This is a genomic window from Streptomyces sp. BK340 (assembly GCF_007827595.1).
Taxonomy (GTDB): domain Bacteria; phylum Actinomycetota; class Actinomycetes; order Streptomycetales; family Streptomycetaceae; genus Streptomyces.
Genome location: NZ_VISR01000027.1, coordinates 113,763 through 166,162, shown reverse-complemented (window position 1 = coordinate 166,162; position 52,400 = coordinate 113,763). Strand labels below are relative to the sequence as shown.

Here is a 52,400-nt window from a genome sequence, read left to right as displayed (position 1 = left end):
GCAGGGGGGACCCTGTGGGAGAGTAGGACGCCGCCGAACAAATTTTGAGAAAACCCCCGCATCTTCGGATGCGGGGGTTTTCTGCGTTCCGGGTCCTTTAGGGTCGAGGTATGCGCTACGACCTGATCATCTTCGACAACGACGGTGTCCTCGTGGACAGCGAGCCGATATCCAACCGGCACCTGGCCGCCTATCTGACCGAGTTGGGGCACCCGACGTCGTACGAGGACTCCATCCGGGACTACATGGGGTCGGCGATGCACCGGATTCACGAGCTGGTCCTGGAGCGGACCGGGCAGCGGCTGCCCGAGGACTTCGACGATGTCTTCCACGCACGGGTGTTCGCCGCGTTCGAGCGGGAGTTGAAGCCCGTGGCGGGCGCCGATGTCGTGCTGGAGAAGCTGGTCGCGGACGGGGTGCCGTACTGCGTCGCCTCCTCCGGGAGTCATGAACGGATCCGGGTGGGGCACCGGACCACCGGACTCGACCGGTGGTTCGACGAGGAGAGGATCTTCAGTTCGCAGGATGTGGGGCGCGGCAAGCCGGCGCCCGATCTCTTCCTCTACGCGGCCGAACGGATGGGTGTCGCCCCGGATCGGTGTGCCGTCGTCGAGGACTCTCCACTGGGCGTGCAGGCGGCCGTGGCGGCCGGGATGGACGTGTACGGGTACACCGCGATGACGCCGGCCGACCGGCTCACCGGCGCGAACCAACTCTTCTCCAGCATGGGGGAGTTGGCTGACCTGCTGGTGTGACCCGAGCCATCGGCTCGGTGCTGACATTTGTCATGCTGACCTCCGGACGTTCGTGCCTACTGGCGGACCCCTCCCGGCAGCGAAGCTGAGGGCATGACGAAGAACACGGGGATCCAGGGCCGCAGCGACGACCGGAAGCAGAACCCGAGCGTGCTCGACAACTTCAAGCCACTGCTCCTGGACGTGGCGGTGCCGCTCGGCTCGTACTACCTGTTCAAGGACGGTTTCGGGATGAGCACCTTCGCCGCGCTCGCCTGGAGCAGCGTGGTCCCGGCGGTGCGGACCCTGTGGAGCCTGACGAGGGAGCGGAAGGTCAACGGCCTGGCCGGGCTCATCCTGGTCGTCAACGTCGTCTCGCTGCTGCTGAGCTTCGTCTCCGGCGACCCGCGGCTGATGCTCGCCAAGGACAGCGGGATCAGTAGCACGGTCGCCATCGGGATCCTGGTCTCCGTCCGGCTCGGAAGGCCGATGATGACGGCCGGCATGAAGCCCTTTCTGGTGAAGGGGGACGCGGCCAAGGAGGCCGCCTGGGAACGGCTGATGTCCGGGGCGGTGGCCGGCTCCGCGGCCTTCCGGAGCAAGGAGCGGGCGTTCTCCGTCGTCTGGGGCCTGGCGCTGCTGGCCGAGTGCGTCGTGCGGGTCGTGGGCGCGTACACCATCCCCGTGGACACCATGGTGTGGCTCGGTACGGTCATCATGCTCGGGGCGATGGGGATCGCCATCGTGATCAGTGGTGGCCTGGCCATCGATCCGATGGAGAAGATGCTGGCCGCCGAGGTCGAGGCCGGCCGGGCCGAGGCGCCGGAGGTCGCCGTCGCCGCCTGATCCTCCGCTCGGGTAAAGCTGAAGGAAATTCATCTTTGGCTGGATCTACCCACAGGTAGCCCGGGGCCCTACGCTCGCCGCCATGACTGATGTGCTGCGGCGCGGCAGGGCCTCGCTGGCGTTCAGCTTCTTCGCGCAGGGTGCCACCTTCGCGCTGCTGGTGACGCGCATCCCGGCGATCCAGGACCGGTACGGCATCTCCGACGCACTGCTCCCGGTCTTCCTGGCCGCCGTCCCGATCCTCGCCGGGGTCGGCAGCGTGACGACCGAGCAGCTGGTCAGGCGAATACGGCCCAGCCGGCTGCTGCGCTGGTCCCAGCCGGTGGTGCTGCTGGCGCTGCTCGGGGTCGGGGCGGGCGGGGTGATGGCCGAGGTGGGGCTCGCCCTGGCCGCGTTCGGGCTGGCCGTGGGGGCGCTGGACGCCTCCATGAACATGCTCGGGGTGAGCCTGCAGCGCACGTACGGGCGCAGCATCATGCTGAGCTTCCACGCCGCCTACAGCCTGGGCGGGATCGTCGGGGCCTCGCTCGCCTGGGCCGGGGCGCACTGGCACCTCGCGCTGTGGGTGTCGTATCTGCCGGTGGTGGCCGTGCTGCTGCCGGCGACGCTGGTCGGGAGCCGGTGGTACGTCGACGGGGACGCGGCGCCGGTGGCGGAGGAACAGGGCGGTGGCACGGTCGTCTTCAAGCTGCTGCTGCCGCTGTGTCTGGTGATGACCTTCGCCTACATCGGGGACTCGACGGTCTCCAACTGGAGCGCGAAGTACCTGAAGGACGTGCTCGGGAGCTCGGAACAGCTGGCGACGGTGCCGTACAACGTGTACATGGTGACCACGCTGGCCGGGCGGGCCATCGGGGACCTCGGGGTACGGCGGTTCGGGGCGGCCGCGGTCGTACGGCTCGGGGCGCTGGTGGCGGCCGGAGGGTTCGCGGTGGTGTCCGTGGCGCCGGACGCGTGGCTCGGGATGCTCGGGTTCACCCTGCTGGGGCTGGGGCTGTGTGTGCTGGTGCCGCAGACGTTCGCGGCGGCGGGGCGGTTGTTCCCGGGGGCTTCGGACGCTGCGATCGCCCGGCTCAACATCTTCAACTACGTCGGGTTCCTGATCGGTTCGCCGCTCGTGGGGGCGCTCGGGGACGCCTGGAGCTACCGGGGCGCCATGCTGGTGCCGATGGTGTTGGTGCTGGTGACGTTGGTGTACGCCAGGTCGTTCGGGGCTCAACCGGACCGATACGGTGGCGGGCATGAGCGGCCGCGCACAGCTGATGTGGGACGAGGCAGTAACGGGCTATGACTTCGGCCCGGACCATCCGATGGATCCGGTCCGGCTGGAGCTGACCCGGAAACTGGTGGGCGCCTTCGGGCTCGACCGGGAGCTGGAGGTCGTCGCGGCGAAGCCGGCCGGGGAGTCGACCTTGCGGCTGGTCCACCGGGAGGACTACATCCGTGCCGTGAAGGCCGCGTCGGCGGATCCGGGCTCGGCGCAGGGGGCGTACGGGCTGGGCACGCTGGACGATCCCGCCTTCGCCGGGATGCACGAGGTGTCCGCGCTGATCGCGGGGCAGTCGGTGGGGGCCGCGGAAGCGGTGTGGCGGGGGGACGCGCTGCACGCCGTGAACTTCGCCGGAGGGCTGCATCATGCGATGCCGGGCGGTGCGTCGGGGTTCTGTGTCTACAACGACGCGTCGCTCGCGATCGCGCGGTTGCTGGAGCTGGGGGCCGAGCGGGTCGCCTATGTAGATGTCGACGTGCATCACGGGGACGGGGTGCAGGCCGCGTTCTGGGAGGATCCACGGGTTCTCACGATCTCGCTGCACGAGCATCCCCGTACGTTGTTCCCGCAGACCGGGTGGCCGGAGGAGACCGGGGCCGGGGCGGGCGAGGGCGCCGCGGTCAACGTGGCGCTGCCGGCGGGGACCGGGGACGCGGGGTGGGTGCGGGCGTTTCACGCCGTGGTGCCGGAACTGCTCGCGTCGTTCCGGCCGCAGGTGATCGTTTCGCAGCACGGGGCCGACACGCACTTCGAGGATCCGCTGGCCCACCTCGCCGTGTCGTTGGATGCGCAGCGGGCCGTGCAGGTGGCCTGTCACGAGCTGGCGCACGAGTACGCGGACGGGAGGTGGGTCGCCCTGGGGGGCGGTGGGTACGCGGTGGTGGAGGTGGTGCCGCGGTCCTGGACGCATCTGGTGGGGATCGCCGCGGGGCGGGAGGTCGCTCCCGAGGCGATGATTCCCGAAGGGTGGCGGCAGGAAGTGTTCGCCCGGACCCGGCAGTTGGCTCCGCAGCGGATGACCGATGGGCGGTGGCCGGTGTCCTTTGCTTCCTGGGAGTCGGGGTACGACCCTGCGGATCGGCTTGATCAGGCTGTGCTGGCTACTCGGCGGGCGGTGTTTCCGACGCGGGGGCTGTTGCCGTGACCAGGGGGGCTCCCGCCCCCCCTGACCCCCCCCGGCCCATGCCCACCCACCGCCCGACTCGCGAGTTGAATAGGCGCCCAACAAAGATCCGGTTACGCCGACCGTGCGGTCTTTCGTCGTTCCGAGCGCGGTGTCACCCACCGATGAGTCACCATCGCACCCGTGTTGACCGCCGATGCCCTCCGCGCGCATCTGCTGGCTGTCCGGATGGCCGGAGAGGTGGGCACCTCCCGGGAGGACAGTCTTCGCAGCTACCGGCTCTTCGCTGCCCGGGATCCGCGGGTGTTGATCGGAATCGATCCCGAACGGTTCTGGGGTCCGGGGGAGTTGCTGGCTCTGATGGCCGAGAGGTGTGGGGTCTCGGCCGATCCCCGGCACACGTCCGGGCCGGATGTGATCGATCCCGGGCGGACTCTCGCCGCGTTGGACGCCTTCGCGGAGCGGGTCGGGAGTGCGGCCCGGCGGGGGGCGCCGGTGCTGCTCGGGACCGGACATCCGCATCGGCTGCTCGGCTTCTACGGCGGCTTGGCGGACGCTCTGTCGGCGGCGGGGTGTGAGGTGCTCACCCCGGCGCAGGGTCGCTGTGTCGACATATTGACCCGGTTCGGTCTACGTACGTACCGCCTGGACTACGTACGAGGTGTTGCCTTGGTGCGAGAACCGGAGGGCGAGCGCCCCGGTTGTGAGCCGGGTGTTCACTGTCATTCACCCCTGCCGGTTCGGGTCGCCCTGGCGGCCGCCGCCGACGCCGGCGGGCCGCTGCCCGAGCTGGTGATCGGTGACCACGGCTGGGTCTGCGGGGCAGGTCAGCTGGGGTTTGAGGCCATTGGTCTCGCGGATACGGATGACCCTGCGCTCTTTGTGGGGGAGGCGGAGGGGGTCGTGTCCGTCGCCGTTCCGGTTGATGACGCTGTGCGGTCTAGTTACTACTCGCCGCTTACCCGCTACGTACTCAATCGAGCGTGTCTGTCACAGTAGGCCGCCGATGGGTGCACCTCTTCCCCACTCGCATCACCCGCCCCTACATTGGGGAGTGAGCACGCAACGACGAAGAGTCACCGGAAGGGGAAGCCGGTGGCCGTCGAGTGCGGAAGGTTCAGGTGTGTCATGGCTGCAGCTGGCGAGAGGCCTCTGAACGAGGTTCAGTTCCTTACCGTGGCGGAGGTTGCCTCGGTGATGCGAGTGTCGAAGATGACCGTGTACCGACTGGTGCACAGCGGTCATCTGCCCGCGATCCGGGTGGGGCGGTCCTTCCGCGTCCCGGAGCAAGCGGTACACGAGTACCTTCGCGAGAGTTATGTGGGGGTGGAGACGGCCTGACGACGCCTCCGGTAACCCCGGAAGACCCCTCGATTACGACCTCGGCGCTCGGACGGGTAGGCTAGCCCCTCGTAGGTCGTGTGGGCCCATGGCGCCCAAACAACCGAGTGATGAGAAGTGAGCGAGGGTAGTCGTGGGCTCTGTTATCAAGAAGCGGCGCAAGCGGATGGCCAAGAAGAAGCACCGCAAGCTGCTCAAGCGCACGCGCGTTCAGCGCCGCAACAAGAAGTAAGCGGCGCCGCGAGAGCGTGTCCCTGTGGCCCCCCGTCCGTAAAGGGCGGGGGGCCACAGTCATGTCCGGGGTACCCGGTGCAGGGGTACTCGGCATATTCCGATTGGGGAATTTTCGTCACCTCGTGCATCGGGCGGTCATCACAGCGCAACATCAACCCGCTAGGTTGGCCGCACACGGGTAACGCGGGAAGGAAGGCGCTGATCTTGGGAAAGGTCGTGCTCGTCACCGGAGTGGCCCGACAGCTGGGCGGCCGGTTCGTGCGGCGGATCCAGCGGGACCCCGAGGTGGATCGGGTGATCGCCGTGGACGCGGTGCCGCCGGCGCACCATCTGGGCGGGGCGGACTTCATCCAGGCTGACATCAGACAGCCCACCATCGCCCGGGTGCTGGCCGAGACGGGCGCCGACACGGTCGTCCACATGGACGTGACCGGCACCGCGCTGGGCAGCGGCAGCCGGGCCACGGTCAAGGAGACCAACGTCATCGGCACCATGCAGCTGCTGGGCGCCTGTCAGAAGTCGCCGACCGTGCAGCGGCTGGTGGTGAAGTCCAGTACGAACGTGTACGGGTCCGCGCCGCGGGATCCGGCCGTGTTCACCGAGACGATGCCGCCCAAGTCGCTGCCGAGCGGCGGGTTCGCGAAGGACGCGGTGGAGGTCGAGGGGTATGTGCGCGGGTTCGCGCGGCGGCGGCCGGACGTCGCCGTGTGCGTGCTGCGCTTCGCCAACATCCTCGGGCCGACCGCGGACACCCCGCTCGCCTCGTACTTCGCGCTGCCGGTCCTGCCGACCGTGTTCGGCTACGACCCCCGGCTGCAGTTCGTGCACGAGGACGACGTCATCGAGGTGCTGCGGATCGCCTCCCACGAGCCGCGCCGGGGCACCCTGAACAGCGGCACCTTCAACATCGCCGGCGACGGCGTGCTGCTGCTGTCGCAGTGCTCGCGGCGGCTCGGGCGGCCCATCGTGCCGCTGCTGCTTCCCGCGGTCACCTGGGCCGGTTCCCTGGTGCGTACGCTGGGCATGACGGACTTCTCGCCGGAGCAGATCCGGTTGCTCACCCACGGCCGGGTGGTGGCCACGGACCAGATGCGCGAGACGCTGGGCTTCCGGCCCAAGTACACGACGGCGGAGACGTTCGCGGACTTCGCGCGCAGCCAGGGACCCGGGCTGCTGCCGCCGGAGGCCCTCGCGGGGGCCGTCGACCGGATCGCCACGCTTGCCGCGAAGGGCAGCGGGCACCTTCCGACGCAGAGCGCCAACTGAGGAGCGCAGCAACGATGGCGGACGCCAAGGTCATTCCGTTCGACGACGACCGGTCCCGTGGGAGCGCCGCCCAGCGGCCCTCACGGCGCCGGAGCGCGGGCAGCAGGCGCGGCGCGGTCGGGGAGCCCGCGCCGGTCCGGGAGGTCCAGCCCCTGCCCACCAGGGCCGCCGAGCAGGATGATGTCTCTGTGACCAGGGAGGAACAGCCGCCTGCCGGGCCGCGGCACGACGGCGGGCTCGACCGCCGCATCGCGAGCGGCCTGGCCTTCCTGCGCCGCCGGCTCACCGGGGACTACGAGGTCGACGACTTCGGTTACGACGAGGAGCTGACCGACCAGGTCCTGATGTCGCTGCTGCGGCCGGTGTACGAGAAGTACTTCCGGGTCGAGGTGAAGGGCATCGAGAACATCCCGGCCGAGGGCGGGGCGCTGATCGTCGCCAACCACTCCGGGACCCTGCCGCTCGACGGCCTGATGATGCAGGTCGCCGTGCACGACAACCACCCGGCGGACCGTCATCTGCGGCTCCTGGCGGCGGACCTGGTCTTCGTCCTGCCGGTGGTCAACGAACTCGCCCGCAAGCTGGGGCACACCCTCGCCTGCGCCGAGGACGCCGAACGGCTGCTGGGGCAGGGGGAGCTGGTCGGGGTGATGCCGGAGGGCTTCAAGGGCATCGGGAAGCCGTTCGGTGACCGGTACAAGCTGCAGCGGTTCGGCCGGGGTGGTTTCGTCTCCACGGCGCTGCGGCAGGGCGCGCCGATCATTCCGTGCTCGATCGTCGGGGCCGAGGAGATCTACCCGATGATCGGCAACTCCAAGACGCTGGCCCGGGTGCTGGGTTTCCCGTATTTCCCGCTGACGCCGACGTTTCCGTGGCTGGGGCCGCTCGGGGCGATTCCGTTGCCGACCAAGTGGACGATCCAGTTCGGTGAGCCGATCGCGACGGACGGTTATCCGCCGGAGGCGGCTGAGGACCCGATGCTGATGTTCAACCTGACTGACCAGGTCAGGGAGCAGATCCAGCACACGCTGTACAAGTTGCTGGTGCAGCGGCGGTCGGTGTTCTTCTGAGTCGCTCCGGGCAAGCCGGCGGACGGAGTCCGGCGCGGCCGTGCGAAGCCCGCGGAGCGGCGCGAGGGCGGCAATGTAAATGGGTCGCTGCCCGGGTGCTGGGTTTCCCGTACTTCCCGCTGACGCCGACGTTTCCGTGGCTGGGGCCGCTCGGGGCGATTCCGCTGCCGACCAAGTGGACGATCCAGTTCGGTGAGCCGATCGCGACGGACGGTTATCCGCCGGAGGCGGCTGAGGACCCGATGCTGATGTTCAACCTGACTGACCAGGTCAGGGAGCAGATCCAGCACACGCTGTACAAGTTGCTGGTGCAGCGGCGGTCGGTGTTCTTCTGAGTGGTCTACGGCAGCGGGGGGCGCCCCTGCTCGGAAAGGGACGCCCCCGCTGCTGTTCTCCTGTGGGGCTAGCTCGCGTCCTCGCCGTCGATGCCCAGGCCGGGCAGCAGGCCGGGGAGGAGCGGCGGGAGGGTGACGTCCGGCTCGGGCAGCGGCGGTTTGGTGGTGGACGGGGTGCCGCCGTCGTTGCCGACCTTCGGTGGGTCGAGCAGACCGCCCGTGTCGCCCCCGATCAGGCCGCCTCCGCTGTCGCCCGTGGCGGAGCCGCTGGGGCTGCCGGAGCCGCCCGTGTGCTTGCCGGAGGAGGGGGTGTTGCCGGAGCTGGGTGTGGTCGCGCGGTGCGTGCCGGAGGTGCCGGTGGACGCCGCGCCGGAGCCCTGTCGTGTGCCCCCGCCGGTCTGGGCCGGCGGCTGCGGGAGCAGGGACTGCAGCGGGGCGACCTCTTGGTCTATGGCGTCGAACACCGACGACACCTGCTGCTTGACGTCTCCCAGCTGCACCGGCAGCTTGTCGCTGAGCAGGCTCCAGGCCTCGCGGTGCGACCGGGAGAAGGAGTCCAGGGCCTGGATGGGGCCCAGGGAACCGGGGTCGCGCTCATAGGCCGCGTGCAGCAGGCGGTGGCCTTCGGTCACGTCCTGCTGCATGCCGGACAGGGTGCGGCGGATCTCGCCGATGGACTCGTGGTCGAGGTGACCGCCGCGGCCGCGCTCCATCAGCCGACGGGCCTCGCTCAGCCGGGTGGAGGCCTGGTCGAGGTAGGTCTTGCCGCGCTCGTCGTCCCCGTCGCTCATGTAGTTGAGTTTGATGTCCTCGATGCCGCGCTTGAGGCCGTACAGCGAGTCGCCGGGCAGCGCGTCGGAACTCGCGGCGGCGACCCCGCCGAAGGCTCCGGCGGCCACACCGACGCTGAGCCCGCCCGCGGCGAGCCCCTTGGTCAGTCTCGAACGCGGACGCAGCTTGCCCAGCGGGCTCGCCCGGTGCGCCCCTCGGCCGCGGCTGCGCTGCTCGGGCACCGCCGCACCCGCCGCCCCGGTCCCCTCCTGGAGCATGGCCTCCATCGCGGCCACCAGCTGGGCGCGCTGGACGACCTTGACCTCGGGGTCGAGCTTCGGCCTGGGCAGCGCGCCGAGACCCGCCGCGAGGGCCAACAACTCGCGTTGCCCGGTCCCTTCCTCGGCGGTCGGCGGCGGATCCGCCGCCGCTGCGGACTGCTCGGCCGCCGTGTCCCGGTCGGACTGCTCCTCCAGGGCGTGGGCGAAGGCGTTCGCCCGCCGGTGGGCCGATACGTTCGCGATCACTGGCGGCACCTCCTCTCGTCATCACCGTCGACTCCCCAGGGGGTCCTGAGGGTTGCACGCCCACGACCACTTCCACACGATCGAGCGATCAGGGTCGGCCAGGACGTGACCACAGGGAGCCTGTATCCCGCACAACGAGCGGCTCGGCACTTGGGTTACGGACGGCGGATGATCCGGTCGGATTGGCAACGGGCGTTCACGGAACGTGAGTTGAATGCCGCCCGCCGTCGCCCTGAGTGGCGGACGTCAGCGGGCGTCGTCCGGCAGGAGCCGGGCGAGGGTGCGCACGGCTCGGTACTGGAGGGTCTTGATGGCGCCCTCGTTCTTGCCCATCACCCGGGCGGTCTCGGCGACCGAGAGGCCCTGGAGGAAGCGGAGCGTCACGCACTCCTGCTGCTGGGGGTTGAGCCGGCGTACGGCGTCGAGGAGCGCGGCGTTGGAGAGGGACTCCAGGACGGAGTCCTCCGGGGAGCGCTCGACCTCGTTGGCGTCGAGCATCTCGCCGGTGGTGACCTCCAGGCGGAACCGGCTGGACTTGAAGTGGTCCGCCACGAGGTTCCGGGCGATCGTCACCAGCCAGGCACCGAAGTCGCGGCCCTGCCAGGTGAAGGTGCCGATCCGCCGGAGCGCCCGCAGAAAGGTCTCACTGGTGAGGTCCTCGGCGGTCGCCTTGCCGCCCACCCGGTAGTAGATGTACCGGTACACCGTGTCGCTGTACTGGTCGTAGAGCCGTCCGAAGGCCTCGGCCTCGCCGGACTGGGCGCGCTCCACGAGGTCCATCATCCGGGCGCTGTCGCTGTCGGCGGCCGGCCGGCGGGCGGTCGTGGCGCCGGACGTGCGACCGCGTCTGCCGACGGCTGCACTGCCCTCGGCCAGCGCGTAGCACGGGCCCACGGGTGCTGCGGCGGTGGCGAAGGCGGGGACGGCGTACGCGGTGGGGACGAGGCCGCGCAGCGTCTCTTTGACCGCCGCGACACTTGCGCGCAGCGTAGCCAGGCCCGAGGCGTCAACCCCGACGTGTGGGTACACGGGACTCCCAGAGGCAGAGCTTCCATCACATGCAGTACCGGAACGTTCACCCGTCGTAGCGACGGAGGAGTGCCGGTTTGCGTCTGAGGAGAATAACGCTTCGTGCAGGCACTGCTACACCGAGTTGCTCAAATCGTCGATTGCGTCGCTTCTGTAACCGGTTGATGCCTCTTCAAGTGCCGCAGAGTGTCCGGTTGTTGATCGGAAAAGGGCGGGTTTCGGCGAAGTGGGGGGCGTGTTGGGGAAAGGCGGGCATAATCCGGCGGCAGACGACACGATTCGGCACCCATGGGTACATGACAAATGGCCCGGCGTTACGGCCGGGCGCGGCGAGGGGTGCCCCAAGGGCGCGGGGAACTGCGCGAGCGGCCACGACCGGCCGGCAGCCGGGGATGACCTGCAGCTTTATGGCGAGCACCCGCTGATCGCGGGCGGGACTACCGGCGACGCCGGCTCAGTGCGATCGCTGCCGCGGTGCCACCGGCGACCGCTCCGACGCCCGCCGCCGCCGGAATGCCCACCTTCGCCGCCTTGCGGCCCGTGCGGTAGTCGCGCAGGCGCCAGTCCTTTTCGCGGGCGTGTTTGCGCAGTTTGGTGTCGGGGTTGATCGCGTAGGGGTGGCCGACCAGGGACAGCATGGGGATGTCGTTGTGGCTGTCGCTGTAGGCGGCGCAGCGGGAGAGGTCGAAGCCCTCCGCCGCGGCCAGCGCCCGTACCGCCTCCGCCTTGGCCGGGCCGTGCAGCGGTTCGCCCACCAGCTTGCCCGTGTAGACGCCGTCGACCGACTCCGCCACCGTGCCGAGCGCGCCCGTCAGGCCGAGGCGGCGGGCGATGACCTGGGCGATCTCGACGGGGGCGGCTGTGACCAGCCACACCTTCTGGCCCGCGTCCAGGTGGGCCTGCGCGAGGGCGCGGGTGCCCGGCCAGATGCGGTCGGCCATGTACTCGTCGTAGATCTCCTCGCCGATCGTCTCCAGTTCGGCGACGCGGTGGCCCTTGACGATGGAGAGCGCGGAGTCGCGGGCGTCCTGCATGTGCTCGGGGTCCTCGACGCCGGCCAGCCGGAACCAGGCCTGCTGCCAGGCGAACCTGGCCAGGTCGCGGGTCTCGAAGAACTTCCGCTTGTACAGGCCCCGGCCGAAGTGGAACAGCGCGGCGCCCTGCATCACGGTGTTGTCGAGGTCGAAGAAGGCGGCGGCCCGGTCGTCGCCGATCACCGGGAACTCCGGTTCCTGTTCGGCGGCCTGCGTGGCCTCCTGTGCCCCCTGCGCTTCCAGCGAGGACTTGCGGGCGGCCTCCGCCGAGGCCTCGCCTGCCAACACGCTCCGCGCCGTGGCGGAGCGCCTACGGGGAGTGAGCCATCCGAGAGCGGCCATGGCGTGAGCATAGCCAGTTTGTTCGGTGGTTCCGGAGTCGAGAGGTTGGAAGGGTGTGAACTCTCCGCGTCCGCGTCGTTAAAGAAGCGCGAGAATGGCCGACATGAGTCCCCTCTTCCGGCGTAAGGCCGCCCCGCAGGAGCGGCTGGTCACGCTCATCCGCAAGCCCGGCTGCCATCTGTGCGACGACGCACAGGCGGTGATCGAGAAGGTCTGCGGCGAACTCGGCGTCCCCTGGGAACAGAAGGACATCACCCAGGACCGGCAGCTCCACGACCAGTACTGGGAGCAGATCCCCGTGGTCCTGGTCGACGGCCGGCAGCACACCTTCTGGCGGGTGGACGAGGGCCGCCTCCGCAAGGAACTGACCGATTAGTACAAGACCGCACCGAACGTCCCTTAGGATCGACGGCGGTTTGGTCTCGGGGGCGGGATTCACGAGGAGTGTGTCGGTTTTGCCCCCAGGAAGGGCCCAGGGATGACGCGCGTGACCCCGGTCACGTTGGCCGGGCAAATCGGACACCATCTTTGTGCACGCGTTCACAAAGACATAGCCTGCTGTCGACGGGGCGGTCTGGGGACGTATGACCGCCTGCAGCCCCGCTCAACCCGCAGGAGCACCGTGGCAACTGGCCGAACACACCGACCGGCGACCCGTAGCCGAGGGATTCCCGAGGCCACCGTCGCTCGGCTTCCGCTGTACCTCCGAGCCCTGACCGCACTGTCGGAGCGCTCGGTACCCACGGTCTCCTCCGAGGAACTGGCCGCTGCGGCGGGGGTCAACTCCGCCAAGCTGCGCAAAGACTTCTCGTACCTGGGCTCCTACGGAACGCGCGGTGTCGGCTACGACGTGGAGTATCTCGTCTACCAGATCTCCCGTGAACTCGGCCTGACCCAGGACTGGCCGGTTGTCATCGTCGGTATCGGTAATCTCGGCGCCGCCCTGGCCAACTACGGCGGTTTCGCCTCCCGTGGCTTCCGGGTCGCCGCGCTGATCGACGCCGACCCGGCGATGGCCGGAAAGCCGGTCGCGGGCATCCCTGTCCAGCACACCGACGACCTCGAGAAGATCATCAAGGACAACGGGGTCTCCATCGGCGTCATCGCCACCCCTGCCGGTGCCGCCCAGCCGGTCTGTGACCGGCTCGTGGCCGCCGGGGTGACCTCCATCCTGAACTTCGCGCCGACCGTGCTGTCCGTCCCGGACGGCGTCGACGTGCGCAAGGTCGACCTCTCCATCGAGCTGCAGATCCTCGCCTTCCACGAGCAGCGCAAGGCCGGCGAGGAGACCGCCGAGGGCGGCCCGCTGCCCGCGGCCGCTCCCCGTGGCGCGGCCGCCGACGACTCCGCCGACCAGGGGCCCGACGGGGACGTACCCGCCGTGATGCCGGCATGAGTCTCCTCGTCGTGGGTCTGAGCCACCGCAGCGCCCCGGTCAGCGTGCTGGAGCGGGCCGCGCTGAGCGTGGACGCCCAGGTCAAGCTGCTCCAGGACACGGTCGCCGCCGAGCCGGCCACCGAGGCCGCGGTGCTCGCCACCTGCAACCGCATCGAGCTGTACGCCGACGTGGACAAGTTCCACGCCGGTGTCGCCGAGCTGTCCACACTGCTCGCCCAGCACAGCGGGGTCGGCCTCGAGGAGCTGACGCCGTATCTCTACGTGCACTACGAGGACCGGGCCGTCCACCACCAGTTCTCGGTGGCCTGCGGTCTGGACTCGATGGTCGTCGGCGAGGGACAGGTCCTCGGGCAGATCAAGGACTCCCTGGCCCGCGCCCAGGAGCTGCACACCGCCGGCAAGCTGCTGAACGACCTGTTCCAGCAGTCCCTGCGGGTCGGCAAGCGGGCCCACTCCGAGACCGGCATCGACCGGGCCGGCCAGTCCCTGGTCACCTTCGGCCTGGAGCAGCTGGCCGCGGGCGGGGACGTCAAGGAATGGGCCGGGGGCCGCCGGGCCCTGGTCATCGGTGCCGGGTCGATGTCGTCCCTGGCCGCCGCCACGCTCGCGCGTGCCGGGGTGGCCGAGGTCGTCGTCGCCAACCGCACCGTCGAGCGCGCCGAGCGCCTCGCGCAGATCCTCACCGAGGCGGACGACACGACGGTGACGGCCCGTGCGGTACGGATGGACGCCGTGCCGGACGAGCTGACACGTGCCGACATCGTCGTCTCCTGCACCGGCGCCACCGGCCTGGTCCTGACGGCCGAGGCGGTCGCGAAGGCGGTCGAGGGCCGCACCGGACAGCCCGTGGCCGACCTCGGCGACGGCGCTCGTACGGCCGTGAAGGCCGCGCTGCCTGCCACCGGCGTCGGCACCGAGGAGAACTGCCCGCTGGACCTGGCCGCCGTGCAGGGGGCCACCGGCTTCTCCGTGCTCGGCGAGGCCGCCGTGGCGGGCATGGACGCGGCCACCCTGGAGCAGCACGCGGCCTGGGTCGACAACGGCACCGTGGACCGGCGGGAGGCGGCCCGGCGCAGCCCCGAGGCCGACGCCGAGCTGATCACCGCGCTCGCCGCCACGGCCGCGACCGTCGGCCGTATCCCCGAGCGCCGCAAGCCGGAACCGGCCGCCGTCATCCCGCGGCCGGCCCCGGCCGTGTTCTTCCTCGACCTCGCCATGCCCCGCGACATCGACGCGGCCGTGCACCGGCTGGCCGGGGTGCGGCTGGTGGACATCGAGTCCCTCGCCGAGGCGTCCGCGGACGCGCCGATGGCGGCCGACGTGGACCAGGTCCGGCGTATCGTCTCCGACGAGGTCGCGGCCTTCGGCGCGGCACAGCGGGCGGCGCACATCACGCCGACCGTCGTGGCGCTGCGCACCATGGCCGCCGATGTCGTCGCCGGTGAGATCGCGCGGCTCGACGGCCGCCTGCCCGACCTGGACGAACGCCAGCGCGGTGAGATCCGGCAGGCCGTGCACCGGGTCGTCGACAAGCTGCTGCACGCGCCGACGGTACGGGTCAAGCAACTCGCCGCCGAGCCCGGCGGCGCCGGGTACGCGGACGCGCTGCGCACCCTGTTCGACCTCGACCCCGAGACGGTGGCCGCCGTCTCCCGGGCCGAGGACAGCACAGACAAGAAGGACCGACCGGCATGACTGAGAAGGCACTGCGACTGGGGACGAGGCGGAGCAAGCTCGCCATGGCCCAGTCCGGGCAGGTGGCGGAAGCCGTGAGCCGGGTGACCGGCCGGCCCGTCGAGCTGGTCGAGATCACCACGTACGGCGACGTCTCCCGCGAGGCACTCGCGCAGATCGGCGGCACCGGTGTGTTCGTCACGGCGCTGCGCGACGCGCTGCTGAGGGGCGAGGTGGACTTCGCGGTTCATTCGCTCAAGGACCTGCCGACCACGCAGCCCGACGAGCTGGTCCTGGCCGCGGTCCCCGAGCGCGAGGACCCGCGGGACGTGATCGTCGCCCGGGACGCGCTGAAGTTCACGGACCTCCCGCGGGGCGCCCGCATCGGTACCGGCTCCCCCCGCCGCATGGCGCAGCTGAACGCATACGCGCGCGCCCACGGCCTGGACATCGAGACGGTCGCGATCCGCGGCAACGTCGACACGCGGATCGGATACGTCCGCGACGGCGAGCTGGACGCCGTCGTACTGGCCGCCGCCGGACTGAACCGGATCGGCCGGATCGACGAGGTGACCGACTTCCTGTCGGTCGACACGGTTTTGCCCGCCCCCGGCCAGGGGGCCCTGGCGATCGAGTGTGCCGCGGACAACGCGGACCTGATCGCGGCGCTCGGCGAGCTCGACGACCCGTTCACCCGGGTCGCCGTGACCGCCGAACGGTCACTGCTCGCCGCCCTGGAGGCCGGCTGCAGCGCCCCTGTGGGCGCGCTGGCCGACCTTCCCCCTCTCTCGGCTCCGCTCGAGCGGGGGGACTCCCAGGCCGACGCGCAGATTGTCAACGAAATGCGCCTGCGAGGCGTCGTCGGCACCACCGACGGCACCCGTACGGTGCAGCTGTCCACCACCGGTCCCGTGCCCCAGACGTATGAGCAGGCGGTGGCACTCGGTCGCGAACTCGCCACCGAGATGCTCGCCCAGGGTGCGGCCGGTCTGATGGGGGAGCGAGCACAGTGAGCCCCACCACCCTTCCCGCCGGTCCGGAACACGGGCACGTCACCTTCCTCGGTGCCGGACCCGGGGATCCGGGACTGCTGACTCTGCGCGCAGTGGAGGCACTGTCGAACGCGGACGTCCTGATCGCCGAGCACGAGGTGCTCGACGTGATCCGGACGCACGCCCGGCAGGGCGTCTCCGTGGTGCGAACGGACGGGGATTCCTCCTCGGTGTCGCCGCCGGGCTCGGGCACGCCGCAGCTCACGGTCGTTGACGGCGCGTCAACAACCGCTGCGGTCCCGTCCCCTGCCCGGGATGCCGCTCATCTTGTCATGGAGGCCGCACGGGGCGGCAGGCGGGTCGTCCGTGCGGTGTCCGGGGACCCGGGACTAGATACGTACGCGGCCGAGGAAATGCTCGCCTGCGCCGCCGCCGGTGTGCCCTTCGAGGTCGTACCGGGTGTGGCGGCCGCGGTCGGCGTGCCCGCGTACGCCGGTGTGCCGCTGCGGGACGCGCAGGGCACGGACGTCCGGTTCGTGGACGCCCGTACCGCCTCCGACCGCTGCTGGACGGAGGTCGGCGCCTCCGACGGCACGGTGGTCGTGTCGGTGACGCTGGACGCGGTGGCGGCGGCCGCCGGCGAGCTGGTGGCGGCGGGCCGCAAGCCGGACACCCCGATGTCGGTCACGATCGCCGGTACGACGACCCGTCAGCGGACCTGGACGGCGACGCTCGGCACCATCGCGCAGACGCTGAAGCAGGCGAAGGTGCTGCCGTCGCCGGACGGCGGCCGGCCGGTGATAGCCGTGGTCGGCGAGCGTTCCGCCGCCGCCCAGCGCGACCAGCTGTCGTGGTTCGAGTCCAAGCCGCTGTTCGGCTGGAAGGTGCTCGTGCCGCGTACGAAGGAGCAGGCGGCGTCGCTCTCCGACCAGCTGCGGTCCTACGGCGCGGTGCCGCACGAGGTGCCGACGATCGCCGTCGAGCCGCCGCGGACGCCCCAGCAGATGGAGCGGGCCGTGAAGGGGCTCGTCACCGGGCGGTACGAGTGGATCGCCTTCACCTCGGTGAACGCGGTCAAGGCCGTGCGGGAGAAGTTCGAGGAGTACGGGCTCGACGCCCGGGCCTTCGCGGGCATCAAGGTGGCCGCGGTGGGTGAGCAGACGGCCAAGGCGCTGGTCGACTTCGGTGTGAAGCCGGATCTGGTGCCTTCGGGGGAGCAGTCGGCCGCCGGTCTGCTGGAGGACTGGCCGCCCTACGACCCGGTCTTCGACCCGATCGACCGCGTCTTCCTGCCCCGTGCCGACATCGCCACCGAGACCCTGGTCGCCGGGCTCATCGAGCTGGGCTGGGAGGTCGACGACGTCACGGCCTACCGGACCGTGCGGGCCTCGCCGCCGCCGGCGGACACGCGGGAGGCGATCAAGGGGGGTGGCTTCGACGCCGTTCTCTTCACGTCGTCCTCGACTGTCCGGAACCTGGTGGGTATCGCGGGCAAGCCGCACAACGTCACCGTGATCGCGTGCATCGGTCCGGCCACGGCGAAGACGGCCGAGGAGCACGGGCTGCGGGTCGATGTCATGGCTCCGGAGCCGTCCGTGCTGAAGCTGGCGGAAGCGCTGGCCGACTTCGGTCTCAAGCGGAGGGCTGCCGCCCTGGAGGCGGGGGACCCGGTGACCCGGCCGAGCGAGCGGCGTCCCGGGGCGCGCAGGCGCCGTACGACGACCTGAGGTTCCAGGGGGCTGCGGCCCCCTGGAACCCCGGTTTGTCACGCCGCGGTGCCTCCCGCGTAGTCGCTGTCGAACGTCGTCTCGATCGTGGAGGCCACCGGCTGGGCCACGCCTGTGCCGGTGAGGATGATGCCGAGCTCCCGGTTGTTGCTCAGGGAGTTGCTGCTGATGTTCATGGAGCCTGCTTCCACTTCCTGGGTGGAGAGGCCGTAGTCGACGACCATCGCCTTGGCGTGGATGTAGAGGCCGTTGGGATCGGAGTAGCCCACGACCTTGCCGCCCGCGGACTTGATGGCGGAGACCTGGCTGGAGTAACTGGACGGGTTCTCCAGGACCACGCGTACCGCCACGCCCGCCCTGGCCCCAAGCCGACCGTCCTCGCCTGGCGGCACTCCGCGTCCTGAGCGCGGGCTCCTCCTGCCGGCCTGCGCCCAGGCCCGGCGCCGGTCGACAAGCCGTCGGCAAGAGGAGCCCGCGCCCGGGCGTAGCGTAGAAGCCATGACGAAGTACGGATCCTTCCCCGGTACGCGTCCCCGGCGGCTGCGCACCACCCCCGTCATGCGCCGAATGGTCGCCGAGACCCGGCTGCACCCGGCCGACTTCATCCTCCCCGCCTTCGTCCGCGAGGGCATCAGCGAGCCCGTGCCGATCGCGGCCATGCCCGGCGTCGTCCAGCACACCCGCGACAGCCTGAAGAAGGCGGCCGCCGAGGCGGTGGAGGCCGGGATCTCCGGGATCATGCTGTTCGGCGTGCCGGAGGAGAGCAAGAAGGACGCGCTCGGCACTCCGGGGACCGATCCGGACGGGATCCTCCAGGTCGCCATCCGCGATGTGCGCGCCGAGGTCGGCGACGACCTGCTCGTCATGTCCGACGTGTGCCTGGACGAGACCATCGACCACGGGCACTGCGGTGTCCTCGACGCCGAGGGGCGGGTCGACAACGACGCCACCCTGGAGCGGTACGCCGAGATGGCTCAGGTGCAGGCCGACGCCGGCGCCCATGTGGTCGGCCCCAGCGGCATGATGGACGGTCAGATCGGGGTCATCCGCGACGCCCTGGACCAGATCGGCCGCGAGGACGTCGCGATCCTCGCCTACACCGCCAAGTACTCCTCCGCCTTCTACGGCCCCTTCCGGGAGGCCGTCGCCTCCTCGCTGCAGGGCGACCGCAAGACGTACCAGCAGGACCCCGCCAACTGGCGCGAGTCCCTGCGGGAGCTGGAGCTGGACCTGGCCGAGGGTGCCGACATGGTGATGGTCAAGCCGGCCGGTCCCTACCTCGACATCCTGGCCCGGGTCGCCGACAGCGTGGACGTCCCGGTCGCCGCCTACCAGATCTCCGGCGAGTACTCGATGGTCGAGGCGGCCGCAGAGAAGGGCTGGGTGGACCGTGACCGGGCCATCTTCGAGACCCTGACCGGCATCAAGCGCGCCGGAGCGCGGAACATCCTCACCTACTGGGCGACCGAAGTGGCGCAGAAGCTGCGCTGACGGACACGGTTCGAGATCGTTCCGGTTCCGAAAGGGTGGCGGACCGGACTCGGTGCGGCCGCTGTTCGGAAACGGAACGAACTCGGTTCCGGTAACGTCCGGCGGCCGTGCGGGGAACGGTCGGTGATCATGTACCGACCTGTCCCGAATGCGATGTTCCGGACGTGCCGCAACGCGAATGACGCGCCCTCGTCAAACCCCTAATCTCTGCGCCTGGCCTGATCCGTTCCGGAGGGTCCGAACGTCGATCCCTGGGGGGTTGCCATGAGCTGGTTCGTCGAGGCTCTGAAGAAGTACGCAGTGTTCAGCGGTCGCGCGCGCCGCAAGGAGTACTGGCTGTTCATGCTGTTCGCGTGGATCATCTACGTCGCGCTGGCCGTCGCCGCCGCGGCGGCCCACGCGCCCTACATCGTCGGCCTCGCCGTGGTCTTCCTGCTGCCGGCCCTGGGCGTCACGGTGCGCCGACTGCACGACACGGGCCGCTCCGGCTGGTGGATCCTCTTCGGGATCGTGCCGCTGATCGGCTCCATCGTCCTGCTGGTCTTCTACTGCTCGGACAGCCAGGCGGGCGCGAACAAGTACGGCCCGAACCCGAAGGAAGTCCCGGCGTTCGCGTAACGCCCCGCGCGTCGCCGTCCGTCGTCCGGCGACCGCACACCGAGGCCGCCCGGGCAGTCGCCCGGGCGGCCTCGACGGTTCACCAGCCGGCGATGTCGTCCAGGTCGTGCTGCCAGTACGTGACCTTCAGCGAGCTGTCGTAGTACACGCCCTTCGCGGGCAGCGCCGGGGTCGCGGAGGCGCCGCCGCTGCTGTTGGGGGTCTTCCCCTGGAAGCCGACCACCAGCTTGTGGCCCGTCGTGCCGCCCTCGCCGCTGCCGTCGGCGGCGGAGAGCAGGACGGCCGCGTACCCGGACTCGCCGGGCGCGAGGGTCGTCACGGCCTGCGGGTGGGTCTCCTCGTCGGCCTGCGGCACCCACTGCATCTCGTCGAAGCGCAGGATGGGGAAGTAGGTCAGGTCGCAGTACTTCGAGCCGGTGTTCCTGACCGTGATGATCATGTGGTTGAGCGGTCGGGACACCGGCTGCGCGGTGACCTTGGTGTTGGACCCGTTGCACAGGACGCGGTTCTTCGGGTCCCACGGGTCCGAGGAGCGGCCCGAGCCGGCGGACGACGAGCCCGGGGAACCGGAGGATCCCGAGCCCGACGACGTCGAGGAGCCGTTGGCGGAGCCGGAGGAGCCGTTGGCGGAGCCCGACGAGCCCGAAGCGGAGCCCGAGTCCGTCGATTTGCCGGAGGCCGGGACCACGGTGCCCTTGCCGCCCGTGGCCGGGGCCTCCGTGAAGGAGGTCTTCGAGGCACCTTCGTCCCTCGTCCCCGTGCCGCTGCCGCACGCCGTGAGGGCGAGCGCGGTGAGGGCGACTCCGGTGACCGCGAACAGGTGGGTACGACGGGTGCGCATGGCTGGTCTCTTCTCTTGGCCGAGTGGTGGCGTGCTTGGATGGCCACAGCTTGTGGGGCGGTCCGTCCCGCCTGCCACACCCGGCGGAGGACCAGGGACGCTGGAATGCCCGCATAGGCTCTGAGCTGGGGAGATGTCCCCTCCCTGGAACGCGGGGACGGGACACGGGGAGATGGAGGAACAGTGCCGGACAGCACTGCTGGCGCCGCTTTCGCCGAGCTGTTAAGGGAGTTGAAGGACCGGTCGGGGCTCAGCTACGGCGTCCTGGCCAAACGGCTCCACATGAGTACGTCGACGCTGCACCGGTACTGCAACGGGGACGCCGTACCGACCGACTACGCCCCGGTGGAACGCCTGGCCCGCCTCTGCAAGGCCTCGCCGGACGAACTGGTCGAGCTGCACCGGCGGTGGGTGGTGGCGGACGCGATGCGGGGCCGGGGCAAGGCGGAGGCGACCGGCCCGGGGCCGGCGGAGACCACTCCCGCGCCCGTGCCGGCGGAGAACACGCCTGAGCCCGAGCCGGAGTCGCCGGTCGAGCCGGAGCCGCCGGCTGAGCCGGAGCCGCCGACCGGGCCGGAGCGGCTGGCCGAGCCGGTTGTCGAGGCACCGGACGCGCCGACGCCCACCGTGCGTCGTCGTACCCGTACCGTCGTCGCCGCCGGGATCGCCGTCGCCGCTGTGATCGGTGCCGTCGCGCTGGCCGTGAACCTGACCCCCGGCGGCTCGGACGCCGGGGACGGCCGTCCCCTCGCGGCGGCCTCGACGCCGGGTCACGCGACGGCGGGCGGACACACCTCTAAGGCACCGCGCACCCGCACCTCGCCGTCCGCCTCCGCCTCCGTCTCCGCGTCACCTTCGGGTTCACCCTCGGAGCCGGCCGAGGCCGAACCGAAGTCGGACGACAAGGGCAGGGCCGAGTCCGCCGGCGGCGCCTCCGACGCCGCTCCGCTGACGGTGGCGACCAGCGCGTACACCTGGGACAGCCCGTGCGACGGGCGCTACTTGATCAACCGCCCTCCGGCCGAGGTGGCCCCGCCGCCGACCGAGGACGCCGCGACTGCCTGGGTGGCCGCGCACGGTGCCGTCTCGTCGGGGAAGCAGGAGGTCACGCTCACCGTGCAGGGCACCGGCAAGCAGACCGTGGTCGTGGAGAGCCTGACGGTCCATACGATCACCAAGCGCACACCGCTCGCCTGGAACGACTACGCCATGGCCTACCCCGGTGTCGGCTGCGGCGGGAAGGTCCCGACCCGCTCCTTCACCGTCGCGCTCGACTCCGTGCGTCCCGCCGTCCAACCCGAGTCAGGGCAGCAGGACTTCCCGTTCAAGGTCAGCGAGTCGGACCCCGAGGTGTTCCACGTAACGGCCGAGGCCTCGGCGTACGACGTGAGCTGGTCCCTGTCGCTGGCCTGGTCCAGTGGCTCCCGCCACGGCGTGCTGCAGGTCGACAACCACGGCCGGCTGTTCCGCACGAGCGGCAACAACGGCCGTCCCGCCTACGAGTTCCCGCTGGGCGGCTCGGGATGGGTCAAGGAGGGCACCACGATCCCGGAGTGAGGCGGAGAACCTCGGCGGTTCTCCGGGTGTCCGGATCGCGGAATTACGGGTGTAGAGGGCATGTAGTCCCTAGGCTGCGCGCGGAGAGGCAGTTCCCGGAGCCGAAGGAGAGCCGACCATGTCCGTCGCCGAACCCGCACCGCCCCGCGCCGCCGTTCCGCCGCTCGCGGCCCGTGCCCGCAGCGTGGGCGGCTCGCCCGTCCGGGACATCCTGGCGGTCACCGCACGCCCCGAGGTGATCAACTTCGCGGGAGGTCTTCCGGCCCCCGAAATGTTCGACCACGAAGGCATAGCGGCCGCGTTCCGGGACGTGCTGGCGGAGATCCCCGCTCAGGCGCTCCAGTACGCCACCACGGAGGGCGAGCCGCTCCTCCGGTCCGGCCTGGCGGAGCGCATCACCGCGTTCGGCCTGCCCACCGCCCCCGACGACCTGCTCATCACCACCGGCTCCCAGCAGGCCCTGTCCCTGCTGGCGACGGCGCTGATCGAGCCCGGCGACACGGTGCTGGTCGAAAGCCCCTGCTATCTGGCGGCACTTCAGGTCTTCGGGCTGGCGGGGGCGCGGGTGGTGGCCGTGCCCGGGGACGAGGACGGCGTCGACCCGGCGGCCCTGGGGGAGGCGGTGCGGCGCGAGCGCCCGAAGCTGCTCTACCTCGTCCCCACCTTCCAGAACCCCACCGGCCGTACGATGCCGACCCCGCGCCGCGAGGCCGTCGCCGCCGTGGCCGCCCGCCAGGGTCTGTGGATCATCGAGGACGACCCCTACGGCGAACTCCGCTACGACGGCACCCGCCCGCCCTGGATCGCCGCCTGCCCGGGCGCAGAGGACCGTGTCGTCCTGCTCGGCTCCTTCTCCAAGGTCATGGCCCCCGGTCTCCGCCTCGGCTGGCTCCGCGCGCCCGCGGAGCTCCGGCGCGCGTGCACGGTCGCCAAGCAGGCAGCGGACGTGCACACGGCAACCGTCAACCAGCTCGCCGCGGCCCGCTATCTGCACGTCCTGGACGCCCACGTGGCCCGTGTCCGCGCCGTCTACGGCGAACGCCGGGACGCCATGCTGGCCGGCCTCCCCCACGTCCTCCCCGAGGGTTCCACCTGGAGCCGGCCCGAGGGCGGCATGTTCCTGTGGGTCCGCCTCCCGGAGTCGTACGACACCACGGCCCTGCTCCCCGCCGTGGTGAAGCAGGACGTCGCCTACGTCCCCGGCGCCCCCTTCTACGCCGGCGCCCCCGACCCCTCCACCCTCCGCCTGTGCTTCGTCACCCAGACACCGCAGGAGATCGCGGAGGGCCTGCGGCGACTGGGCAGAGGGCTGCGGGGCTGAGCGTCGCCGACGGGCGTCAGTCCCACCAGAAGGACCAGGCCGGCTCGCCGATCAGCCCCTTGGCGTACGCACGCAGGGTGTCCGGGCCGTTCTGCGTGATGTTGTCCGGGCAGAACGCGAAGTGCTCCGCCGCCACCGCCTCGGCCTCGGCCAGGGTGGCCGGCGGCGCGGCGACGGACACGGTCAGCGTGTCGAAGGTCAGCGCCACCACCCGTATACCGAAGCGGTCCTCCCAGGAGCGCAGCACGCTGCACAGCCGGGCCACGTCGTCCTCGTAGTTCAGCGGCCCCGACCAGCCGATCGCCGCCGGGATGTCCGCGGACCGCCGCGCCGGAACGAGGGCAAGGTGCGGGTCCTTCAGCCAGGCCCGGGTGCCGTCCGCCAACGAGTCCGCGACCTGCGCGGCCCGGGTGTCCGGGTCGGCGGTGGGGGAGAGGGCGGGCGCGAGACCCGGCCACTCGGTCCCGAACGGCTCGGCCTCTTCCGTCAGTTCATCCTCCGCGCAGTCCTCCCAGTACTCCACGAGGACGTCCTCGGCGTCGTGATCGCCCGGGTACGACACCTCGTCCGGTGCCAGCCCCCAGTTCACCGGCCCGCCCTGCTGGTCGTGCACATCCACCAGCACGGGAAGCAGCCCGGCACGCGCGGACGGTGCGCCGAGCGCCTTCCAGGTACCGGGCGCGGCCGCCTTCTCCGCATGCCACAACAGCGGCTCGTGCCAGGGGCCTTCGTCCGTCGCGTCGATCAGTCTGCCGGGCGGCAGCTGGAGCCCGAGGGACCGACCACTCGGGTCCGTCGTCAACTTGGGCAGCGGGTTGGGAAGAGTCGCCATGTCAGTGACTGTAAGGGGCGGCACTGACAACGCTAGCGCGAGGCGAACTCCGTGAAGGAAGCCCAAGTGGCCGGTGCGATCCGGAGGGTTGGGGCGTCGGAGGGGTTCTGCTTCGAGTCGCGGATGTGGACGGTGTGGGAGGAGGCGGCTACTTCGAGGCACTGGCCGCCCTCGCTACCGCTGTAGCTCGACTTGAACCACTGAAGTGCTTCGGCGCTCATTGTTCTCCTACCAGGCGGTCGAGCAGGCCCATCGAATCCTGCGTGGTCAGGGCCTGTGTCCGCAGCATCGCATACTTACGCGAAAGGATGGACACCTCATCTGCGTCAGAGACCCACTGGCTGCCGCGTTGCGACTCGGTGTACGCGACATGTTGGTGGTCAGGGGTTTCCAGAAGCGTGAACGGGCCGTCGACCCCTGCGTGGCAGGGACTGCTCAATGGCAGGACCTGGAGCGAGACGCAGGGCAGTTCGGCCATCTCGCGCAGGAACCGGAGCTGTTGCCTGCACACCCCGGCCGATCCCAGCTGCAGGAGCAGCGCGGGCTCCCAGACCACGAAGCTCAACGTCGGCGGGTTCTTTCGGTGCAGGATCTCCTGGCGGTCGAGGCGCAGCCTCAGTGAGTTCTCCAACTGCTCCTCGGCGTAGGCCGGAACACGGTTCTGCAGGACTGCACGCGCGTACGCGTCGTTCTGGAGCAGACCGGGGATGACCGCGTTGTCGTACCAGGACAATGCAATCGCCACCCGCTCCTGATCCATGTACTCCTCGGCCCACATCGGAAATTGATCCACCTCCGGAAGGTTGGCCACTCCCGCCGTCAGCGTCCCCTTGGTGCCCAGGAATTCGTCGAAGATCTCGGCGATGTCCTGCTTCAGCGACCGTCGGCCCTGTTCGATCGAGGCGATCGTCTCCTCGTTGATGTTCAGCGCGGCACTCAGGCCCGACTGGCTCAGACCTGCCGCCCTGCGCGCCGTGGCGAGCTGGCGGCCGAGCATCCGCATGGCCGACTGGTTCTTCCGAGAAGTCGTCATGCTGCTGAACTCCCACGCCTGCCCGTGCCCGACCCCCGCACAATCCCGTACAAACGCTTTGTACGGGCTCACTCACTGATCCAGCCTAGTGACTCTGCGCGACAGTCGCCCCGTGAATACACAACCCGAACTCCTCTACCACCGCGACCAGTTCTACGGCCGCGCCCGCCGGTCCGTGCCCGCGGCCAGGCGGTTCGCCGAGTGGTCGTTGAGGTACTGGGGGCTGGCCGAATGGGACCGCTCCGCCGATCTGTCGCTCTGCGTGAGCGAGTTGGCCACGAATGCGCTGCTGCACGGGGCGCCGCCGGGGCGGGGGTTCCTGTTGCGGCTGCGGTACGACGGGCTGGTCGTGCGGGCCGAAGTGCATGACAGCGGACCCGGTGTGCCGAGGATCGCCGACGACCCGGACGAGGGCGGGCGTGGGCTGCTGCTCGTCGCCGCACTCAGTGACAAGTGGGGCGTGGCGCAACGCAGCCCCGGGAAGCTGGTGTGGTGCGAGTGGTACCGGGACGCCGTGGGTGCCGACCGTGTCACGGTCGGCACCCGGACGGGGTCGTGTCCTTACGCGGCGGAGAGCGCGTCGGCCGCGGAGGGCTCCCAGACCGAGATCCGCGGGGCGTGAACGTGTGCCTTCACCGGGATACGGAGGGTGTCGCCGCTGTCCAGCTTCACGGTCAGGTACGAGGTGTCGCTGCCCTGCCCCGGGGCGTCCTGCTGGTCGAGTGCGACGCCCTCGTAGTTCGACTGTCCGGGACGCAGGATGTTGGGACCGCCGCCGATACCGCCGGGGGTGGTTGCCCGGACGCGGCCGTCGAAGGTGACGAGGCCGATGATGCCGAGATCGCAGCGGGCGCCGCTGGTGTTCTTGGCGGTGATCAGCAGGTGGTTCAAGGGCTGTGAGACCGGGGCGGCGGTGACCGTCAGCTGGCCGGCCCGGCACATCCCGGCTCGGGTGCCGCCGCCGGACGCCGTGCCCGAGCTGTGCGTGCCGGTCTGCCGGGCGGCCGTGGGCGTGGCCTTGGCCGAGCCGTTGCCCTTCGCTGCTGTTCCGGTGGAGGCGAGGGACGCGTCGACGGTGGGCGAGGCGGTGGCGTGCGCCGGAGCCGATGCGGTGGCGGCCGTGCCGGTGGGAGCGGAACCCGTGGCGGAGCCGGGGTCGCAGGCGACGAGGGCGAAGGAGCCGAGGGCCAGGGTGGCCGTGGAGACCAGGAAGCGCTGGACGGACATGTGGTGCTTCTCCCGTTGGTTGGTTCGGTCGGGGCCGGATCGGGTGAACCGGCCGATGACCTGAACCGTGCGGTGCGATCCGTCTCACCCGCTAGATTCCATGGGTAGTTGGGAACCCTGAAACGGTTCCAGGCCGTCTGAACTGGGGATACGTCGGGGCCTGGAACGCCGTTCTGGGACGGTGGGGGAGAGGCGATGGCGGACGAGTCACAGGAACTGGCGAAGCTGCTGCTCGCGCTGAAGGAGCGTTCCGGCCGCAGCTACGGCGCGCTCGGCAAGCGACTCCACATCAGCACGTCCACGGTGCACCGCTACTGCAACGGCACGACGGTGCCGAACGACTACGCCCCACTGGAGCGGCTCGCCCGCGTGTGCGGGGCCACTCGGGACGAGTTGGTGGAGCTGCACCGCCGCTGGATCCTGGCGGACGCCGCTCGCCGCCGGGCGACCGAGACGACCGGCACTCACGAGGTCGAGGTGGTCGCTGATCACGCCGAGGACTCCGCCGAGGTCGAACCGGCCGGTGCCCCCCATGTCGCCGTAGTCGCCGACGTACCGGCCACATCGGAGGCGTCGGCCGAACCGCCATCGACCGCAGCCCCGGCCGTACGGCCCCGCAGGCGGCGGTCCGCCGTCGTGGCCGCTGCCGTCGTGAGCGCAGTCGCCGTCACGGCTGCCGTGGCCGCTGCGGCCACGCAGTTCGGATCGGCCTCCGACAGCGGGGAGAGGACCGCACCGCGTGCGGCCGGGCAGTCCGGTGCCGCACGTGACGCGGCGACCGCGTCCGACCGTGCAACGGCCGGGACGTTCGCCCCGGCGTCCACCACATCGCCGTCCTCATCAGCCCATGCCAGTCGCCGGCCCGGGACGCCGACGGAAGCCGGCAAGCCTTCGGAGAGCGGCGGCACGGCCGGCGACACCGCACCGCCGTTCCACGTGAACGTCCTGACGAACAACTGGGACAGCCCCTGCGACCAGTGGTTTCTCCTCCAGCGCCCGCCGGACCGCGTGGCTCCGCCGCCGGCCGGTCAGGCCACCGACGGCTGGGCGGCCTCCCAGGGCGCCGCACCGGCCGGGCACCTGCGGCTCCAGGTCACCGTGCAGGGCAGCAGCAGCCGGCCCGTCGTGCTGCACGCGCTCCGTGTCGTGACCACCAGCAACCGCACGGCGCCGAAGGGCAATGCCTACATGATGGGCAGCGGGTGCGGCGGTGACCTGGCACCCGCCTCGTTCGCCCTCGACCTCGACACACCGTCCCCGAACGCCAAGCCGGTGCCCGGTCACGAGGGAAACATCACGACGCGGGCGACGAACTTCCCGTACAAGGTGTCCGTCGACGACCCGGAAGTGCTCAACATCGACGCGAGCACGGACAGCCACGACGTCGGCTGGTACCTCCAACTGAGCTGGAGCAGCGGAGACCAGCAGGGCACGGCCCGGATCGACGACCACGGAAAACCGTTCCGCACGGTGGGCATGCGCGGCGACAAGGCCTACTGGTACAACGCCGTCGGCGTCGGCCAGTGGCTGCCGTACACCGCGTCGAACGCGGACTAGAAGCAGCCGGGAGCCGCCCGGGGCCGTTCCGGACGAGTGTGGTGACAGGTTCCTCCGGACTCGGCGTCGAGCTGGGCGGTGGTCTCGTCGTGGTGGCCGAGCATGCGGGCGACCACGGGAGCGGCGGGAGCGTCCCTAGGCACCCGGGCCGGGCCCTTGCCGCGGCCAGTCGGGGGCGGGATCCTCGGCGAGCAGCGGCCGGAGGGCGCCGAGAACCGCGCCGATGCAGACGTCGCGCAACTGGGTGCGGGTACAGATCTCGTGGGTGAGCCAGTCGACGCAGAGGACCTGGACGAAGACCAGCCAGCTCTTCAGGACGCCGGACACGGCCTCGCGTGCACTCTCGTCCGCGAGTGGGAGTACGCCCAGCAGCCGCGCGCGGAGCACGTCCAGCTCGTTCGTCATGATCGTCTGGATCACCGGATCGCCGGCCAGGACCCGGTTCGCCGCGAGGACGGCGTTGCGGTTCGCCACGAAGTAGTCGAGATGGACATCCATACCCTGGATGAGTTGTTCCACCAGGGAGTCGGCGGGATCGAGCCGCGTCTCGGCGAGCAGCTGGTCGGCCGCCTGCTGGTAGACGGCTGCGAAGAGGGCCTGCTTGCTGGGGAAGTGACGGTAGAGCAAGGCCCGGGAGACACCGGCCTCTTCGGCGACCTCCTCCATCAGCACGTCGGCGTACGCGTGTGCGGCGAAGAGCCGTGCGCCGACGGCGAGGAGCTGGGCGCGGCGGTCGGCGGGGGTGAGCCGCTGGCGGGGAGGCACGAATGAAGTCTAGTTGACATGCATCTACTAGCGCCTCCATTGTAGTAGACGTGTGTCAACTAAGCTCCGCCAAGACGGCTTGGAGGCAAGGGTGGCCAGGGTTCTGCGCATACTCACACAGCTGATGGGCTGGTCCTGTGTGGCGATCGGCCTGTTCCACGTGGCGCTCGGCAACGCGGCGATTCCCGGGGCCGGTTCCGCCGGCACGACCGTCGACAGCTGGGGCCGATTCATGGGGGCCAGCTTCGTCGGCTACGGACTGGCCTGGCTCTGGGCCGCGCGGCAGCGTCCGATCCCGGCTCGGGCGGTGCAGTGGCTGGCCGGCGTTTTCCTGCTGGGCGGTGTGGGCCGGCTGCTCTCGCTCGCCGTGCACGGCTGGCCGCAGTGGTTCCAGATCGTGTTGGCGGTGATCGAGCTCGGCCTCCCGCCGGTCTTCTTCCGGCTGGCCGACGCAGAGGAGCGGACCCTGCGCAGCGACGTGGAGGCCATGTCCGCCGGGCGGTGAATGCGCGCGAGCTCGTCCGATCGAACGCTTGGGCGGGGAAGCCGACCCTGGGGGTATGGAATCACGTGATCGTCGACAGCGGAGTTCGAGGGCCTCTGGGGCATGGGCCGTCCTGCTCGGCGACCGGGAAAGAGTCATCGGGCGTCCCGTGGGACGTGATCACGGTGTTCGGCCGTCGGGTCAGGCCGCCCAGCGGCATTCCGGCGAAAAGGGCCGGGACGGGCGAGGGCGGGTCGCCGTGCCGGACCAAGACCCCAGCGTCTTCTTGGAGGACGTCACCGCCGCGGACCTGCCCGCCCACGAGGGCGCCTCACCTCGACGGGACCGGCTGGACCGGCGCGGGAGTGCGCTTGACGGCGCGGCTGACGATGGCCGTCTCGACGTGGGTGATGCCCAGGCCGACCAGGTCCCGGGAGAGGAAGCCGTAGAGGGCCGTCAGGTCCGGGAAGTACGCGGCCGCGTGCAGGTTCGAGGGCCCCGACGTGGCGAACGCGCCGTGCACCGAGGGGTGGTCGGCCAGTGCCTGCCCGGCGGCGGCCAGATGGTCGGGGGGCACGTGCAGCAGGAGTTTGGCCTCGATGGGCAGCCCGAGGCGGTGCGGATCGACCAGGACCTGGGTGATCAGACGGCCCTGGGCGGCCAGTCGGGCGAGGCGGCGGCGCACCGTGCTCTCCGGGTGGCCGGTGCGCGCGGCCAGGGCCGCCGAGGTTAGACGCGCGTCGGGGGTGAGGGCGTCGACGAGGGACTGTTCCAAGGCATCGGTGTCGACGCCGTAAGGGCCCGGGGAACCGGAAGCGGTCGCCCCAGGGACCGGCTCGGCCGGGCACAGCGCCGCGCGTTCGGGCGCGGTCAGCACCTGGTGACGCCACTCGGAGGTGAGCCGGAAGACGTGCGAAGCATCTGGATCCCGCCGGTCCCAGATGATGCAGAGCCCCGCTCGATCTCAGGGCGAGGCAAGAGATCCCGGAGTCCGTCTCGCGGGATCTCCGCCCCAGCCCTGATCACCAATCCGTCAGAGCTTCTCAGGCGTCCTGATCCCCAGCAGCGCCATGCCCTGGTGCAGGGTGCGGGCCGTGACGTCGCACAGGAAGAGGCGGTTCTCCACCTGCTCCGGCGTCTCGGCCTTCAGGACCGGGCACTTGTCGTAGAAGGTCGTGTACAGGGACGCCAGCTGGTACAGGTACGCGGCCAGCTTGTGCGGGGCGTACTCCTTCGCGGCCTCGGCCACCGTCTCCGCGAAGGAGTCGGCGTGCAGGCCGAGGGCGCGCTCGGCGTCGACCAGGGCCAGCTCCGGGTGAGCCGCGGGGCGGACCTCGCCGGCCTTGCGGAGGATGGACCGGATACGGGCGTACGCGTACTGGAGGTAGACGGACGTGTCGCCGTTCAGCGAGACCATCTGGTCCAGGTCGAACTTGTAGTCCCGGTTCGCCGAGGTCGACAGGTCCGCGTACTTCACCGCGCCGATGCCCACCTGGGCGCCCCGCTCGGCGATCTCCTCCTCGGACAGGTCCTGGGCCTTCTCCCGGACCACGGCCGAGGCGCGGTCGATCGCCTCGTCGAGGAGGTCGACCAGCCGGACCGTCTCGCCCTCACGCGTCTTGAACGGCTTGCCGTCCTTGCCGAGGACCGTACCGAAGGCCAGCTGGAACGCCGTGACGTCGTCGTTGAGCCAGCCGGCCCGGCGGGCGGTCTCGAAGACCATCCGGAAGTGCAGGGCCTGGCGGGCGTCCACCACGTACAGGAGGGTGTTCGCCTTGAGGTTGTAGACGCGGTCGCGGATCGCCGAGAGGTCGGTGGCCGCGTAGCCGTAGCCGCCGTCGGACTTCTGGACGATCAGCGGGACCAGGTTGCCGTCCGGGCCCTTGATGTCGTCGAAGAAGACGCAGAGGGCGCCCTCGGAGCGGACCGCCACGCCGGACTCCTCGAGCAGGCGGCAGGTCTCGGCCAGCATGTCGTTGTAGCCGGACTCGCCGACGATGTCGGGGTCCTGGATCTCCATGTCCAGCTTCTCGAAGACGGAGAAGAAGTAGATCTTCGACTCGTCCACGAACTTCTGCCACATGGCGAGGGTCTTCGGGTCGCCCGCCTGGAGGTCCACCACCCGGCGCCGGGCGCGGGTCTTGAACTCCTCGTCGGCGTCGAACTTCTTCCGCGCGGCCTTGTAGAGGCGGTCGAGGTTCGACATCGCCTCCTCGCCGGTCACCTGGGCGCTCTTGTGGTCCAGCTCGTGCGGGTGCTCGTCCAGGTACTGGATGAGCATGCCGAACTGGGTGCCCCAGTCACCGATGTGGTGCCGCCGGACCACGTTCTCGCCGGTGAACTCCAGGAGCTGGACGACCGAGTCGCCGATGACCGCCGAGCGCAGGTGGCCGACGTGCATCTCCTTGGCCACGTTCGGCTGCGCGTAGTCGATCACCGTCGTGCCCGGCTCCGCGGCGAGCGGCACGCCGAGGCGGCCCGTCTCGTCCGCGTACCGCGCGGCCAGGTTCTCGGTGATCGCCCGGTCCGTGATCGTGATGTTCAGGAAGCCGGGGCCGGAGACCTCGATCTCCTTGATCACGTCACCGGCGACGACCTGGGAGACGACCTGCGTGGCCAGCTCCCGAGGGTTCGCCTTCGCCTTCTTGGCGAGCGCCAGGATCCCGTTGGCCTGGAAGTCGGCCCGGTCGCTACGTCGCAGCAGCGGGTCCGCGCCGGCGGCCTCCGGCAGGGAAGCCGAGAGGGCGGACGCGAGGCGCTGCTGGACGGAATCGCTGAGGGACGTGACCGAGGCCATAGGAATGGGTGCCGTTCTCCTCGTGGGGATGGATAGACCCGGCCAGTATCCCATGGGAGGTAAAGCGGTTTTCGTCGACGCAAGTCCGTCTGTGAGAATGGAGCGTCACCCCGTTCAGAAAGAAGGACGTGCCGATCGTGGCTCAGAGCACCGAGACCACCGACTGGGTCTCCCGTTTCGCGGATGAGGTCATCGAGGAGTCGGAGCGTCGGGCCCCGGGCAAACCTGTGGTCGTCGCGTCCGGTCTCTCTCCTTCCGGGCCGATCCACCTGGGCAACCTGCGCGAGGTCATGACCCCGCATCTGGTCGCCGACGAGGTCCGCCGCCGTGGGCACCAGGTCCGCCACCTGATCTCCTGGGACGACTACGACCGGTACCGGAAGGTGCCGGCGGGCGTCCCCGGGGTCGACGAGTCGTGGGCCGAGCACATCGGCAAGCCGCTGACCTCCGTCCCGGCGCCGAAGGGCTCCGCCCACCCGAACTGGGCCGAGCACTTCAAGGCCGCGATGGTCGAGTCGCTCGCCGAGCTGGGCGTCGAGTTCGACGGGATCAGCCAGACCGCGCAGTACACCTCCGGTGTCTACCGCGAGCAGATCCTGCACGCCATGAAGCACCGCGGCGACATCGACGCGATCCTCGCCCAGTACCGGACCAAGCCGAAGGCCGGCAAGAAGCAGCAGCAGAAGGCCGTGGACGAGGCCGAGCTGGAGGCCGAGGAGGGCTCGGGCGCGGCGTCCGAGGACGACGGCAGCTCCGGCTCCGCCGGGTACTTCCCGTACAAGCCGTACTGCGGCAACTGCGAGAAGGACCTGACGACCGTCACCTCGTACGACGACGACACCACCGAGCTGGCGTACACCTGCACGTCCTGCGGGTTCTCCGAGACCGTCCGGCTGAGCGAGTTCAACCGCGGCAAGCTGGTCTGGAAGGTCGACTGGCCGATGCGATGGGCCTTCGAGGGCGTCGTCTTCGAGCCGAGCGGTGTCGACCACTCGTCCCCGGGGTCCTCGTTCCAGGTGGGCGGCCAGATCGTCGGGATCTTCGGCGGCAAGCAGCCCATCGGTCCGATGTACGCGTTCGTCGGCATCTCCGGCATGGCGAAGATGTCGTCCTCGCGGGGTGGCGTACCCACTCCCGCGGACGCTCTGAAGATCATGGAGCCGCAGATCCTGCGCTGGCTGTACGCCCGCCGCCGGCCCAACCAGTCCTTCAAGATCGCCTTCGACCAGGAGATCCAGCGGCTCTACGACGAGTGGGACAAGCTGGCGGGCAAGGTCGCGGACGAGTCCGCGCTGCCGGCCGACGTCGCCGCGTACACGCGGGCCGTGGGTACGGCCGCCGGTGAGCTGGTGAAGACGCCGCGTGCACTGCCGTACCGCACGCTGGCCTCCGTCGCCGACATCACCGCCGGGCACGAGGACCAGGCGCTGCGGATCCTGTCCGAGCTGGACCCGGAGCAGCCGCTGTCCTCGCTGGACGAGGCGCGGCCGCGGTACGACAAGGCCGAGGCGTGGATCAACACGCAGGTCCCCGCCGACCAGCGCACGATCGTCCGGGACGAGCCGGACGCCGAGCTGCTGAAGTCCCTCGACGAGGCGTCCCAGCAGTCGCTGCGGCTGCTGCTCGACGGCCTCGCCGAGCACTGGTCGCTCGACGGGCTGACCCACCTGGTGTACGGCGTGCCCAAGGTGCAGGCCGGGTTCTCGGCCGACGCCACGGCCAAGGAGCTGCCGGCGGAGATCAAGACGGCCCAGCGGTCGTTCTTCGCGCTGCTGTACCACCTGCTGGTCGGACGTGACACCGGCCCCCGTCTGCCCACGCTGCTGCTGGCAGTGGGGCAGGAGCGGGTGCGGCGCCTGCTCGGGGAGTAGACCGCGTCATAGGAGGAGGGGGCGCCCGGTGACACCGGGCGCCCCCTCCTTCGCGTTCACCGGCTCTTCCGTTCACCGGCTCTTCGTGGAGATGCCGCGGGTGGCTTCGAGCAGGGGCAACTTGTGGACACCGTCTGCGGGCTGCTTGTCGGAGGGAGGCCCGTCCGGCTGGACCGACATGACGACGACCAGCTGGTACTCGCCGGGGTGCCTGTCCACGTCGGACCAGGTGGTGCCGGGGCAGAGGCTGTCGAGCGTCAGGGTCTTGACGTAGGGGCGCTTGCCGACGGGGTACAGGAGGGCCGACAGGGGGACCGGACCAGTGTGGGCGACGGGCTTCTGGCGACCGGCGATGACACCGTGCTTGAGCAGGAGCGCTGTGGGCGGGACCTCGGAGATCGGCAGGCTGAGCGCCTGGCTCCGGTCGTGGGCGGTGATCTTGTAGGTGGTCCGCAGGGTGGAGTCCCGGCGCCGCAGGGAAGTGACGGTCAGTTGCAGGGATTTGTCGCGGCCGCTGACGCGGACCGGAGGTGCGACGGTGCCACCGCAGGGGAGGGAGCGGTCCTGGAACTTCAGCGGCGGGGAAGTGGTGGTGGTCGCATCGGGGTGGGCCGGAGCACCGTTCACCGCGTCGGAGTTCCCCCCGCATCCGGCGAGCGCGAACAGCAGGACGGGAACGGCGGGCAGCAGGGTGCGGCGCATGGGTTCCTCCGTGAGAACGTGCGGTGTCGAGAGTGGTGAGAAGCGTCATCCGGCCAGGGGGGCCCGGGCGACGATCACTGAATCGGGGACCCGGGTGCCGGAGGGCGCGGCATTCCGGGCGGCGAGGACGACGGCCACTTCGTAGCCGTCCTTCCACACCGAGTTCCAGGTGGTTCCCGCGCAGGGGCGACCCGGCACGGGCGCGAGCCGGGCGCGGTGCGGGTGGCCGGGGGCGACGGCCACCCGGTTCGTGGTGCTCTCGGATGCCGGTCCGGACGGCTGCTGACCGGCCACGATCCGGCCGTCCTTCAGGACGAGAACCAGTGGCACGCCGGACAGGACCGCCGGGGCGGTCGAGTTCACCGCGTAGGTGACCTGCGGGGCTCCGTCCGGGGCCGCGCGTATGTCGGAGATCCGTACGGTCACGGCTCCGCGGCCGGTACTCGCCGGGATTCTCGCGCCACAGGTGTGACGCGGGAGCCCCGTAGCTGTGCCGCTCGCCGCCGTGGGCTGCCTGTGCAGCGAGCCCATCGGTGTCTCGGTCTCCGGTGTCGAGTCGGACGGCAGCGTGTTCAGCACAATCGCGGCGGCCACGGCCAGACCCGCACCGGCCACGGCGGTGTACCGGGCGCGCCTGCGCCGGCGCACCCGGGTCCGCACGCGCTCGGTGTCGATCTCCGGCGGCGTTGTGCGGTGCGCGGCGGCCAGCAACTGTTCGCGCAGGTCCTCGGGCTTCATGTCTCCAGCCTTTCCTCCGCGACGTGATGCTGTGGTGGCCGCAACTGAGCGCCCAGCCGTGCCAGCGCGTCGCTCAGATGACGCTTGACCGTGCCTTCACCGCAGCCGAGCCGCGCCGCGATGCCCGCGGTGGACATGTCCTCGTAGTAACGGAGCACCACGCAGGCCCGCTGTCTCGGCGACAGCCCGCGCAGGGCGTCCATGAGGTCGACCCGGTGCAGGACGTCCGTGCTGTGGTCGGCGGCCGGCTCCGACGACACGAGCCGTGGAAGCGCGCGGATCCAACGGGTGCGGCGCCGGTGCAGGTCCAGGTAGCGGTTGAGCATCGTGCGACGCACGTATGCCTCCGCCTCCCCCAGTTCCCACGCACGGCGGGGCCGGGAGAAGACCCGTACCAGTGCCTCCTGAACCAGGTCGGCGGCCTCCGCGCGATCGCCGCACAGCAGGAAGCCGTACCGGTTCAGCTCCGCGCCGCGCTCCTGCGCCAGCTCGGACAGCAGCCTCGACCATTCGGCCACATTCCCTCCGATCCCCTCACCCGGTATCACGAACAACTCCCCCGTCCGGTTGGGGCCTTGCGGCCGATGAGTTCGACCGGGCGGGGGAGTGGTCCGTGATGTGGTGCCGCGCAGGAGCCGTACGCACGCGTGAGGGGCACCACGGGCTTCGGGTGTAGCTCCGTGGTGCCCCTCGCGGCGGTGCCGGGTTACTCGGGGGTCAGGCGATGTGGTCGTCCTGCAGTTCCGCCGTGTGGCGGTTGGTGAAGCGGTTGACCATGCGTTCGGCGTCGCGCTGGGGCATGGCGATGCCGAACGTCGCCTCCACGTCGCCGCGGAACTGGCCGGCGGTGGGGTAGCTGCCGTCGATGGACTGACGGAAGACCTGGTAGAAGGCCTCCTCGTCGGGTTCCGGGGGGCCGCCGCCCTCGCCCAGTTCGCGGGTGCGGTTCGGGCCCACCGGGATGGGGAAGCTGCCGGTCTCCTCCGACGGATCGGGCTGCTGGAACTGCTCCTGGGGCTGCTCCTCGTACCAGTCCCCGTACTGTTCCTCGGGAACGTACTGGGGGTCCGGGGGCGGGTTGTAGGCCGGGTCGTAGCCGCCGTGGTAGTCGACCTCGCGCGGGGTCTGGAACCAGGGGCTCTCTTCGTCCGGGATGTTCTCCGGCTCCGCGGTGCGCTGGTGGGGGAGCAGGGGGCGCTGCTCGCCGGGAGGTACCGCCGTGCCCACCTGTGCCGCTCCGGCGGCGTGGCTGCCCGCAGCCATGCCGCCGGGCGCGGGCTGCGCGTAGCCCACCGGCTGCGCACCCGCCGGGGCCAGCTGGGGCTGAGGGGACGGCGGCAGCAGCGCCGGCTCGATGCCCGCCGCCGCCAGGCCCGCCGGGGCCGTCTCCGCCAGGGGCACGCCGTACCGCGCCAGGCGCAGGGGCATCAGGGACTCCACCGGGGCCTTGCGGCGCCATGCCCGGCCGAAGCGGGCGTGCAGCCTCGCCTGGTAGACGAGACGTTCCTGCTCCAGCTTGATGACCTGGTCGTAGGAGCGCAGCTCCCACAGTTTCATGCGGCGCCACAGGAGGAAGGTCGGGACCGGGGAGAGGAGCCAGCGGGTGAGGCGGACGCCCTCCATGTGCTTGTCGGCCGTGATGTCGGCGATGCGGCCGATCGCGTGCCGGGCCGCCTCGACGGCGACCACGAACAGGATCGGGATCACCGCGTGCATGCCCACACCCAGCGGGTCCGGCCAGGCGGCGGCGCCGTTGAAGGCGATGGTCGCAGCCGTCAGGAGCCAGGCCGTCTGGCGCAGCAGCGGGAACGGGATACGGATCCAGGTCAGCAGCAGGTCGAGGGCGAGCAGGACACAGATGCCCGCGTCGATACCGACCGGGAAGACGTAGGAGAAGTTCCCGAAGCCCTTTTTGATGGCCAGCTCACGGACGGCTGCGTACGAACCGGCGAAGCCGATGCCGGCGATGATCAACGCGCCGGAAACGACCACGCCGATGAGTATGCGGTGCATCCGAGTCAGCTGCATTGGCGCGGCCACTCGTACTCCCCTCCCCTTGCGTGTTGTTGCGCGCAACAGAGTGGCATACGCGTGCGACGGACGTGAGGCCGGTCAGTTCTTAGTGGTGGCCGACTTGGACGGAGATGCGCTGGAGGAGGAGGGCTTGGACGCCGGCTTGGAGGGCGAGGAAGAGGGCTTCGTGGAGGAACTCCCCTTGGAACCTTCACCGTTGGCGGCCGAGACCGCCGCGATCGCCTCCTTGACGGCCTTCTCCGCCGCCTTGGTCAGCTCGTTCGCGTCCGGCGTCTTCTCGCCCGCGAGACCGGCGCCGTTGTAGTCGAGCGTGATGACCACGTTCTCGATCCGGGCGACCACCGTCTGCTGCTTGAAGGCGCCCTCCTTCTTCTGCAGGTCGTAGCGCACCGCCGTCGCCTCGGTGCCCGTCCCCGCGACCGGCTGCGACTTGGCGTTCTTCGCGCCGGAGACGCTCCGCGCGTCGCTGACCTGCTGGGCGAAGTACGTGTGGGCCTGGTCGTTGCCCGAGCCGCGGCTCGCGTCCGAGTCGAAGCGCAGCAGGGAGACGTTGAGCCAGCGGAACTGGGAGCCCTTGGTGCCGTTGTTGTCCAGACTGCTCCAGGAGCAGGAGGAGCGGGTGGCGGTGTCGTCGGAGGTGCCCTCCTTGCCTGACTTCGCACCCTTCGGTACCAGATTGCTCAGGGTGTCCTTCGACAGCACCGCGCACGGCTCGGGAAGCTTCTTGTACGCGGCGGGCTGCACGGTCGGGGAGGCGCTCGCGGAGGGCTGCTGCGTGGAGCCGCTGGTCGCGGTCTGCTGGGCGTCGGCGCCGCCCTTGTCCTTGGAGTCGCCGCTGTCCGAGGAGCAGGCGGCGGTGATCAGGACCGCGGGAACGGCTGCCGCGCAGACAAGGGCGCGGCGCAGGCGCTTGGCTCGCTGGTCTCGGGCACGGTCGTCTCGCTGGGCTGCTCGCTGCATGGTTCCTTCACTCGTGACGCTCGGTGGTCGTGCGGGTTCCTGCGGGGCCACCGTACGCGGTGAAGGAGCCGTGCGGTTTCCGTTCGTGCGCTTTGCCGGTGGCGGCGCAAGGGGCCTCGGCGGGGGTCAGCTGCTGAGGGCGTCGGCCAGTTGGGAGGCCAGATCACGGGCCTTGTCCTGCATTTCCTTGCTGTCCGGGACCGTTCCGGTGGCCGTCGGCTGCTCCTCGTACTCGATGGTGACGACGACGTTGGACGTGCGGAACACCACAGTCACCGTCCGCGGTTCGGCGGTCGAGCCGGAGCTGCCCAGCTGGTCGTCCAGATAGGCCTCGTCACCGAGATCGGACAGCACGCGGGGCTGGAGATCGGTCGGAGTGGCGTCCGGGGAGGTCTCCGTGCCGGAGGGGGACGCGTCGTCGCTCGCGGTGGCCGAGGGGGTGGGGGTGGCCGTGGCCGAGCCGGCGGCGGAGGAGGCAGGGGTGGCGGGGGTGGCGGAGCTCGGCTCGGGCAGGTCGGCGGCCGTCTGCTTCTCCAGGAACAGCTTCTGCGCCTGGTCGTCGTCGCTGACCGCGTTGTCGTACGACACCACTCGCTCGAAGTCGACCGCGAGACGGTCGGTGGCGTCGGCGGACTCCACCTTCCAGCGGCAGCCGACCTTGCGGTCGGTGTTGTAGGTGAGTGCGGCGTCGCCCTGGTACGCCCTGTCCTGCTGCTCCGGGTCGGTGAGCTGCTTGATGCCGGGCAGCAGCGAGTCGAGGGTGTCATGGTCGATCACGCCGCACGGCTCGGGGAGGGTGCGGTACTTGCCGGGCTGGGCCGCGACGGTCGCCGTACCGGCGTCGCCGGGGTTGGCGTTGTCCGTCGGGCTGTCGCCGCCGGAGCCGCTCGTGCAGCCGGCCAGCAGTGCCGCGAGGAGGGCGGCGGTGCCGGTTACGTACGCCTTCCGCTGCACGGTCGGTCTCCTCTCGACGGTGTGTACTCGCTCGGTGGTCCAGTGTCCCCGCTGGTTAATGGCTTGCCGCCGCGGGGCGCTCGCTGGACACAATGTGTATCGCACGCACTGCCGTGGACGCCGGTCCTCTGTCCCTTTTCATAGACCTTGGCGCCGCTTTTGCGTTTTGATGCTTTTAAGCCATTTGCTGTTTTGTCGGGGGAATTGAGGAACGTCATGTCGTACGTGGAGATGCCGGGCGCGAAGGTACCGATCCGGATGTGGACGGACCCCGCGACGGTGGAGGACGTGGCCCTGCGTCAGCTCCAGAACGTCGCCACCCTGCCCTGGATCAGGGGCCTGGCCGTGATGCCGGACGTGCACTTCGGAAAGGGTGCGACGGTCGGATCGGTCATCGCCATGCAGGGCGCGGTGTGCCCTGCCGCGGTGGGCGTGGACATCGGCTGCGGGATGTCGGCGGTGAAGACGTCGCTGACCGCCAACGACCTGCCGGGGGATCTGTCGCGGCTGCGGTCGAAGATCGAGCAGGCGATCCCGGTGGGGCGGGGGATGCATGACGCTCCCGTTGAGCCGGGACAGTTCCATGGGCTGGCCACCGCCGGGTGGGGCGAGTTCTGGGGGCGGTTCGACGGGGTTGCCGAGGCGGTGAAGTTCCGGCACGAGCGGGCGGTTGCGCAGATGGGAACTCTCGGCGGGGGAAATCACTTCGTCGAAGTTTGTGTTGATACATCCGGTTCGGTATGGCTCATGCTCCACTCCGGATCCAGGAACATCGGAAAGGAACTCGCCGAGCACCACATCGGCGTCGCCCAGAAGCTCCCGCACAACCAGGGCCTGGTCGACCGCGACCTCGCCGTCTTCGTCGCGGACACCCCGCAGATGGCGGCCTACCGCAACGACCTGTTCTGGGCGCAGGAGTACGCCAAGTACAACCGCGCGCTCATGATGGCGCTCCTGAAGGACGTGGTCCGCAAGGAGTTCAAGAAGGCCAGGCCGACCTTCGAGCAGGAGATCTCCTGCCACCACAACTACGTGGCGGAGGAGCGGTACGAGGACATGGACCTGCTGGTCACCCGCAAGGGCGCGATCCGGGCCGGCTCCGGCGACTACGGGATCATCCCCGGTTCGATGGGCACGGGCTCGTACATCGTCAAGGGCCTCGGGAACGAGCATGCCTTCAACTCGGCCTCGCACGGCGCGGGTCGGCGGATGAGCCGCAACGCGGCCAAGCGGCGCTTCTCGACCAAGGACCTGGAGGACCAGACCCGGGGCGTGGAGTGCCGTAAGGACTCCGGTGTCGTGGACGAGATCCCGGGCGCCTACAAGTCCATCGACCAGGTCATCGACCAGCAGCGGGACCTGGTGGAGGTCGTGGCCAAGCTCAAGCAGGTCGTGTGCGTGAAGGGCTGAGGACGGCCGCCGTGCGTCACTTCGCGTGGCGCACGGCGTAGATCATCACGAACGCCACGAAGTGGATGCCGAAGAGGAAGTAGGCCAGGAAGTACCAGACCTGCCGTTCGTTCTTCGTCTCCTGGGCCAGGCGGCGCCTCTCGGGCGAGTCCTCGTCCGCCATCACAGTTCCCGGTGCACCTTGGTGTTGGAGGCCTGGGCGCGGGGGCGCAGGACCAGCAGGTCCACATTGACGTGGCTGGGGCGGGTGACCGCCCAGGTGATCGTCTCGGCCACGTCGTCGGCGCTGAGGGGCTCGGCCACGCCCTGGTAGACCTTGGCCGCCTTCTCCGCGTCGCCGCCGAAGCGGGTCAGCGCGAACTCGTCCGTCTTGACCATGCCGGGGGCGATCTCGATCACCCGGACCGGCATGCCGACGATCTCCAGGCGCAGGGTCTCGGCGAGGACGTGCGCGCCGTGCTTGGCGGCCACATAGCCACCGCCGCCCTCGTAGGTGCCGTGGCCCGCCGTGGACGACACCACGACCACCACGCCGTCGCCGCTCGCCTCCAGCTTGGGGAGCAGGGCCTGCGTGAGGTTCAGGGTGCCGAGGACGTTCGTCTCGTACATCGAGCGCCAGTCGGCCGGGTCGCCGGTGGCCACCGGGTCCGCGCCCAGCGCCCCGCCGGCGTTGTTGACCAGCACACCGATCGTCTGGAAGGCCGTGGCGAACTCGTCGACCGCGGCGCGGTCCGTCACGTCCAGCTGGTACGCCGTCGCCGAGTGGCCGGCCGCGTTGATCTCCTTCGCCAGCGCCTCGATGCGGTCCACGCGGCGGGCCGTGAGGACGACGCGGTAGCCGGCCTCGGCGAGCTGCCGGGCCGTCGCGGCGCCGATGCCGCTGCTCGCACCCGTGACGACGGCGATGCGGGAGGCTGCGGACGGGGCGGGGGCCATGGGCTGCTCCTGGAAGAGAGAAGGGTCGGCGCTCCGTCCAGCCTAGGCGAGGCTCAGGCGCCGCCTCTCGGGGCCCACATGATCACGGCCATGCCGGCGAGGCAGACGAGGGCACCGGTGATGTCCCAGCGGTCGGGCCGGAAGCCGTCGGCGACCATGCCCCACAGGATCGAGCCGGCCACGAAGATCCCGCCGTACGCGGCCAGGATGCGGCCGAAATGCGCGTCCGGCTGGAAGGTGGCGACGAATCCGTAGGCGCCCAGCGCGAGGACCCCGCCGGTCATCCACAGCCAGCCGCGGTGCTCGCGCACGCCCTGCCAGACCAGCCAGGCGCCGCCGATCTCGAACAGTGCGGCGACGACGAAGAGAGCGGCGGAGCGGAGGATCGACATGCGGGCAGCTTCGCACGCGGGTGCGGTGTCACCTGTTGGACGGCGCCTGACGGCCCGCTCGCGTGGCATACATCCGTACGGCATGCGGGACCAGGTCGAAGGCGAGGTGGCATGCGGATGAGGGCATGGGTGCTGGGTGTGTGCGGTGCCGTGATGGTGGTCGCGGGTGTGGCCGGGCCGGCCGGAGCCGCGGCCGGGCCCGAGGCCGATCTGTCCTTCCACGGGAGCGCCGTCATGAACGGGGACCAGGTGGAGGTCCGGGTCAGTCCGCACAACGACGGGCCCGCGGCCGTGCCGGGTGCGAGTGTGCAGCTGCGCTGGTCGGTGCCGCTCGCCGATCGGCAGCTGCTGCCGGCCGGGTGCGCGCGGACGGACGAGCGGACGCTGGTGTGCGACACCGGGGCGCTGGACGAGGACGGGACCGGGGAGGAGATCGCGGTCGCCGTGCGGCTCGCCGGGGCCCCCTCGGAGTTCACGCTGGAGGTGGACACCGCCTGGAACGGCGGTGCGGTCGACCGGGACCGCTCGAACGACCGGCTGAAGGTCCTCGTCCTCGACACCGGGGACGCGTACGCCTTCTGAGGTGTCCGGATTCCGGGGTGTCCGGACCGTCGTACGATCTCTGCACCACGCAGACGAAGGGGAGTGCGGCATGGCCGGGAACGGGACCGGGCGGTCCGGGCTGCTGGCGGAGCTGTCCGTGGTGTCCCGGCGGTACATGGCGTCGTACGCCCTGTTCAACCAGGCCGTCGCCGACCGGATCGGGCTGCACCCCACCGACCTGCAGTGCCTGAACCTGCTCACGCTGGATGCGGAGCCGGTCACCACGGGCCGGGTCGCGGAGCTGACGGGGCTGACGACCGGGTCGGCGACCCGGCTGGTGGACCGGCTGGAGCGGGCGGGGTACGTCGTACGGCAGCGGGACGAAGCGGACCGGCGGCGGGTGCTGGTGGCCACCGTGCCGGAGAAGATCGCCGAGTTCGGGCGGATGTGGGACTCGCTGGCCGGTGACTGGTCGCGGATCTTCGACGACCTGGACGACACCGAGCTGGCCGTGATCGTCCGGCACATGCAGCGGACGGTGGAGTTCAGCGGGGAGCAGATCGCCCGGCTGCGGGAGGGGCGCGGCTAGGGGGTGTCCTTCGGCCGGTGTGCCGCCCGGGCCACGAGGAGGAGCAGGAGGCCGCAGGCGGCGACTGTGATCCAGCCGGGCCGGGACGCGTGGGCGAGCCCGGCGGCGCTGGTGCCCGCGGCCAGGCCGCCGGCGATCGCGATGCCGATGGCCGAGCCGAGCTGGCGTGCGGTGGAGGTGATGGCCCCGGCCACCCCGGCCCGGGCGGGAGGCAGCCCGCTCACCGCGGTGTTGGTGATCGGGGCGTTGGCGAAGCCGAATCCGGCGCCGATGAGGGCGTAGGCCGCGAGGAGCAGCGGCAGGCCCGTGTGCGGGTCGAGCCCGAGCAGGCCGAGACCGCCCGCGGTGATGAGGCCGCCGGCCAGGAGGAGCGGCAGCCGGGGTCCGGTACGGCCGACCAGGTGCCCGGACAGGGGTGCGCAGACGGTTGCCCCGAGGGCCATGGGGAGGGTCGCGGTACCGGCGGCCAAGGGGGTCCATCCCCGGGTGTGCTGCAGGTAGAGGGTGTTGAGCAGCAGGGTCACGTTCAGGGCGACGAAGACCGCCACGGCGCCGAGGACGGCGCCGCCGAAGGCCGGCCGCCGGAAGAGCCGCAGGTCCATCAGGGGCTCGGGCCGGCGGCTCTCGACCCGCACGAAACCGGCTGTCGCCAGGGCCGCGACCGCGTACGCGGCCAGCGCCGCGGGCGAGGTCCAGCCGATGCGCGGCCCTTCGATGAGGACGGCGACGGTGACCCCGACGACCGCGGTCAGCAGGATCTGACCGGGGACGTCGAGCCGCCGCCCGCCGTTCGCGGCCCGGGACTCCGGCACGAACACCGCGCTGAGGACGAGGGCGGCCACGATGACCGGCGCGTTGATCCAGAACACCGACCGCCAGCCGAACGCCGCGATGAGTGCGCCGCCGGTGACCGGGCCCGCGGCCATGCTGAGCCCGAAGACCGACGCCCAGACGCCGATCGCCTGCGCGCGCTCCCTCGGGTCCGGCATGGCGTTCACCACGATGGCCAGCGCCACGGGGCTCAGCATCGAGGCGCCCACTCCCTGCAGCGCGCGGGCCCCGACGAGCACACCCGCCGACGGTGCGAGCGCGCACAGCAGCGAGGCGGCGCCGAAGACGGCCAGGCCCGACCGGAACACCCGGCGGCGGCCCAGCCGGTCCGCCAGCGCGCCGGAGGAGATCAGGAGACTGGCCAGGACGAGCGTGTACGCGTCCACGGTCCATTCGAGGCTCCGTGTCCCGATGCCCAGACCGTCGCCGACGGCGGGCAGGGCCACGTTGACGATGGTGGTGTCGAGGCCCACCAGGAACATGCTCAGACAGCAGACGGCCAGCACCGTCCAGCGTCTGCGTGCACTGAGGAGGGGCGGCTGGACAGGGTGCGGCGCGGCGATTGCGGTCACGGCCTACCTCGGGGTTCGGGGAGCGTCTGTCCGGCCATGCTGTGGCCGGACACCGGCCGCGCCCCAGCCCTTTTGCCGAGGCGGCAAAAGGCCCGTCCGCCGGCTAGGCGGGGTTCTCCGTGTCGTACCGCTCGCGGGCTTCCTGGACCTCATCGAAGTGGGTCTCCGCCCACGTCTTCACCGCGGTCAGCAGGCCGGAGAGGCTGCGGCCGAGCGGGGTGAGCTCGTAGTCGACCCGGACCGGGACGGACGGGGTGACCGTGCGGGAGACGATGCCGTCCCGCTCCAGGGTGCGCAGGGTCTGGGTGAGCATCTTGGGGCTGACGCCGGCGACCTTGCGGCCGATGTCGCTGTAGCGCATGGGGCCGGGGGCCAGGGCGGCGACGACGAGACCCACCCATTTGTCGCTGAGCCTGCCGAGGAGGTTGTTGGTGGGGCAGGCCGCCAGGAAGGCGTCGTAGTCGATACGGGCCTGCTCGCGCCGCTGGGCCGCGCTCATGGTCGCCATGGCTCTCCTCCGGGTCCCCTACGCACTCTCAGGTAACTACTTACCGATGGATAGTACCTCTCCTATGGTTGGTGCTGCGGCCGGGAAATGGCCACGAAGTAGAGCAAATACCTTGAAATCGGGGAGAGTCGACATGCGTGCTGCTGTGGTGAAGACGTTCGGCGGTCCGGAGGCCGTGGAGATCGTGGACGTGGCGGTGCCCGAGCCGGGGGCGCGGCAGGTGCGGATCAAGGTGGCGGCCGGCGCGGTGAACCCCGTGGACCTGGCCCTGCGGGCCGGTCTCTTCGGCGGCTCGGGCGAGCCCCTGGGACTCGGCTGGGACGTGGCCGGGACGGTGGACGCGGTGGGCGAGGCCGCGGCCTGGCAGGTCGGCGACCAGGTGGTGGCCCTCGCGGCGGGCGTGACCGCCCCGCTGGGCACGCACGCCGAGTACGTCGTCGTACCGGCGGACGCGGCGGCCGAGGCCCCGGCCACGGTCGACGCGGTGCACGCCGGCACCCTGCCCCTGAACGCGCTGACCGCGATCCAGGCTCTCGACCTGATGGAGCTGGCGCCGGGTGCGTCGCTGCTGGTGACCGGTGCGGCGGGCGCGATGGGCGGGTTCGCCGTGCAACTGGCCGCGCACCGCGGGATCAAGGTGACCGGGCAGGCCCGGGCTGCCGACGAGGAGCTGGTGCGGTCCCTCGGTGCCACGGACTTCACGACCGAGGGGCTCGCCCCGGCGAGCGTGGACGCGGTGCTGGACGCGGCGATGCTCGGCGAGCCGGCGCTGGAGTCGGTGCGTGACGGAGGTGTCTTCGTCAGTGCCCGGCCCGGCGGACAGCCCGACTCCGTCCGCGGGGTGCGGACCACGGCCGTGATGGTGAGCGCCGACGGGGCCCGGCTGGCGGAGCTGGCCCGGCTCGTGGACGAGGGGGTGCTGACCCTGCGGGTGGCCGGGACGTACGGCCTGGACGAGGCCGCGAAGGCGCACGCGCGGCTGGCCGGGGGCGGGGTGCGGGGCCGCCTGGTGCTGGTGCCGTAGTGCGGGCGGGGGTGTGCCCCCTAGGGTGCGGACATGAAGATCATGGAGCTGGAGCCGGGGGACCCGCGGCTCGGGACCGAGGTGCTGCCCGTGCTGCGGGAGCTGCGTCCGCATCTGACCGAGGAGCTGTTCGCCCGGGTGTACGCGGAGGGGAGCGCGCAGGGGCTGCGCTTCTCCGCGGCCTATGACGACGACGGGGCCTGCGTGGGGGTGGCCGGCTGGCGGGTGCTGGTCAACACCGTCTCGCTGCGTCAGCTGTACGTCGACGACCTGGTGACCGCCTCGGTCGCCCGGTCCGGCGGGGTCGGCCGCGCGCTCCTCGCACACCTGGAGGAGCGCGGCCGGGCGCTCGGCTGTCAGGAGCTGAACCTCGACTCGGGCACCCAGCGCACCGACGCCCACCGCTTCTACCTGCGCGAACGGATGGAGATCGGGGCCTTCCACTTCGTGAAGCCGCTGTAGGGGGCGCGGGGAATAGCTCGGGCCGGGCCACCGTTCCAGGGGTATAGTTGAACCGTCAACAACCTGGAGGGTGAGCGACCATGCAGTTCGGGATCTTCACGGTCGGCGACGTCACGCCGGACCCCACCACGGGGCGTACGCCGACCGAGCGCGAGCGGATCAAGGCCATGGTCGCCATCGCGCTCAAGGCCGAGGAGGTCGGCCTCGACGTCTTCGCCACCGGCGAGCACCACAACCCGCCGTTCGTCCCGTCGTCCCCGACGACGATGCTCGGCCACATAGCGGCGCGGACGGAGAACCTGATCCTCTCCACCTCCACCACGCTGATCACCACCAACGACCCGGTGAAGATCGCCGAGGACTACGCGATGCTCCAGCACCTGGCCGACGGGCGCGTCGACCTGATGATGGGCCGCGGCAACACCGGCCCGGTCTATCCGTGGTTCGGCCAGGACATTCGTGAGGGCATCAACCTCGCCATCGAGAACTACGCCCTGCTGCGCCGGCTGTGGCGCGAGGACGTCGTCGACTGGGAGGGCAAGTTCCGCACGCCGCTGCAGGGCTTCACCTCCACGCCGCGGCCGCTGGACGACGTGCCGCCATTCGTCTGGCACGGCTCGATCCGCTCCCCGGAGATCGCCGAGCAGGCCGCGTACTACGGCGACGGCTTCTTCCACAACAACATCTTCTGGCCCGCCGACCACACCAAGCGGATGGTCGAGTTCTACCGGAAGCGGTACGCCCACTACGGGCACGGCACTCCGGAGCAGGCGATCGTCGGGCTGGGCGGTCAGGTCTTCATGCGCCGCAACTCGCAGGACGCGGTGCGTGAGTTCCGGCCGTACTTCGACAACGCGCCGGTCTACGGGCACGGGCCGTCGCTGGAGGAGTTCACCGAGCAGACCCCGCTCACGGTGGGCTCCCCGCAGCAGGTGATCGAGAAGACGCTGGGCTTCCGCGAGTACGCCGGCGACTACCAGCGCCAGCTGTTCCTGATGGACCACGCGGGCCTGCCGCTGAAGACCGTGCTCGAACAGCTCGACATGCTGGGCGAGGAGGTCGTACCGGTGCTGCGCAAGGAGTTCGCGAACGGGCGCCCGGCGAACGTGCCGGACGCTCCCACGCACGCTTCCCTGCTGGCCGCCGCCACCGACTCCGCCGCCTCTTCCGAATCCGAAGGAGTGAGCGCCGAATGAAGCTCGTCGTCGTCTCGGCGGGGCTGAGCGTCCCGTCCTCCACCCGGCTGCTGGGCGACCGGCTGGCCGCCGCCGTGGACCGTCGCACGCCCGTCGACATCCAGGTGATCGAGCTGCGCGACCTCGCGGTCGAGATCGCGCACAACTTCACCAACGGGTTCGCCGGCCGCGCCCTGGCCGCCGCGCAGGAAGCGGTGACCGAGGCGGACGGGCTGATCGTGGTCACGCCCGTGTTCAGCGCGTCGTACAGCGGACTGTTCAAGTCGTTCTTCGACGTGCTGGACAAGGACGCCCTGGCGGGCAAGCCGGTGCTGGTCGCGGCGACCGGCGGTACCGCCCGCCACTCCCTGGTGCTGGAGCACGCGCTCCGTCCGCTGTTCGCCTACCTCCGGGCCGTGGTCGTACCCACCGCCGTGTACGCCGCCTCGGAGGACTGGGGTGCGGAGGGCCTGCCCGAGCGGACCGAGCGGGCGGCGGGGGAGCTGGCGGCCCTGATGCAGGGGCTGTCGGCGGCCCGGCCTGCCGAGGACGGCCTCCCGGCCGAGGACGACCTCGCGGTCGTGCCGTTCGCGGAGCAGCTGGCCCGGCTCGGGGCGTGACGGTGAAAAGACGGTAGGCCTCCGCTCCGGGTTGCTCCTGTGACGGTGAGAGACGGGTAAAAAGGGTGATCGTAGACCCGCTCGTCCCCGCCGAACCGGCGGAGGCCTTGGCAGACTGGGGACGTGCCCCAGAATGTGCTGCTCGCCGAAGACGACCGTGCCATCCGTCATGCCCTGGAGCGGGCCCTCACCCTGGAGGGGTACGAGGTGACGGCGGTGGCCGACGGCGTGGAAGCGCTGGCACAGGCCCACCGGACCCCGCCGGACGTCCTCGTGCTGGACGTGATGATGCCGGGCATCGACGGGCTCCAGGTCTGCCGGGTGCTGCGGGCCGAGGGCGACCGCACCCCGATCCTCATGCTCACCGCCCTGGTGGAGACCGCCGACCGCATCGCGGGCCTGGACGCCGGCGCCGACGACTACGTGGTCAAGCCGTTCGACGTGGAAGAGGTCTTCGCACGGCTGCGGGCCCTGCTGCGCCGCACCAGCCCGGTACCCGCGGGTGCCGGCGGCGCCACGGGCACCGGCGGTGAGGGCGGGCGGGACGTCCAGGTCTCCGACCGGCAGGTGGAGGCCGCCGGGATCCGGATGGACCTCCAGGCCCGCCGGGCCTGGCGCGGCCGGCGGGAGCTGGAGCTGACCCGCACCGAGTTCGAGCTGCTGGAGCTGCTGGTCCGCAACGCGGGCATCGTCCTCGACCACTCCACGATCTACGACCGCATCTGGGGCTACGACTTCGGTCCCGGCTCGAAGAACCTCGCCGTGTACGTCGGCTACCTGCGCCGCAAGCTGGACGAGCCCGGGGCTCCCCAGCTGATCCACACCGTCCGTGGCGTGGGTTACGTGCTGCGGGAGGACTAGTGGGCCGCCGCTGGCGGCTGCCGGCCGGGCCCCGGCCGAGGCTCGTGTCCCTGCGCACCACCTTCGCGGTGTCCTTCGCGGCCGTCACCGCCGCCGTGACCATCCTCGTCGGCATCCTGTCCTACGGCTCCGCCGCGCGCCTGGTCCGGGTCGACCAGCAGTCGGTGTTCACCCAGGTCGTCCAGGACGTGCAGGACGAGGTGCGGCAGCACGAGATGGTCCCCGAGGACTTCTCCTCCTCCCGCCCCGGCCATGATCTGGTCCGGCCGGCCCGGACCGACGTACAGGTGCTCGGCGCGCAGGGGCAGATCGTCGACCACGGCAGTCCGGTGCTGCCCGTCACCGTCCGGGACAAGGGCGTGGCCACCGCGCAGGGGGCCGGCAAGGTGGTCCAGCACAAGGACGTCCGCGTCGGCGAGGACCTGTTCCGCATCGCCACCGTCTCCCTCGGGGACGGGAAGGGCGCGGTGCAGGTCGCGCAGGAGTTCAGCGACACCGAGGACCTGCTGCGGGCGCTGCAGCAGCGGACGCTGATCCTGATGGCGGCGGTCGTGGTCGCCGCGGGGCTGTTCGGCTGGTGGCTGGCCCGCCGGATCACCATGCGGCTGGTGATACTCACCTCCGCCGCCGAGGACGTGGCGCGCACCCGCCGGCTGGGCATCGAGGTGCCGGTCGCGGGCCTGGACGAGGTGGGCCGGCTCGGCCGTGCCTTCGACCGGATGCTCGGCAGGCTCGCCCAGTCGGAGGAGGACCAGCGCCGGCTGGTCCAGGACGCCGGGCACGAGCTGCGGACACCGCTGACCTCGCTGCGTACGAACATCTCGCTGCTGCGCAGGATCGACGAGCTTCCCCCGGCGACCCGGGAGGAACTCGTCGCCGACCTCACCCAGGAGGCCCGGGAGCTGACCGACCTGGTCAACGAGCTGGTCGATCTCGCGGCCGGACAGTCCGACTCCGAGCCGCCGCAGCGGGTGGACCTCGCCGACATCGCCGAGGACGTGATGGGGCTGGCCAAGCGGCGCACCGGCCGGGAGATCGTGCTGCGCACCAGCGGTGACACGCGTACCGACGGGCGGCCCGGGATGCTGCAGCGGGCCCTGTCCAACCTGGTCGAGAACGCGGCGAAGTTCGACCGTGACGGCAAGGCGCCCATCGAGATCGGCATCACCGGGCCCGCGCGGCTCGGGACCGTCCGGGTCGAGGTCCTCGACCGGGGTCCCGGTATCGCCGAGGGCGACCTGATCCGTATCTTCGACCGCTTCTACCGTGCTGCCGACGCGCGGTCCCTGCCGGGGTCGGGGCTCGGCCTGTCCATCGTCCGCGAGGTCGCCATGGCGCATGGCGGCGCGCCCTTCGCCTTCCGGCGGGAAGGGGGCGGGGCGGTCATCGGGTTCACGGTGGGCGGGGGGATCGTGGGGAGCGGGGGGCACTGAGGGCATCCGGGGCGGGACGCCTCGGCTTCGCCTTCGGAGGGGTTCCGGTTCCCACCCACACCACCCGTGCGGCTTTCGTCGCCGGGTGCGGGCCCCCTGCCGGGCGGGTTCGTCGTTGGCGGGTGCGGGCTCCCTGCCGGGCGGGCTCGTGGTTGGCGGGTGCGGGGTCGGGTGGGGTGTGGGTGGTGCCTGGGCGCCATTCACCGTCGATGTACTGCTGGGCCTTGTGGGGCGGGATCGGCGTCCGACGGTGGGGCCTGGTCGTCGGCGGTGGCCTGCTCCGTGGGCGAGGTCTGTTGCCGGTGGCTCGGTGGGGTCATGATCGGAGCGGGAGTCGACCTCGGGAGGGGAGCCGTCGTGCTCAGTGATCAGGAGGCTGCCGTTCTCGCGTGTGTCGACGAGGCGGCCGTCGGGCGGATGCTGCTGGAGCTGATCGCGGTTCCGAGCGTGACCGGGAGTGCCGCCGAGTCGGAGATCCAGCACCTGCTGGCGGGGTGGCTGGAGCGGCTCGGGCTCGACATCGACCTGTGGTCCATGGATCTGCCCGCGCTGCTGGCCGACCCGGCGTTTCCCGGCATGGAGGTGCCGCGTACGGAGGCGTGGGGCCTGGTGGGGCTCAGCGAGGGGGGCGGGGACGGGCCGACGCTGGTCCTGCAGGGGCATGTGGACGTCGCGCCGCCCGGGGACCTCGCCGCCTGGGACGGGGATCCGTTCGTGCCGAGGGTGACCGGGGACGTCGTGCACGGGCGCGGAACCTGTGACATGAAGGCGGGGATCGTCGCACATCTGGCCGCGCTGGCCGCCGTACGCGCCGCCGGGGTGCGGTTGCGGGGGCGTGTCGCCGTGCACTTCGTCGTCGGCGAGGAGGACGGGGGGATCGGCGCTTTCGGGACTCTGAAGCGGGGCTACCGCGGCGATGCCTGCGTCATCACCGAGCCCACCGGTGGGACCCTCATCACCGCCAACGCCGGGGCCCTGACCTTCCGCCTCTCCGTGCCCGGCCGGGCCGCGCACGCAAGTTCCCGGGACGCCGGGGTCAGTGCGATCGATGCCTATGTGCCGCTGCACGAGGCGCTGTCCCGGCTGGAGACCGCCCGCAACGCCGGGCCCTCGCCGCTGATGGCCGAGTATCCGATCCCGTACGCCCTTTCCGTCGGGACCCTGCGCTCCGGGGACTGGGCGAGCAGCGTGCCCGATCTGCTGGTCGCCGAGGGGCGGCTCGGGGTGCGGCTGGGGGAGGAGCCGGGCGAGGCACGGGCGGAGTTCGAGCGGTGCGTGGCCGAGGTGTGCGCCGGTCATCCCTGGCTGCGGGAGCACCCGGCGAAGGTGAGCTGGCCGGGCGGGCAGTTCGCGAGCGGGCGGCTTCCGGAGGGGCATCCGCTGCGCGACGAGGTGCGCGACGCCTGCGCCGACGCCAACGGCTGGGCCACCCGGCCCCGGGAGCGCGGGGCGCCGTACGGCAGCGACCTGCGGCTGTACGCGGGGGCCGGGATCCCGACCCTGCAGTACGGGCCGGGAGACGTCCGGGTCGCGCACAGCCCCCGGGAGT

General features: G+C 70.9%; 55 protein-coding genes and 1 pseudogene (1 of these 56 only partly in view). 33 read left to right on the top strand and 23 right to left on the bottom strand.

Annotated features, from left to right (window positions below; translation table 11 throughout):
* Window positions 1–110 precede the first annotated feature (110 nt).
* The 10 genes and pseudogenes from FB157_RS36165 to FB157_RS36120 form a co-directional block, all read left to right on the top strand.
* Window positions 111–755 carry an HAD family phosphatase gene (locus FB157_RS36165; RefSeq protein ID WP_145884946.1) on the top strand — a complete coding sequence of 215 codons (645 nt, stop codon included), beginning with the start codon at window positions 111–113 and terminating at the stop codon, window positions 753–755.
* Window positions 756–848: 93 nt separating this feature from the next.
* Window positions 849–1,580 (top strand): VC0807 family protein, encoded by a 732-nt coding sequence (locus FB157_RS36160; RefSeq protein ID WP_145884945.1) that lies wholly within the window; start codon window positions 849–851, stop codon window positions 1,578–1,580.
* A gap of 82 nt (window positions 1,581–1,662) precedes the next feature.
* A complete protein-coding gene (locus FB157_RS36155) occupies window positions 1,663–2,871 on the top strand; it encodes an MFS transporter (protein ID WP_145884944.1) in 1,209 nt (402 codons plus the stop codon).
* Complete coding sequence (locus FB157_RS36150; protein ID WP_145884943.1) at window positions 2,822–3,994, top strand: acetoin utilization protein AcuC; 1,173 nt, start codon at window positions 2,822–2,824, stop codon at window positions 3,992–3,994. The genes FB157_RS36155 and FB157_RS36150 overlap by 50 nt, the downstream gene beginning before the upstream one ends.
* Window positions 3,995–4,156: 162 nt before the next feature.
* On the top strand, window positions 4,157–4,972 hold the full coding sequence (locus FB157_RS36145; RefSeq protein WP_145884942.1) for a phosphatase: 816 nt from the start codon (window positions 4,157–4,159) through the stop codon (window positions 4,970–4,972).
* A 129-nt stretch (window positions 4,973–5,101) separates the two neighbouring features.
* Complete coding sequence (locus FB157_RS36140; RefSeq protein ID WP_004984898.1) at window positions 5,102–5,314, top strand: helix-turn-helix domain-containing protein; 213 nt, start codon at window positions 5,102–5,104, stop codon at window positions 5,312–5,314.
* 133 nt (window positions 5,315–5,447) lie between these two features.
* Complete coding sequence (locus FB157_RS36135) at window positions 5,448–5,546, top strand: 30S ribosomal protein bS22 (RefSeq protein WP_003948845.1); 99 nt, start codon at window positions 5,448–5,450, stop codon at window positions 5,544–5,546.
* Between the two features lie 206 nt (window positions 5,547–5,752).
* Window positions 5,753–6,814: an NAD-dependent epimerase/dehydratase family protein gene (locus FB157_RS36130; RefSeq protein ID WP_145884941.1), complete on the top strand. Its 1,062-nt coding sequence runs from the start codon at window positions 5,753–5,755 to the stop codon at window positions 6,812–6,814.
* A gap of 14 nt (window positions 6,815–6,828) precedes the next feature.
* A complete protein-coding gene (locus tag FB157_RS36125; RefSeq protein WP_145884940.1) occupies window positions 6,829–7,884 on the top strand; it encodes a lysophospholipid acyltransferase family protein in 1,056 nt (351 codons plus the stop codon).
* Between the two features lie 89 nt (window positions 7,885–7,973).
* A pseudogene (locus FB157_RS36120) lies at window positions 7,974–8,219 on the top strand (glycerol acyltransferase); the annotation flags it as partial.
* Window positions 8,220–8,287: 68 nt separating this feature from the next.
* On the opposite strand, the gene FB157_RS36115 reads toward FB157_RS36120, so the two are convergent.
* The 3 genes from FB157_RS36115 to FB157_RS36105 all read right to left on the bottom strand — a co-directional run bounded on the left by FB157_RS36115 (window position 8,288) and on the right by FB157_RS36105 (window position 11,922).
* On the bottom strand, window positions 8,288–9,517 hold the full coding sequence (locus FB157_RS36115; RefSeq protein ID WP_145884939.1) for a DUF5667 domain-containing protein: 1,230 nt from the start codon (window positions 9,515–9,517) through the stop codon (window positions 8,288–8,290).
* A 246-nt stretch (window positions 9,518–9,763) separates the two neighbouring features.
* On the bottom strand, window positions 9,764–10,546 hold the full coding sequence (locus FB157_RS36110) for an ECF subfamily RNA polymerase sigma factor, BldN family (RefSeq protein WP_145884938.1): 783 nt from the start codon (window positions 10,544–10,546) through the stop codon (window positions 9,764–9,766).
* Window positions 10,547–10,983: 437 nt separating this feature from the next.
* Window positions 10,984–11,922, bottom strand: coding sequence for an HAD family phosphatase (locus FB157_RS36105; protein WP_145884937.1), 939 nt, complete (start codon window positions 11,920–11,922; stop codon window positions 10,984–10,986).
* 94 nt (window positions 11,923–12,016) lie between these two features.
* Here FB157_RS36105 and FB157_RS36100 point away from each other — a divergent pair, with 94 nt between their 5' ends.
* The 5 genes from FB157_RS36100 (at window position 12,017) to FB157_RS36080 (ending at window position 17,713) form a co-directional block, all read left to right on the top strand.
* Window positions 12,017–12,298, top strand: coding sequence for a glutaredoxin family protein (locus FB157_RS36100; protein ID WP_145884936.1), 282 nt, complete (start codon window positions 12,017–12,019; stop codon window positions 12,296–12,298).
* 246 nt (window positions 12,299–12,544) lie between these two features.
* Complete coding sequence (locus tag FB157_RS36095) at window positions 12,545–13,318, top strand: redox-sensing transcriptional repressor Rex (protein ID WP_145884935.1); 774 nt, start codon at window positions 12,545–12,547, stop codon at window positions 13,316–13,318.
* Complete coding sequence (locus tag FB157_RS36090) at window positions 13,315–15,015, top strand: glutamyl-tRNA reductase (protein WP_145884934.1); 1,701 nt, start codon at window positions 13,315–13,317, stop codon at window positions 15,013–15,015. Before FB157_RS36095 ends, FB157_RS36090 begins: the two co-directional genes overlap by 4 nt.
* Window positions 15,012–16,007 carry a hydroxymethylbilane synthase gene (gene hemC, locus FB157_RS36085; RefSeq protein ID WP_145884933.1) on the top strand — a complete coding sequence of 332 codons (996 nt, stop codon included), beginning with the start codon at window positions 15,012–15,014 and terminating at the stop codon, window positions 16,005–16,007. Before FB157_RS36090 ends, hemC begins: the two co-directional genes overlap by 4 nt.
* Window positions 16,004–17,713 carry a uroporphyrinogen-III synthase gene (locus tag FB157_RS36080; RefSeq protein ID WP_145884932.1) on the top strand — a complete coding sequence of 570 codons (1,710 nt, stop codon included), beginning with the start codon at window positions 16,004–16,006 and terminating at the stop codon, window positions 17,711–17,713. The genes hemC and FB157_RS36080 overlap by 4 nt, the downstream gene beginning before the upstream one ends.
* A 38-nt stretch (window positions 17,714–17,751) precedes the next feature.
* Here FB157_RS36080 and FB157_RS36075 read toward each other — a convergent pair whose 3' ends face one another.
* Window positions 17,752–18,063 carry a phospholipase D-like domain-containing protein gene (locus FB157_RS36075; protein WP_261386756.1) on the bottom strand — a complete coding sequence of 104 codons (312 nt, stop codon included), beginning with the start codon at window positions 18,061–18,063 and terminating at the stop codon, window positions 17,752–17,754.
* A gap of 148 nt (window positions 18,064–18,211) precedes the next feature.
* On the opposite strand from FB157_RS36075, the gene hemB reads away from it, so the two are divergent.
* Together hemB and FB157_RS36065 are read left to right on the top strand one after the other, a co-directional pair.
* On the top strand, window positions 18,212–19,204 hold the full coding sequence (gene hemB / locus FB157_RS36070; protein ID WP_145884931.1) for a porphobilinogen synthase: 993 nt from the start codon (window positions 18,212–18,214) through the stop codon (window positions 19,202–19,204).
* 264 nt (window positions 19,205–19,468) lie between these two features.
* Window positions 19,469–19,822, top strand: coding sequence for a DUF805 domain-containing protein (locus FB157_RS36065; protein ID WP_145884930.1), 354 nt, complete (start codon window positions 19,469–19,471; stop codon window positions 19,820–19,822).
* A gap of 79 nt (window positions 19,823–19,901) precedes the next feature.
* Here the strand turns inward: FB157_RS36065 and FB157_RS36060 are convergent, their stop codons facing one another.
* Window positions 19,902–20,663 carry a DUF4232 domain-containing protein gene (locus FB157_RS36060; protein WP_145884929.1) on the bottom strand — a complete coding sequence of 254 codons (762 nt, stop codon included), beginning with the start codon at window positions 20,661–20,663 and terminating at the stop codon, window positions 19,902–19,904.
* 183 nt (window positions 20,664–20,846) lie between these two features.
* Between FB157_RS36060 and FB157_RS36055 the strand changes: the two genes are divergently transcribed.
* Both FB157_RS36055 and FB157_RS36050 read left to right on the top strand, forming a co-directional pair.
* Window positions 20,847–22,220, top strand: coding sequence for a helix-turn-helix transcriptional regulator (locus tag FB157_RS36055; protein ID WP_145884928.1), 1,374 nt, complete (start codon window positions 20,847–20,849; stop codon window positions 22,218–22,220).
* A gap of 118 nt (window positions 22,221–22,338) precedes the next feature.
* Window positions 22,339–23,541 carry a PLP-dependent aminotransferase family protein gene (locus tag FB157_RS36050; protein ID WP_145884927.1) on the top strand — a complete coding sequence of 401 codons (1,203 nt, stop codon included), beginning with the start codon at window positions 22,339–22,341 and terminating at the stop codon, window positions 23,539–23,541.
* A gap of 16 nt (window positions 23,542–23,557) precedes the next feature.
* Here FB157_RS36050 and FB157_RS36045 read toward each other — a convergent pair whose 3' ends face one another.
* From FB157_RS36045 to FB157_RS36035, 3 genes are read right to left on the bottom strand one after another with little or no spacing between them, the layout of a single operon-like run.
* Window positions 23,558–24,373, bottom strand: a complete 816-nt coding sequence (locus FB157_RS36045; RefSeq protein ID WP_145884926.1) for a DUF4253 domain-containing protein — start codon at window positions 24,371–24,373, stop codon at window positions 23,558–23,560.
* Window positions 24,374–24,405: 32 nt separating this feature from the next.
* Window positions 24,406–24,594: a DUF397 domain-containing protein gene (locus tag FB157_RS36040; protein WP_145884925.1), complete on the bottom strand. Its 189-nt coding sequence runs from the start codon at window positions 24,592–24,594 to the stop codon at window positions 24,406–24,408.
* Window positions 24,591–25,406, bottom strand: a complete 816-nt coding sequence (locus FB157_RS36035) for a helix-turn-helix transcriptional regulator (RefSeq protein WP_261386755.1) — start codon at window positions 25,404–25,406, stop codon at window positions 24,591–24,593. Before FB157_RS36035 ends, FB157_RS36040 begins: the two co-directional genes overlap by 4 nt.
* 112 nt (window positions 25,407–25,518) lie before the next feature.
* On the opposite strand from FB157_RS36035, the gene FB157_RS36030 reads away from it, so the two are divergent.
* Complete coding sequence (locus tag FB157_RS36030; protein ID WP_261386754.1) at window positions 25,519–26,028, top strand: ATP-binding protein; 510 nt, start codon at window positions 25,519–25,521, stop codon at window positions 26,026–26,028.
* Here the strand turns inward: FB157_RS36030 and FB157_RS36025 are convergent.
* Window positions 25,968–26,633, bottom strand: coding sequence for a DUF4232 domain-containing protein (locus tag FB157_RS36025; protein ID WP_145884923.1), 666 nt, complete (start codon window positions 26,631–26,633; stop codon window positions 25,968–25,970). The genes FB157_RS36030 and FB157_RS36025 overlap by 61 nt on opposite strands.
* A 195-nt stretch (window positions 26,634–26,828) precedes the next feature.
* On the opposite strand from FB157_RS36025, the gene FB157_RS36020 reads away from it, so the two are divergent.
* Window positions 26,829–28,190 carry a helix-turn-helix transcriptional regulator gene (locus FB157_RS36020; RefSeq protein WP_145884922.1) on the top strand — a complete coding sequence of 454 codons (1,362 nt, stop codon included), beginning with the start codon at window positions 26,829–26,831 and terminating at the stop codon, window positions 28,188–28,190.
* 135 nt (window positions 28,191–28,325) lie between these two features.
* Here FB157_RS36020 and FB157_RS36015 read toward each other — a convergent pair whose 3' ends face one another.
* Entirely contained in the window at window positions 28,326–28,955 is a 630-nt protein-coding gene (locus tag FB157_RS36015; protein WP_145884921.1) for a TetR/AcrR family transcriptional regulator, read from the bottom strand.
* Window positions 28,956–29,046: 91 nt separating this feature from the next.
* On the opposite strand from FB157_RS36015, the gene FB157_RS36010 reads away from it, so the two are divergent.
* Window positions 29,047–29,460, top strand: a complete 414-nt coding sequence (locus tag FB157_RS36010; RefSeq protein ID WP_145884920.1) for a DUF4345 domain-containing protein — start codon at window positions 29,047–29,049, stop codon at window positions 29,458–29,460.
* 310 nt (window positions 29,461–29,770) lie between these two features.
* Here the strand turns inward: FB157_RS36010 and FB157_RS36005 are convergent, their stop codons facing one another.
* Together FB157_RS36005 and argS are read right to left on the bottom strand one after the other, a co-directional pair.
* On the bottom strand, window positions 29,771–30,316 hold the full coding sequence (locus tag FB157_RS36005) for an Lrp/AsnC family transcriptional regulator (RefSeq protein WP_261386753.1): 546 nt from the start codon (window positions 30,314–30,316) through the stop codon (window positions 29,771–29,773).
* A 156-nt stretch (window positions 30,317–30,472) separates the two neighbouring features.
* Window positions 30,473–32,236: an arginine--tRNA ligase gene (gene argS, locus FB157_RS36000; protein ID WP_145884918.1), complete on the bottom strand. Its 1,764-nt coding sequence runs from the start codon at window positions 32,234–32,236 to the stop codon at window positions 30,473–30,475.
* 128 nt (window positions 32,237–32,364) lie between these two features.
* Here argS and lysS point away from each other — a divergent pair, with 128 nt between their 5' ends.
* A complete protein-coding gene (lysS, locus tag FB157_RS35995; protein ID WP_145884917.1) occupies window positions 32,365–34,107 on the top strand; it encodes a lysine--tRNA ligase in 1,743 nt (580 codons plus the stop codon).
* A 72-nt stretch (window positions 34,108–34,179) separates the two neighbouring features.
* On the opposite strand, the gene FB157_RS35990 is transcribed toward lysS, so the two are convergent.
* From FB157_RS35990 to FB157_RS35965, 6 genes are all read right to left on the bottom strand, one after another.
* On the bottom strand, window positions 34,180–34,809 hold the full coding sequence (locus FB157_RS35990; protein WP_145884916.1) for a hypothetical protein: 630 nt from the start codon (window positions 34,807–34,809) through the stop codon (window positions 34,180–34,182).
* Between the two features lie 45 nt (window positions 34,810–34,854).
* Entirely contained in the window at window positions 34,855–35,547 is a 693-nt protein-coding gene (locus tag FB157_RS35985; RefSeq protein ID WP_145884915.1) for a hypothetical protein, read from the bottom strand.
* Complete coding sequence (locus tag FB157_RS35980; RefSeq protein WP_145884914.1) at window positions 35,544–36,065, bottom strand: SigE family RNA polymerase sigma factor; 522 nt, start codon at window positions 36,063–36,065, stop codon at window positions 35,544–35,546. Before FB157_RS35980 ends, FB157_RS35985 begins: the two co-directional genes overlap by 4 nt.
* Window positions 36,066–36,264: 199 nt before the next feature.
* Window positions 36,265–37,575, bottom strand: coding sequence for a DUF2637 domain-containing protein (locus FB157_RS35975; RefSeq protein WP_186581843.1), 1,311 nt, complete (start codon window positions 37,573–37,575; stop codon window positions 36,265–36,267).
* A gap of 84 nt (window positions 37,576–37,659) precedes the next feature.
* Complete coding sequence (locus tag FB157_RS35970) at window positions 37,660–38,541, bottom strand: DUF3558 family protein (RefSeq protein WP_145884913.1); 882 nt, start codon at window positions 38,539–38,541, stop codon at window positions 37,660–37,662.
* 126 nt (window positions 38,542–38,667) lie between these two features.
* Window positions 38,668–39,495: a DUF3558 domain-containing protein gene (locus tag FB157_RS35965; RefSeq protein WP_145884912.1), complete on the bottom strand. Its 828-nt coding sequence runs from the start codon at window positions 39,493–39,495 to the stop codon at window positions 38,668–38,670.
* A 216-nt stretch (window positions 39,496–39,711) separates the two neighbouring features.
* Between FB157_RS35965 and FB157_RS35960 the strand changes: the two genes are divergently transcribed.
* Window positions 39,712–40,905, top strand: a complete 1,194-nt coding sequence (locus FB157_RS35960) for an RtcB family protein (protein ID WP_145884911.1) — start codon at window positions 39,712–39,714, stop codon at window positions 40,903–40,905.
* Between the two features lie 16 nt (window positions 40,906–40,921).
* Here FB157_RS35960 and FB157_RS47680 read toward each other — a convergent pair whose 3' ends face one another.
* Genes FB157_RS47680 through FB157_RS35950 form a run of 3 tightly spaced genes read right to left on the bottom strand, consistent with a single transcriptional unit; the run spans window position 40,922 to window position 42,233 of the window.
* On the bottom strand, window positions 40,922–41,068 hold the full coding sequence (locus FB157_RS47680; RefSeq protein ID WP_186581842.1) for a hypothetical protein: 147 nt from the start codon (window positions 41,066–41,068) through the stop codon (window positions 40,922–40,924).
* Window positions 41,068–41,841 (bottom strand): SDR family NAD(P)-dependent oxidoreductase, encoded by a 774-nt coding sequence (locus tag FB157_RS35955; protein WP_145884910.1) that lies wholly within the window; start codon window positions 41,839–41,841, stop codon window positions 41,068–41,070. Before FB157_RS35955 ends, FB157_RS47680 begins: the two co-directional genes overlap by 1 nt.
* A 53-nt stretch (window positions 41,842–41,894) precedes the next feature.
* The gene (locus tag FB157_RS35950) at window positions 41,895–42,233 is read right to left on the bottom strand and encodes a YnfA family protein (protein WP_145884909.1); all 339 of its coding nucleotides are present in this window, start codon (window positions 42,231–42,233) and stop codon (window positions 41,895–41,897) included.
* Window positions 42,234–42,350: 117 nt separating this feature from the next.
* Here FB157_RS35950 and FB157_RS35945 point away from each other — a divergent pair, with 117 nt between their 5' ends.
* Window positions 42,351–42,815, top strand: coding sequence for a hypothetical protein (locus tag FB157_RS35945; RefSeq protein WP_145884908.1), 465 nt, complete (start codon window positions 42,351–42,353; stop codon window positions 42,813–42,815).
* Window positions 42,816–42,885: 70 nt separating this feature from the next.
* Window positions 42,886–43,365 (top strand): MarR family winged helix-turn-helix transcriptional regulator, encoded by a 480-nt coding sequence (locus FB157_RS35940; RefSeq protein ID WP_145884907.1) that lies wholly within the window; start codon window positions 42,886–42,888, stop codon window positions 43,363–43,365.
* Here FB157_RS35940 and FB157_RS35935 read toward each other — a convergent pair.
* Together FB157_RS35935 and FB157_RS35930 are read right to left on the bottom strand one after the other, a co-directional pair.
* Window positions 43,362–44,768: an MFS transporter gene (locus FB157_RS35935; protein WP_261386751.1), complete on the bottom strand. Its 1,407-nt coding sequence runs from the start codon at window positions 44,766–44,768 to the stop codon at window positions 43,362–43,364. The genes FB157_RS35940 and FB157_RS35935 overlap by 4 nt on opposite strands.
* A 103-nt stretch (window positions 44,769–44,871) precedes the next feature.
* Entirely contained in the window at window positions 44,872–45,276 is a 405-nt protein-coding gene (locus tag FB157_RS35930; protein WP_145884906.1) for a helix-turn-helix domain-containing protein, read from the bottom strand.
* 133 nt (window positions 45,277–45,409) lie between these two features.
* On the opposite strand from FB157_RS35930, the gene FB157_RS35925 reads away from it, so the two are divergent.
* The 7 genes from FB157_RS35925 to FB157_RS35895 form a co-directional block, all read left to right on the top strand.
* Window positions 45,410–46,300 carry an NADP-dependent oxidoreductase gene (locus FB157_RS35925; RefSeq protein WP_145884905.1) on the top strand — a complete coding sequence of 297 codons (891 nt, stop codon included), beginning with the start codon at window positions 45,410–45,412 and terminating at the stop codon, window positions 46,298–46,300.
* Between the two features lie 33 nt (window positions 46,301–46,333).
* The gene (locus tag FB157_RS35920) at window positions 46,334–46,762 is read left to right on the top strand and encodes a GNAT family N-acetyltransferase (RefSeq protein WP_145884904.1); all 429 of its coding nucleotides are present in this window, start codon (window positions 46,334–46,336) and stop codon (window positions 46,760–46,762) included.
* Window positions 46,763–46,842: 80 nt separating this feature from the next.
* Window positions 46,843–47,958, top strand: coding sequence for an LLM class flavin-dependent oxidoreductase (locus FB157_RS35915; protein WP_145884903.1), 1,116 nt, complete (start codon window positions 46,843–46,845; stop codon window positions 47,956–47,958).
* Window positions 47,955–48,557 carry an FMN reductase gene (locus FB157_RS35910; protein ID WP_145884902.1) on the top strand — a complete coding sequence of 201 codons (603 nt, stop codon included), beginning with the start codon at window positions 47,955–47,957 and terminating at the stop codon, window positions 48,555–48,557. The genes FB157_RS35915 and FB157_RS35910 overlap by 4 nt, the downstream gene beginning before the upstream one ends.
* Window positions 48,558–48,680: 123 nt before the next feature.
* Window positions 48,681–49,418 (top strand): response regulator transcription factor, encoded by a 738-nt coding sequence (locus FB157_RS35905; RefSeq protein ID WP_145884901.1) that lies wholly within the window; start codon window positions 48,681–48,683, stop codon window positions 49,416–49,418.
* The gene (locus FB157_RS35900; RefSeq protein WP_145884900.1) at window positions 49,418–50,851 is read left to right on the top strand and encodes a HAMP domain-containing sensor histidine kinase; all 1,434 of its coding nucleotides are present in this window, start codon (window positions 49,418–49,420) and stop codon (window positions 50,849–50,851) included. Before FB157_RS35905 ends, FB157_RS35900 begins: the two co-directional genes overlap by 1 nt.
* A 357-nt stretch (window positions 50,852–51,208) precedes the next feature.
* On the top strand, window positions 51,209–52,400 hold the 5' portion of the coding sequence (locus tag FB157_RS35895; RefSeq protein ID WP_261386750.1) for an ArgE/DapE family deacylase. 77 nt of this gene lie beyond the right edge of the window; the window shows 1,192 of its 1,269 coding nt (coding positions 1–1,192); its start codon is at window positions 51,209–51,211; the stop codon falls past the right edge of the window.

Coding starts and splice junctions, on each gene's coding strand:
- FB157_RS36090 (WP_145884934.1), top strand. CDS start 13,315: ATGAGTCTCCTCGTCGTGGGTCTGAGCCACCGCAGCGCCCCGGTCAGC.
- FB157_RS35940 (WP_145884907.1), top strand. CDS start 42,886: ATGGCCGGGAACGGGACCGGGCGGTCCGGGCTGCTGGCGGAGCTGTCC.
- FB157_RS36065 (WP_145884930.1), top strand. CDS start 19,469: ATGAGCTGGTTCGTCGAGGCTCTGAAGAAGTACGCAGTGTTCAGCGGT.
- hemB (WP_145884931.1), top strand. CDS start 18,212: ATGACGAAGTACGGATCCTTCCCCGGTACGCGTCCCCGGCGGCTGCGC.
- FB157_RS36105 (WP_145884937.1), bottom strand. CDS start 11,922: ATGGCCGCTCTCGGATGGCTCACTCCCCGTAGGCGCTCCGCCACGGCG.
- FB157_RS35955 (WP_145884910.1), bottom strand. CDS start 41,841: ATGGCCCCCGCCCCGTCCGCAGCCTCCCGCATCGCCGTCGTCACGGGT.
- FB157_RS47680 (WP_186581842.1), bottom strand. CDS start 41,068: ATGGCGGACGAGGACTCGCCCGAGAGGCGCCGCCTGGCCCAGGAGACG.
- hemC (WP_145884933.1), top strand. CDS start 15,012: ATGACTGAGAAGGCACTGCGACTGGGGACGAGGCGGAGCAAGCTCGCC.
- FB157_RS36160 (WP_145884945.1), top strand. CDS start 849: ATGACGAAGAACACGGGGATCCAGGGCCGCAGCGACGACCGGAAGCAG.
- FB157_RS36060 (WP_145884929.1), bottom strand. CDS start 20,663: ATGCGCACCCGTCGTACCCACCTGTTCGCGGTCACCGGAGTCGCCCTC.
- argS (WP_145884918.1), bottom strand. CDS start 32,236: ATGGCCTCGGTCACGTCCCTCAGCGATTCCGTCCAGCAGCGCCTCGCG.
- FB157_RS35970 (WP_145884913.1), bottom strand. CDS start 38,541: ATGCAGCGAGCAGCCCAGCGAGACGACCGTGCCCGAGACCAGCGAGCC.
- FB157_RS36040 (WP_145884925.1), bottom strand. CDS start 24,594: ATGAGCGCCGAAGCACTTCAGTGGTTCAAGTCGAGCTACAGCGGTAGC.
- FB157_RS35960 (WP_145884911.1), top strand. CDS start 39,712: ATGTCGTACGTGGAGATGCCGGGCGCGAAGGTACCGATCCGGATGTGG.
- FB157_RS36100 (WP_145884936.1), top strand. CDS start 12,017: ATGGCCGACATGAGTCCCCTCTTCCGGCGTAAGGCCGCCCCGCAGGAG.
- FB157_RS35950 (WP_145884909.1), bottom strand. CDS start 42,233: ATGTCGATCCTCCGCTCCGCCGCTCTCTTCGTCGTCGCCGCACTGTTC.
- FB157_RS35930 (WP_145884906.1), bottom strand. CDS start 45,276: ATGGCGACCATGAGCGCGGCCCAGCGGCGCGAGCAGGCCCGTATCGAC.
- FB157_RS36155 (WP_145884944.1), top strand. CDS start 1,663: ATGACTGATGTGCTGCGGCGCGGCAGGGCCTCGCTGGCGTTCAGCTTC.
- FB157_RS36150 (WP_145884943.1), top strand. CDS start 2,822: ATGAGCGGCCGCGCACAGCTGATGTGGGACGAGGCAGTAACGGGCTAT.
- FB157_RS35910 (WP_145884902.1), top strand. CDS start 47,955: ATGAAGCTCGTCGTCGTCTCGGCGGGGCTGAGCGTCCCGTCCTCCACC.
- FB157_RS36165 (WP_145884946.1), top strand. CDS start 111: ATGCGCTACGACCTGATCATCTTCGACAACGACGGTGTCCTCGTGGAC.
- FB157_RS35920 (WP_145884904.1), top strand. CDS start 46,334: ATGAAGATCATGGAGCTGGAGCCGGGGGACCCGCGGCTCGGGACCGAG.
- FB157_RS35925 (WP_145884905.1), top strand. CDS start 45,410: ATGCGTGCTGCTGTGGTGAAGACGTTCGGCGGTCCGGAGGCCGTGGAG.
- FB157_RS36140 (WP_004984898.1), top strand. CDS start 5,102: ATGGCTGCAGCTGGCGAGAGGCCTCTGAACGAGGTTCAGTTCCTTACC.
- FB157_RS35990 (WP_145884916.1), bottom strand. CDS start 34,809: ATGCGCCGCACCCTGCTGCCCGCCGTTCCCGTCCTGCTGTTCGCGCTC.
- FB157_RS36125 (WP_145884940.1), top strand. CDS start 6,829: ATGGCGGACGCCAAGGTCATTCCGTTCGACGACGACCGGTCCCGTGGG.
- FB157_RS36035 (WP_261386755.1), bottom strand. CDS start 25,406: ATGACGACTTCTCGGAAGAACCAGTCGGCCATGCGGATGCTCGGCCGC.
- FB157_RS36020 (WP_145884922.1), top strand. CDS start 26,829: ATGGCGGACGAGTCACAGGAACTGGCGAAGCTGCTGCTCGCGCTGAAG.
- FB157_RS36050 (WP_145884927.1), top strand. CDS start 22,339: ATGTCCGTCGCCGAACCCGCACCGCCCCGCGCCGCCGTTCCGCCGCTC.
- FB157_RS36045 (WP_145884926.1), bottom strand. CDS start 24,373: ATGGCGACTCTTCCCAACCCGCTGCCCAAGTTGACGACGGACCCGAGT.
- FB157_RS35945 (WP_145884908.1), top strand. CDS start 42,351: ATGAGGGCATGGGTGCTGGGTGTGTGCGGTGCCGTGATGGTGGTCGCG.
- FB157_RS35915 (WP_145884903.1), top strand. CDS start 46,843: ATGCAGTTCGGGATCTTCACGGTCGGCGACGTCACGCCGGACCCCACC.
- FB157_RS35985 (WP_145884915.1), bottom strand. CDS start 35,547: ATGAAGCCCGAGGACCTGCGCGAACAGTTGCTGGCCGCCGCGCACCGC.
- FB157_RS35975 (WP_186581843.1), bottom strand. CDS start 37,575: ATGCAGCTGACTCGGATGCACCGCATACTCATCGGCGTGGTCGTTTCC.
- FB157_RS36025 (WP_145884923.1), bottom strand. CDS start 26,633: ATGTCCGTCCAGCGCTTCCTGGTCTCCACGGCCACCCTGGCCCTCGGC.